The organism is Cryobacterium algoricola (assembly GCF_004402485.1).
GTDB lineage: Bacteria > Actinomycetota > Actinomycetes > Actinomycetales > Microbacteriaceae > Cryobacterium > Cryobacterium algoricola.
In genome coordinates, this window is record NZ_SOFG01000011.1 from 624,458 (window position 1) to 682,128 (window position 57,671).

The 57,671-nt window shown below is 65.8% G+C and carries 50 protein-coding genes and 1 riboswitch (2 of these 51 running past the window's edge); of the genes, 24 read left to right on the forward strand and 26 right to left on the reverse strand.

Going from position 1 to position 57,671, the window contains the following annotated elements; translation table 11 throughout:
- Nucleotides 1-598: the beginning of a 2-oxo acid dehydrogenase subunit E2 gene (locus tag E3O44_RS09680; RefSeq protein WP_134534525.1), read on the reverse strand. Its footprint begins 794 nt before the window's first position; 598 of the gene's 1,392 nt are visible here — the first part of the coding sequence; its start codon is at nt 596-598; its stop codon lies off the left edge, out of view.
- Entirely contained in the window at nt 598-2,784 is a 2,187-nt protein-coding gene (locus E3O44_RS09685) for an alpha-ketoacid dehydrogenase subunit alpha/beta (RefSeq protein ID WP_134534526.1), read from the reverse strand. The genes E3O44_RS09680 and E3O44_RS09685 overlap by 1 nt, the downstream gene beginning before the upstream one ends.
- Nucleotides 2,785-2,957: 173 nt before the next feature.
- Here E3O44_RS09685 and E3O44_RS09690 point away from each other — a divergent pair, with 173 nt between their 5' ends.
- Together E3O44_RS09690 and E3O44_RS09695 are read left to right on the forward strand one after the other, a co-directional pair.
- Nucleotides 2,958-3,491, forward strand: coding sequence for a VOC family protein (locus E3O44_RS09690; protein WP_134534527.1), 534 nt, complete (start codon nt 2,958-2,960; stop codon nt 3,489-3,491).
- Nucleotides 3,488-4,180 (forward strand): GntR family transcriptional regulator, encoded by a 693-nt coding sequence (locus E3O44_RS09695; protein WP_241976205.1) that lies wholly within the window; start codon nt 3,488-3,490, stop codon nt 4,178-4,180. The genes E3O44_RS09690 and E3O44_RS09695 overlap by 4 nt, the downstream gene beginning before the upstream one ends.
- A 21-nt stretch (nt 4,181-4,201) precedes the next feature.
- Here the strand turns inward: E3O44_RS09695 and E3O44_RS09700 are convergent, their stop codons facing one another.
- From E3O44_RS09700 to E3O44_RS09710, 3 genes are all read right to left on the reverse strand, one after another.
- Nucleotides 4,202-5,266 carry a 2,3-butanediol dehydrogenase gene (locus E3O44_RS09700; protein WP_134534528.1) on the reverse strand — a complete coding sequence of 355 codons (1,065 nt, stop codon included), beginning with the start codon at nt 5,264-5,266 and terminating at the stop codon, nt 4,202-4,204.
- The gene (eboE, locus tag E3O44_RS09705; protein WP_134534529.1) at nt 5,263-6,471 is read right to left on the reverse strand and encodes a metabolite traffic protein EboE; all 1,209 of its coding nucleotides are present in this window, start codon (nt 6,469-6,471) and stop codon (nt 5,263-5,265) included. The genes E3O44_RS09700 and eboE overlap by 4 nt, the downstream gene beginning before the upstream one ends.
- Before the next feature lie 172 nt (nt 6,472-6,643).
- Nucleotides 6,644-7,291 carry a helix-turn-helix domain-containing protein gene (locus tag E3O44_RS09710; protein WP_134534530.1) on the reverse strand — a complete coding sequence of 216 codons (648 nt, stop codon included), beginning with the start codon at nt 7,289-7,291 and terminating at the stop codon, nt 6,644-6,646.
- Between the two features lie 262 nt (nt 7,292-7,553).
- On the opposite strand from E3O44_RS09710, the gene E3O44_RS09715 reads away from it, so the two are divergent.
- A complete protein-coding gene (locus tag E3O44_RS09715) occupies nt 7,554-8,639 on the forward strand; it encodes an SDR family oxidoreductase (protein ID WP_134534531.1) in 1,086 nt (361 codons plus the stop codon).
- 77 nt (nt 8,640-8,716) lie between these two features.
- On the opposite strand, the gene E3O44_RS09720 is transcribed toward E3O44_RS09715, so the two are convergent.
- The 5 genes from E3O44_RS09720 to E3O44_RS09740 all read right to left on the reverse strand — a co-directional run bounded on the left by E3O44_RS09720 (nt 8,717) and on the right by E3O44_RS09740 (nt 14,134).
- Entirely contained in the window at nt 8,717-9,697 is a 981-nt protein-coding gene (locus E3O44_RS09720; RefSeq protein WP_134534532.1) for a zinc-dependent alcohol dehydrogenase, read from the reverse strand.
- Nucleotides 9,698-9,788: 91 nt separating this feature from the next.
- Nucleotides 9,789-10,847, reverse strand: a complete 1,059-nt coding sequence (locus E3O44_RS09725; RefSeq protein WP_134534533.1) for a 2,3-butanediol dehydrogenase — start codon at nt 10,845-10,847, stop codon at nt 9,789-9,791.
- Nucleotides 10,844-11,905, reverse strand: a complete 1,062-nt coding sequence (locus tag E3O44_RS09730; protein WP_134534534.1) for a zinc-dependent alcohol dehydrogenase — start codon at nt 11,903-11,905, stop codon at nt 10,844-10,846. Before E3O44_RS09730 ends, E3O44_RS09725 begins: the two co-directional genes overlap by 4 nt.
- A 7-nt stretch (nt 11,906-11,912) precedes the next feature.
- Nucleotides 11,913-13,295: a M24 family metallopeptidase gene (locus E3O44_RS09735; RefSeq protein WP_134534535.1), complete on the reverse strand. Its 1,383-nt coding sequence runs from the start codon at nt 13,293-13,295 to the stop codon at nt 11,913-11,915.
- Between the two features lie 59 nt (nt 13,296-13,354).
- Entirely contained in the window at nt 13,355-14,134 is a 780-nt protein-coding gene (locus E3O44_RS09740) for an SDR family NAD(P)-dependent oxidoreductase (protein ID WP_134534536.1), read from the reverse strand.
- Between the two features lie 296 nt (nt 14,135-14,430).
- On the opposite strand from E3O44_RS09740, the gene E3O44_RS09745 reads away from it, so the two are divergent.
- Together E3O44_RS09745 and E3O44_RS09750 are read left to right on the forward strand one after the other, a co-directional pair.
- Nucleotides 14,431-15,807 carry an NADP-dependent succinic semialdehyde dehydrogenase gene (locus E3O44_RS09745; RefSeq protein WP_134534537.1) on the forward strand — a complete coding sequence of 459 codons (1,377 nt, stop codon included), beginning with the start codon at nt 14,431-14,433 and terminating at the stop codon, nt 15,805-15,807.
- Between the two features lie 4 nt (nt 15,808-15,811).
- Nucleotides 15,812-16,690 carry an NAD(P)-dependent oxidoreductase gene (locus E3O44_RS09750; RefSeq protein ID WP_241976207.1) on the forward strand — a complete coding sequence of 293 codons (879 nt, stop codon included), beginning with the start codon at nt 15,812-15,814 and terminating at the stop codon, nt 16,688-16,690.
- Nucleotides 16,691-16,769: 79 nt separating this feature from the next.
- Here E3O44_RS09750 and E3O44_RS09755 read toward each other — a convergent pair whose 3' ends face one another.
- The 3 genes from E3O44_RS09755 to E3O44_RS09765 form a co-directional block, all read right to left on the reverse strand.
- Nucleotides 16,770-19,316 carry an ATP-binding cassette domain-containing protein gene (locus E3O44_RS09755; protein ID WP_241976209.1) on the reverse strand — a complete coding sequence of 849 codons (2,547 nt, stop codon included), beginning with the start codon at nt 19,314-19,316 and terminating at the stop codon, nt 16,770-16,772.
- A gap of 97 nt (nt 19,317-19,413) precedes the next feature.
- Nucleotides 19,414-20,526: a substrate-binding domain-containing protein gene (locus E3O44_RS09760; RefSeq protein ID WP_134534539.1), complete on the reverse strand. Its 1,113-nt coding sequence runs from the start codon at nt 20,524-20,526 to the stop codon at nt 19,414-19,416.
- A gap of 85 nt (nt 20,527-20,611) precedes the next feature.
- Nucleotides 20,612-21,631, reverse strand: coding sequence for an ABC transporter permease (locus E3O44_RS09765; protein ID WP_134534540.1), 1,020 nt, complete (start codon nt 21,629-21,631; stop codon nt 20,612-20,614).
- A gap of 314 nt (nt 21,632-21,945) precedes the next feature.
- On the opposite strand from E3O44_RS09765, the gene E3O44_RS09770 reads away from it, so the two are divergent.
- Together E3O44_RS09770 and E3O44_RS09775 are read left to right on the forward strand one after the other, a co-directional pair.
- On the forward strand, nt 21,946-22,392 hold the full coding sequence (locus tag E3O44_RS09770) for a VOC family protein (RefSeq protein WP_134534541.1): 447 nt from the start codon (nt 21,946-21,948) through the stop codon (nt 22,390-22,392).
- Between the two features lie 179 nt (nt 22,393-22,571).
- On the forward strand, nt 22,572-25,133 hold the full coding sequence (locus E3O44_RS09775; RefSeq protein WP_166792601.1) for a putative bifunctional diguanylate cyclase/phosphodiesterase: 2,562 nt from the start codon (nt 22,572-22,574) through the stop codon (nt 25,131-25,133).
- 29 nt (nt 25,134-25,162) lie between these two features.
- On the opposite strand, the gene E3O44_RS09780 is transcribed toward E3O44_RS09775, so the two are convergent.
- Both E3O44_RS09780 and E3O44_RS09785 read right to left on the reverse strand, forming a co-directional pair.
- On the reverse strand, nt 25,163-26,224 hold the full coding sequence (locus E3O44_RS09780; protein ID WP_134534543.1) for a type 2 periplasmic-binding domain-containing protein: 1,062 nt from the start codon (nt 26,222-26,224) through the stop codon (nt 25,163-25,165).
- 145 nt (nt 26,225-26,369) lie between these two features.
- On the reverse strand, nt 26,370-27,359 hold the full coding sequence (locus tag E3O44_RS09785; RefSeq protein WP_134534544.1) for an aldo/keto reductase: 990 nt from the start codon (nt 27,357-27,359) through the stop codon (nt 26,370-26,372).
- A 185-nt stretch (nt 27,360-27,544) separates the two neighbouring features.
- Between E3O44_RS09785 and E3O44_RS09790 the strand changes: the two genes are divergently transcribed.
- Both E3O44_RS09790 and E3O44_RS09795 read left to right on the forward strand, forming a co-directional pair.
- Nucleotides 27,545-28,666: a baeRF11 domain-containing protein gene (locus E3O44_RS09790; protein WP_134534545.1), complete on the forward strand. Its 1,122-nt coding sequence runs from the start codon at nt 27,545-27,547 to the stop codon at nt 28,664-28,666.
- A 70-nt stretch (nt 28,667-28,736) separates the two neighbouring features.
- Complete coding sequence (locus tag E3O44_RS09795; RefSeq protein ID WP_134534546.1) at nt 28,737-29,378, forward strand: NADPH-dependent F420 reductase; 642 nt, start codon at nt 28,737-28,739, stop codon at nt 29,376-29,378.
- A gap of 234 nt (nt 29,379-29,612) precedes the next feature.
- Here E3O44_RS09795 and E3O44_RS09800 read toward each other — a convergent pair whose 3' ends face one another.
- Nucleotides 29,613-30,293: an SDR family NAD(P)-dependent oxidoreductase gene (locus E3O44_RS09800; RefSeq protein WP_134534547.1), complete on the reverse strand. Its 681-nt coding sequence runs from the start codon at nt 30,291-30,293 to the stop codon at nt 29,613-29,615.
- An 85-nt stretch (nt 30,294-30,378) separates the two neighbouring features.
- Between E3O44_RS09800 and E3O44_RS09805 the strand changes: the two genes are divergently transcribed.
- On the forward strand, nt 30,379-31,206 hold the full coding sequence (locus E3O44_RS09805; protein ID WP_134534548.1) for a helix-turn-helix transcriptional regulator: 828 nt from the start codon (nt 30,379-30,381) through the stop codon (nt 31,204-31,206).
- A gap of 63 nt (nt 31,207-31,269) precedes the next feature.
- Nucleotides 31,270-31,698, forward strand: coding sequence for an NAD(+)--rifampin ADP-ribosyltransferase (gene arr / locus E3O44_RS09810; RefSeq protein WP_134534549.1), 429 nt, complete (start codon nt 31,270-31,272; stop codon nt 31,696-31,698).
- A gap of 54 nt (nt 31,699-31,752) precedes the next feature.
- Here arr and pgi read toward each other — a convergent pair whose 3' ends face one another.
- From pgi to E3O44_RS09825, 3 genes are all read right to left on the reverse strand, one after another.
- Nucleotides 31,753-33,480 carry a glucose-6-phosphate isomerase gene (gene pgi, locus E3O44_RS09815; protein ID WP_134534550.1) on the reverse strand — a complete coding sequence of 576 codons (1,728 nt, stop codon included), beginning with the start codon at nt 33,478-33,480 and terminating at the stop codon, nt 31,753-31,755.
- A gap of 140 nt (nt 33,481-33,620) precedes the next feature.
- Nucleotides 33,621-35,699 (reverse strand): hypothetical protein, encoded by a 2,079-nt coding sequence (locus tag E3O44_RS09820; RefSeq protein ID WP_134534551.1) that lies wholly within the window; start codon nt 35,697-35,699, stop codon nt 33,621-33,623.
- A 7-nt stretch (nt 35,700-35,706) separates the two neighbouring features.
- Entirely contained in the window at nt 35,707-35,916 is a 210-nt protein-coding gene (locus E3O44_RS09825; protein WP_134534552.1) for a hypothetical protein, read from the reverse strand.
- 279 nt (nt 35,917-36,195) lie between these two features.
- On the opposite strand from E3O44_RS09825, the gene E3O44_RS09830 reads away from it, so the two are divergent.
- Together E3O44_RS09830 and E3O44_RS09835 are read left to right on the forward strand one after the other, a co-directional pair.
- On the forward strand, nt 36,196-36,654 hold the full coding sequence (locus E3O44_RS09830) for a hypothetical protein (RefSeq protein ID WP_134534553.1): 459 nt from the start codon (nt 36,196-36,198) through the stop codon (nt 36,652-36,654).
- Nucleotides 36,655-36,826: 172 nt separating this feature from the next.
- Nucleotides 36,827-37,804 (forward strand): NADPH:quinone oxidoreductase family protein, encoded by a 978-nt coding sequence (locus tag E3O44_RS09835; protein ID WP_134534883.1) that lies wholly within the window; start codon nt 36,827-36,829, stop codon nt 37,802-37,804.
- On the opposite strand, the gene E3O44_RS09840 is transcribed toward E3O44_RS09835, so the two are convergent.
- Nucleotides 37,801-38,409, reverse strand: a complete 609-nt coding sequence (locus E3O44_RS09840) for a TetR/AcrR family transcriptional regulator (protein ID WP_166792602.1) — start codon at nt 38,407-38,409, stop codon at nt 37,801-37,803. The genes E3O44_RS09835 and E3O44_RS09840 overlap by 4 nt on opposite strands.
- Before the next feature lie 87 nt (nt 38,410-38,496).
- Between E3O44_RS09840 and E3O44_RS09845 the strand changes: the two genes are divergently transcribed.
- From E3O44_RS09845 to E3O44_RS09855, 3 genes are all read left to right on the forward strand, one after another.
- Entirely contained in the window at nt 38,497-38,850 is a 354-nt protein-coding gene (locus tag E3O44_RS09845) for an MmcQ/YjbR family DNA-binding protein (RefSeq protein WP_134534555.1), read from the forward strand.
- The gene (locus E3O44_RS09850) at nt 38,847-40,169 is read left to right on the forward strand and encodes a replication-associated recombination protein A (protein WP_134534556.1); all 1,323 of its coding nucleotides are present in this window, start codon (nt 38,847-38,849) and stop codon (nt 40,167-40,169) included. Before E3O44_RS09845 ends, E3O44_RS09850 begins: the two co-directional genes overlap by 4 nt.
- A 307-nt stretch (nt 40,170-40,476) precedes the next feature.
- Nucleotides 40,477-40,836, forward strand: a complete 360-nt coding sequence (locus E3O44_RS09855; RefSeq protein WP_134534557.1) for a nuclear transport factor 2 family protein — start codon at nt 40,477-40,479, stop codon at nt 40,834-40,836.
- A 312-nt stretch (nt 40,837-41,148) separates the two neighbouring features.
- Here the strand turns inward: E3O44_RS09855 and E3O44_RS09860 are convergent, their stop codons facing one another.
- Both E3O44_RS09860 and E3O44_RS09865 read right to left on the reverse strand, forming a co-directional pair.
- Nucleotides 41,149-42,522: a sensor histidine kinase gene (locus E3O44_RS09860; protein WP_134534558.1), complete on the reverse strand. Its 1,374-nt coding sequence runs from the start codon at nt 42,520-42,522 to the stop codon at nt 41,149-41,151.
- Nucleotides 42,523-43,218, reverse strand: a complete 696-nt coding sequence (locus E3O44_RS09865; protein WP_134534559.1) for a response regulator transcription factor — start codon at nt 43,216-43,218, stop codon at nt 42,523-42,525.
- A gap of 136 nt (nt 43,219-43,354) precedes the next feature.
- Here E3O44_RS09865 and E3O44_RS09870 point away from each other — a divergent pair, with 136 nt between their 5' ends.
- The 3 genes from E3O44_RS09870 to E3O44_RS09880 all read left to right on the forward strand — a co-directional run bounded on the left by E3O44_RS09870 (nt 43,355) and on the right by E3O44_RS09880 (nt 46,982).
- Nucleotides 43,355-44,116 (forward strand): hypothetical protein, encoded by a 762-nt coding sequence (locus E3O44_RS09870; protein ID WP_134534560.1) that lies wholly within the window; start codon nt 43,355-43,357, stop codon nt 44,114-44,116.
- 264 nt (nt 44,117-44,380) lie between these two features.
- Entirely contained in the window at nt 44,381-45,301 is a 921-nt protein-coding gene (locus E3O44_RS09875; RefSeq protein WP_166792603.1) for an alpha/beta hydrolase, read from the forward strand.
- A 448-nt stretch (nt 45,302-45,749) separates the two neighbouring features.
- Complete coding sequence (locus E3O44_RS09880) at nt 45,750-46,982, forward strand: peptidoglycan glycosyltransferase FtsW (protein WP_134534562.1); 1,233 nt, start codon at nt 45,750-45,752, stop codon at nt 46,980-46,982.
- A gap of 84 nt (nt 46,983-47,066) precedes the next feature.
- Here the strand turns inward: E3O44_RS09880 and E3O44_RS09885 are convergent, their stop codons facing one another.
- Nucleotides 47,067-47,660, reverse strand: coding sequence for a hypothetical protein (locus E3O44_RS09885; RefSeq protein ID WP_241976212.1), 594 nt, complete (start codon nt 47,658-47,660; stop codon nt 47,067-47,069).
- 604 nt (nt 47,661-48,264) lie between these two features.
- Here E3O44_RS09885 and E3O44_RS09890 point away from each other — a divergent pair.
- Entirely contained in the window at nt 48,265-49,464 is a 1,200-nt protein-coding gene (locus E3O44_RS09890) for an IS110 family RNA-guided transposase (protein ID WP_134534564.1), read from the forward strand.
- Nucleotides 49,465-49,622: 158 nt separating this feature from the next.
- Here the strand turns inward: E3O44_RS09890 and E3O44_RS09895 are convergent, their stop codons facing one another.
- Nucleotides 49,623-50,744: an LCP family protein gene (locus tag E3O44_RS09895; protein WP_241976214.1), complete on the reverse strand. Its 1,122-nt coding sequence runs from the start codon at nt 50,742-50,744 to the stop codon at nt 49,623-49,625.
- A 372-nt stretch (nt 50,745-51,116) separates the two neighbouring features.
- Complete coding sequence (locus E3O44_RS09900; RefSeq protein ID WP_134534566.1) at nt 51,117-51,800, reverse strand: histidine phosphatase family protein; 684 nt, start codon at nt 51,798-51,800, stop codon at nt 51,117-51,119.
- A gap of 281 nt (nt 51,801-52,081) precedes the next feature.
- A riboswitch (M-box (ykoK) riboswitch) is annotated at nt 52,082-52,251 on the forward strand.
- A 214-nt stretch (nt 52,252-52,465) separates the two neighbouring features.
- Here E3O44_RS09900 and E3O44_RS09905 point away from each other — a divergent pair.
- The 4 genes from E3O44_RS09905 (at nt 52,466) to E3O44_RS19765 (ending at nt 56,850) form a co-directional block, all read left to right on the forward strand.
- Entirely contained in the window at nt 52,466-54,136 is a 1,671-nt protein-coding gene (locus E3O44_RS09905) for an Nramp family divalent metal transporter (RefSeq protein WP_134534567.1), read from the forward strand.
- Between the two features lie 78 nt (nt 54,137-54,214).
- Nucleotides 54,215-55,534: a magnesium transporter MgtE N-terminal domain-containing protein gene (locus E3O44_RS09910; protein WP_241976216.1), complete on the forward strand. Its 1,320-nt coding sequence runs from the start codon at nt 54,215-54,217 to the stop codon at nt 55,532-55,534.
- 186 nt (nt 55,535-55,720) lie between these two features.
- On the forward strand, nt 55,721-55,891 hold the full coding sequence (locus E3O44_RS19200) for a hypothetical protein (RefSeq protein ID WP_166792604.1): 171 nt from the start codon (nt 55,721-55,723) through the stop codon (nt 55,889-55,891).
- Nucleotides 55,892-56,019: 128 nt separating this feature from the next.
- A complete protein-coding gene (locus E3O44_RS19765) occupies nt 56,020-56,850 on the forward strand; it encodes a M15 family metallopeptidase (RefSeq protein ID WP_134534568.1) in 831 nt (276 codons plus the stop codon).
- 150 nt (nt 56,851-57,000) lie between these two features.
- Here E3O44_RS19765 and E3O44_RS09920 read toward each other — a convergent pair whose 3' ends face one another.
- On the reverse strand, nt 57,001-57,671 hold the end of the coding sequence (locus tag E3O44_RS09920; protein WP_134534569.1) for an alpha/beta hydrolase. It continues 682 nt past the right edge of the window; the window shows 671 of its 1,353 coding nt (coding positions 683-1,353); the start codon falls outside the window, past its right edge — the gene reads right to left on this strand; the stop codon is at nt 57,001-57,003.

Genomic DNA, 57,671 nt, shown 5'->3' on the forward strand with positions numbered 1-57,671 from the left:
GCGCGGGCGCGGGCTGGAGGTTGTCGAGGTCTCTGCGCACGATCCGCCCGTTCGGGCCACTGCCCACGACACGGGACAGGTCGAGTGCGCGTTCCCTGGCGATGCGCCGCACGAGCGGACTGGCGAATTGACGCCCGCCGGTGGCTGCGGCGAGCGGTGCCTGCCCGCCCGGGGCTGATTCGACCGGGACTACCCCGGCCGGAGCCGCCGCCACCGGCGTTGCCGTGTCCGGGCTTGCCGTGTCCGGGGTTGGCGCCTGCGGGGTAGCCGAATTCAGGTTTGCCGAATCCGGGTTCGCGGCCCCCGCGCGCTCCGGCACTTCCCCGGCGAGGAAGGCGTCGATGTCCGCCTCCGCTTCACCGACGGCGGCGATCACGCCGATCGGCACGCCCACTTCGACGGGAACACCCTCGGGGACGATGACCCGCGCGAGCACCCCGTCCGTCTCTGCACGGTACTCGACGACGGCCTTCTCGGTCTCGATCTCGGCGAGCGGCTGGCCGATCGCCACGGTTTCGCCCACCTGCACCAGCCAGGTCTGGATGGCGGCTTCCGCAGCGTTGGCGAGCACTTCCGGCATACGCACGAGCGTGGCCATCAGCGGGTGCCCAGACCGAGCTTGATGACCTCGAGGCCGGCGACGACGTCCTCGGTGCGGGCGATGGCGGCGCGCTCGAGCACCCGTGAGATGCTCGGGCTCGCCTCGCCGCCGGTCACGCGTTCGACCGGCTGGTCGAGGTAGTCGAAGAACCGGCGCTGGATTTCGTCGGACAGCCAGGCGCCGTACGACGTGCCGCGGGCCCCCTGCTCGACGATGAGAACGCTGTTGGTCTTGCGGATGCTCGTGCCGATGGTGTCCCAGTCGATCGAGGCCCGGTCGAGCCAGCGCAGGTCGATGACGTCGGCGCTCATGCCGGTCAGTTCGACGGCCTCGAGGGAGTGTTTGACCATGGACAGGTAGCTGATCACGGTGACGTCGGTGCCTTCGCGGCGCAGGGCCGCCTTCCCCAGCGGGATGCAGTAGTCGAGGTCGCCAGCGGGCACCTCGCCGGTTTCGGCATAGAGGTCGACGTGCTCGATGACGAGCACGGGATCCTGCAGGGCGAGCGCGGTGTTCATCAGACCGACGTAGTCGGCCGCGTTCGACGGTGCGACGATGCGCCAGCCGGGGCTGGTCGCGAAGATGCCGGCCGGGTCCATCAGGTGCTGCGAGCCGTAGCCGCTTCCCATCGCGACCTTCGTGCGCAGCACGAGGGGCACCGGGTTCTCGCCGCCGAACATGTGCCGCGCCTTTCCGATCTGATTGAAGACCTGGTCGGCGGCCACCCACATGAAGTCCGGGTACATGAACTCGACGACCGGGCGGTAGCGCCCGTCGAGTGCCATCCCGCCGCCGAGGCCGGCGAACGCGTTCTCGCTGATCGGGGTGCCGAGCACCCGGCCCTCGAACTTCTTCGCCAACCCCTTGGTGGCGCCATTCGTGCCGCCGTTGAGGCGGTGCACATCCTCGCCGAGCACGACGATCCGGGCGTCCTCCGCCATGCGGCGGTCCATGACGCCGGCGACGGTATCGACGAACTTCTTCGTTTCGAGCTCGCCCCGGTAGTCGGTCGGCTCGAGTGTGCGCAGGCCGTTCAGCTCGCTCGCGTCGCCCCGCACGCCGACATTGACGAAGTCCACGTCCGGCCACAGCTCCGGGCGGATGCGGCGCTTGCCCGCCGACTCCGGGTCTGCCTCGAGAAGCTGGGCCACGGCATCCCTCATTGCGGACTGGGCCTGCTCGCGCACCGCGGCGATGCTCGCCGGATCGATCTGGCCGAGCGCGATCATCTCGCGGGCGACCCGGTCCAGCGGGTCGCGGGCGCGCCAGGCCGCCTCTTCCTCTTTGGAGCGGTAGCCGAAGGCGCTGCCCGGGTATGGTCCGTTCTGGTGGAAGAACCGGTAGACCTCGACCTCGACGACCGCGGGCCCGTTGCCGGACCGCATCACCTGCTCGGCCTCCTTCGTCGCGAGGTGCACGGCGAGCGGGTCCATGCCGTCGACGCGCCAGCTGGGGATTCCGAAGCCCAGCGCCCTGGCCGAGAGCCGCGGCTCGCCGGTCGACTCGGCCACCGTGGTCGACACGGCGTAGAGGTTGTTCTCGATGAAGAAGGCGAGCGGCAGCTTCCACGCCGAAGCGAGGTTCATGGTTTCGAGGACCGAGCCGATGTTGGTCGCGCCGTCCCCGAAGTAGCTCACCGTGACATCCGTCGTGCCCGCGTGCTTCTGGGCCCAGGCGTTGCCGGCCGCGAGCGGAACGCCGCCGCCGACGATCGCATTGGTGCCGAGCGCGCCGGCCTCGAACCACTGCAGGTGCATCGAGCCGCCGCGGCCCCGGCAGTAGCCCTGGGCGAGCCCGAGGATCTCGGCGAGGGTGCGCTGCAGCACGGTCTGGATGTCCGCGGTCACCAGCGCGGCCGGATCGAGGGCACCGCCGGAGACGTGGTTGATCGCCTTGGCGAGGAACTGGTGATGTCCGCGGTGCGAGCCGTTGATCGCATCCGTCGACCCGAGGCCGACGATCGAGCCGACCGCCCCGCCCTCCTGGCCGATGCTGGAGTGAGCCGGCCCGTGGACGAGGCCCTCGCCGGCGAGTTCGAGCACGGTTTCTTCGAAGGCGCGGATGAGGTGCAGCTGGCCGAGCATGGTGGCCAGGAGCGCCGGGTCGGCACTCTCCCAGTCCTGTGCCGTGGTGCTGAGCTCGACCCAGGGGGCCAGGGGATCCAAACGTCGTCGTTCAGGCATGTGCCGGTCTCCATTGGTCGTGTCGATCGCGGGGATCGACTACATGTGAGGAACACTGTATCGTCGATTGAATCCAATGCCAAGGATTGGCCGCAACATATCCGATTAAGACGCGCTCAATTCAGGTCTTTGGATACAATGAAAGAAATCAGCGTCGAACGAAGGAGTTCTCGATGGTCACTGGCATCCCGGGTCTGCGCGGCACGGAGCACATCGGTTTCACGGTCCCCGACCTCGACGAGGCCGAGCATTTCCTCGTCGACGTGATCGGCTGCGAGCTCGTCTATTCACTCGGCCCGTTCGCGCACCCCGACGACGAGTGGATGCTCGAACACCTCGGCGTGCACCCGCGCACAGTCATGCGCGAGCTCCGCTTCTTCCGCTGCGGCCACGGCCCCAATTTCGAGGTCTTCCAGTATGAACCGGCCACTGAAGCAGCCCCCGAACCCCGGAACAGCGACATCGGCGGGCATCACCTGGCCTTCTACGTGGACGACTTCGATGCCGCCCTCGAACACCTGCGGGGGCACGGCGTCGAGATCATGGGCGCCCCGACCGCGAGCTCCAGCTGGAGCACCGGCCAGCGCTGGGTCTACTTCCGCAGCCCCTGGGGCATGCAGTTCGAGCTCGTGAGCTATCCGGACGGCAAGGCCTACGAGAAGGATGCTCCCACTAAACTGTGGCATCCGGCCCACCCGGCCGAATGACCACCACCACCGACCGGACGGACCCCATGGCCAGCGCCCCCAGCCGCGACGGCAGCGCCGGCAGCCGGATCGCCACGCGACTGCGGGACGAGATCCTGTCCGGCGCCTACGCCCCCGGCGCCCGGATCCGGCAGGAAGACGTCGCCGAACAGTTCGGCGCGAGCCGGCTCCCCGTTCGTGAGGCCCTGCGCATCCTGGAGTCCGACGGCCTCGTCACCCTTGTGGCGAACACCGGCGCCTGGGTCTCCCACCTGAGCCTCGCGGAGTGCGAGGAGATGTACCAGATCCGCGAGCGCATCGAACCCCTGTTGCTGCGCTACAGCCTGCCCCAGCTGTCGCCGGAGACGCTCGGCCGCCTGCAGCACCTCGCCGATGATATGCAAGCCGGCACCGACGTCGAGACCTTCCTGCGCCTCGACCGCGAGTTCCACCTGCTGTCGTACTCCGGTGCCGTCACGTCCATCCTCGGCGAGACCATTCACCGGCTGTGGAACTCGACCCAGCACTATCGACGCGCCTTCACGACCCTGATCGGGCCAGACGTCAACCGCGCCGTGCACTACGAACACCAGTTGCTCGTCGGGGCCCTGCGGCGCGGCGACGGGGAGGAGGCCGAGCGGATGCTGGCCGGCCACATCCGCCGCACCCGGCTCGAGCTGTCCCAGCATCCCTCGCTCTTCGCTCAATAGGCGGCCGCCCGGGACGTGGCGTCACTCCCCTCCGGCGCGCACGAGTACCTTGACCTGGTCGCCGGTCGGCGACAGCAGCGTGTCGAAGCCCTGAGCCACGACGTCCTCCAGTGCGATCTGGGCCGTGACGACCTTCTCCACCGGGTACCGGCCCCTGTCGATCAGGTCGATGATGCGCGGCCAGTCGGTGACCGGGAAGCACCAGGTGCCCGAGATCGTGATGTCATGCTCGGAGACGACCATCGGGTCGATGGCCGCGGCCTGGGTGTGCAGCCCGGTCTGGGAGATCCGCCCGGCCGAGCGCACCGAGGCGATCGCCGCCTGCAGCGCCCGCTCGTTCCCCGAGCATTCGATCACGGCGTCCACACCGATGCCGTCGGTCCGGTCGCGAAGCCAGCCCGGCACGTCGACGGCCGTCGGATCGAGCACCACCCCGACGTCGAAGCTGCGCACGAGCGCCGCCCGCACGGGATTGACCTCCGAGACGAAGACGTTCGCCCCGAGCGTGGCGGCGTAGAGCGAGGCAAGCGCCCCGATCGGACCGGCCCCGGTGATGAGCACGTTATCTCCGGGGCGCACGCCGGCGGTGTCCACCCCGTAGGCCGCGACAGCGCCAGGTTCGACGACCGCGCCCTGCAGGTCGGAGACGCCGTCGGGGAGCACGGTCACGTTCGCGGCGGGAACGATGGCGAGGTCGGCGATGCCGCCCCACTGATAGCTGAGCCCGACCGCGGCCATGGTGCGGCAGAGGTGGTTCAGTCCCCTGCGGCAGAAGTAGCAGGTCCCGCACGACAGCAGCGGCATCACCGACACCCGCTCGCCCGGTCGCACCGCGGTCACCCCGTCACCGACCTCGACCACTTCGGCCGAGAATTCGTGGCCGAGAATCTGCGAGCCGCACGCCCCGGTGAGCGGATGCGGCTCACGCGGGATCACGATCGGGCCCTGCGCGTATTCGTGCAGGTCGGTGCCGCAGATACCGCACCACAGCGGCCTGACCAGCACCTCGCCGGCGCGAGGCGCGGCGGGAGCCGTGATTTCCTCGACGCGAATGTCCCCGGCTCCGTGGAAGACGGCGGCCCTCACGGCCGGGGGTCCAGCAGCTCGCCGCGGACGAACTCGAGTTCGCGGGTCACGTAGTCGGTGATGTCACCGGTCTTGAGATGAGCCGGGAGCACGTCCCAGGTATATGTCTCGATCTCCAGGTGGTCGGAGAGCGGTGTCTCGCGGTGCAGCTGCAGCGCCTGCTGCACCGCGAACCGCGTCGTGACGAACGGGCCGAGTTCCTCGAGGAAGACCGGAACGTGGAAGTGGGTGCGGATCTCGGTGGGCACCGGGTTCGCCTCGTACGCGTCGAGCGCGTCGCCGAGGGTGAGGAACTTCGTGACCGCGCCATCCTGGCGCATCGTCGTCTGGCTCAGGTAGATCGTGTCGGTGAAGACGCGCAGCTGAGGCACGACCCCCGGGGTGAGGTCCCTGACCCAAAGTGCGGCAGCCTCCTGGAGCTTGAAGATCGGAATCCCGGCGTCGACCAGGCTGCGCAGCGAACCCGGGATGTCCTCGAAGCCGACGGACTGGTGGCCGATGTCGAAGACGATGCCGAGGTAGCGGCGCATCGCGCCCTCGGCCTCGGACAGCGGTAGCCCGGCGAGCCGGGCGAGCTCGGCGATTCCCTGCGGCGAGTAAACCCGTTCGGCGAAGAACGCGACGGTCTCCGCCGTGGTCTCGAGAAAGCAGGCGGGTTCCGGCTCGAGCGCGAGCTTGACCCGGCGTCCCGTGCGCGCCTCGAGGTCGACGAGGTGGGCAACGACCTGGAACAGGTTGGTGGTGAACCGGGCGATGTAGTCGTCGTCGGTGACGTTGGGGGCGAACGCGAGCGGGGCCGTCTGGATGCTCGGGCTCACGCCCGCCGGCGCGATCTCGGCGAGGATGTCCGCGACCGAGTTCGTGTACGCGACCCGGTCATCGGTCGACCAGTCCGGCTCGTAGACCCGCTCCATCACGACGTCGCCCTTGAACGGCCCGTACGGGAAGGCGTTGACGGTATAGACGTACATGTCGTTGTCGTCGAGGAATGTCCGGAGCTCCGCCCTTTCGGCAGGGCTGTCGGTCAGGGTCCTGGCCGAATCGGCCGAGATCCGCAGCGACACTCCGAACCGCTGGCCCGGTGAGACCCGGGCCTTGACGGCGGGAACGAAGGTGTGGAGGCTCTCCTTCATCTCGGCCCAGGTGTCACCCGCGTGCACAAGTGTGGAATACGAGAGATGGCCGAGGCCGTGTCCGAGATCCATCAGGTCTGGTCCTTTTCTGCCGGTCGCCCGGCTCACATCGTTGTGATTCAAGGAACGGGCGGCCAGCGCTGAAGGCGAGACTGAACACCTGTTAAGTATTCCTTAACAGACAGGCTATGACGGCCCTTCGGTCGCTGTCAACCACGACGACGTCCCGGGCTCCGGCGGCGGGCTAGTCGTGCTTGCCGTGCACGAACCAGATTCCGTGGAAGTCGACGACGCCGGTGTTCTTCAGGCTGTGCGGGATGGAGGAATCGAAGCCGAGCGACTCGCCTTCGTGCAAGGTGAATGCCTCGTCGCCGATCGTGATCTCCAGCTCGCCGGAGATCACGTAGCCGTACTCGTAGCCCGCGTGGGTGACCGTGTCCCCGCCGTCCGTGGAGGTCGCCCCCGGCGCGTAGCTGATCTTCATGAAGTTGACGTCGCGTTCGGGCGTGGCCGCGAGGCGTTCCCAGTTGACGCCGGCCGCCATGTTGAGCCGCGACCGGTGGGACGGGTGCACAACGGACACCCGGTTGGCATACTCCGACGGATGCCACGCATCGGAGGGGTTCCTCACGTCGCCCCGGTTCAGTTGCCCCCCGTCCTCGACAGCGTGCGGGTGGGGTTCCGCGGCCGGTTTGCTCTCGAACAGGTCATCGACGGAGACGTTCAACAGCTGAGCGAAGGCGTAGAGGGTGGCGACGGAGGGCTGCGACTTGCCGTTCTCGATCTGGGAGACGAATGACGGTGATACGTCGACCTGCCTGGCCAGCTCACGCAACGTCAGGCCGGCTTTGAGCCGGATGTCTTTCAGCCGAGACCCTAAATTGTCCATCATGTTCCTCTGTCACACATCAGCATGACGACGACGAGGACTGGCCTCGCATCATCATTGAAGCCCGGCTGTACACCTCACGCTCCGGAAAAAGGTGAGTATGGTCAAATATACACAGCATGAGGCCCAGTTACCCCGTCATTCGGGCTATTTCGGCGGTTCCGGCAGAGCCGATGCGGCTTGCCGGGGCGTTCTTTGTTAAGTATCATTGAACACCTCAGGACGGCGACAAGGAAGTCCCCGTCCATCAGGAAAGGATCGACTTGTGACATCCCCCTCAACAATTCCCCGGCAACGCGCGCTCATCGTCGGAGCAACGGGCATCACGGGCCAGACGGTCGCGAAACAACTGGTCGACGCGGGCTGGGACGTGACCGGACTGTCGAGGCGAGGTCATTCCGAGACCGCGGGCGTGACATCCGTGACGGCTGACCTCCTCGACCCCGCGTCTCTTGCCACCGCCCTCACCGGAACTCGCCCGGAACTCGTCGTGATCACGGCCTGGGTGAAACGGGACACGGAGACCGAGAACATCGAGGTCAACAGCGCCCTGGTGCGGAACGTGCTCGCAGCCCTCGAAGGAGAGAAGTCCGTCAGGCACGTGGCCCTGATGACCGGGCTCAAGCACTACCTCGGCCCGTTCGACAACTATGCGACCGGCGTCACCGCGGAGACCCCGTTCCACGAGGACGAACCACGACTCCCGCAGCCGAACTTCTACTATGCGCAGGAGGACGAGCTGTTCGGGTCCGCCGCCCGGAACGGCTTCACCTGGAGCGTGCACCGCGCCCACACGGTCTTCGGGTTTGCCACGGACAACGCGATGAACATGGTGCTCACCCTCTCCGTCTACGCCGCGATCTGCAAGGAACTCGGGCTGACGTTCACCTTCCCCGGCTCGGCCACCCAATGGAACGGCGTCACCGACGTCACCGACGTCGACCTGCTCGCCGAACAGATCATCTGGGCAGGCACGCACCCGGAGGGCGCCAACGAAGCATTCAACATCGCCAACGGCGACGTCTTCCGCTGGCGGTGGCTGTGGCCGCGGGTCGCGGCGATCTTCGACGTGCCCTGGGCCGGCTTCGAAGGAGAACCCCGCCCGCTGACCGTGCAGATGGCCGGCAAGGACCAGGTGTGGAGCGCCATCGCCGAACGGGAGGGACTCGTCGAGACGGACGTCACCCGCCTGGCATCCTGGTGGCACACGGACAGTGACCTCGGCCGGAACATCGAGTGCTTCACCGACATGAACAAGAGCCGTCAGGCCGGATTCCTGGGTTTCCGGTCCACCCCGGACAGCTTTCTCGACAAGGTCGAGCGCTACCGCGCGGCGAGGATCATCCCCTAGGCCGTTACCCCCACCCAACGACGGATGTCCCGGACAAGCAGCGCTCGTCCGGGACATCCGTCGTTCGGGTCGCTTCGCTATGCCGGCAGCACGGCGTCGAATTCGATATGCGCCTTGATCGTGGTCGCCGGGTGGTGTGCGGCCTCGAGGGCACCCAGGGCGTCGTCGACCCCGAATCGCTGCGTGACGAGGGGACTCAGGTCGATTCCGGTGTGGGCCAGGAAGCGCAGGGTTTCCGGCCACACTCCCGGCGAGCCGACCGAACCGGTGATCTTGAGCTCCTTGGACTGGATGAGCCCGAGCTTCGCCGGCGCCTCGCGCCCGACGTCGATGCCGATGTAGGCGACCCTGCCCCGGAAGGCGGCGAGTTCGAGCGCCTGGGCCATCACGGCCGGCCGTCCGCTGGCCTCGACGACGACATCCGCTCCGCGCCCGTCCGTCTGCTCGTTCAGGAACTCGACGATGTCGTCGGGGTGCACGGCGTGGCGGGCGCCGAGGCGCAGCGCGGCGTCGCGCCGTTCGGGCGAGGGCTCCACGACGATCGTCACGGCGCCGAGGGCGGCGGATGCCGCGGTGACGGCGAGTCCGATCGGTCCGGCTCCGAGTACGACGAGGGTGTCGCTCGCGTTGACGTTGCCGACCCGCATCAGCGCGTAGTAGGCGACGCTGAACGGCTCGACGAGGGCGCCGTTCGTGTATGACACGCTCGCCGGCAGTGTGTGCAGCCATTCGGGCCTGGCCACGAAGAACTCGGCGGCGGCGCCGCTGATCGAGAATCCGAAGTGGTCGTCTCCGATGACGCACTCTCCGACGACGCGATCGCCGGCGGCGAAGTCCTGCACCCGGCTGCCGACCGCGACGACCTCTCCGGACCATTCGTGGCCGGGAATGATCGGGTACTCGAAGGGGATGATGTACCGACCCTCGAGCAGGTCGATGTCGGAGTGGCAGACCCCGACGGAGCGTGCGGCGACGAGCACTTCGTCGGCTCCGATCGCGGGGATGGGCAGCTCATCGATGCGGGGAACATCCTGTTCCGCGAAGCGCAACGCTTTCATAGTGGGGATTCCAATCGTGGGGACGAGGCCGGGTGCGCGGGACGCGCGGGGTGCGTGCGCCAGCGTGAATGAAGGTCAGCGCGGATGGACGTCAGCGAGCGTTGACGAGGACCTTGACCTGGTCGCCGGTCGGCGAGAGCAGGGTCTCGAAGCCCTTCTCGACGACATCCGCCATGCTGATCTGCGCGCTCACGACCTTCTCGACCGGGTACCGGCCGCGGGCGATCAGGTCGATGATGCGCGGCCAGTCCGTGACCGGATAGCACCAGGTGCCTGCGAGGGTGATGTCGTGCTCGGAGAGCACCATGGGGTCGATGGCCGCCTGCCGGGTGTGCAGGCCGGTCTGCGAGATGCGCCCGGCCGAGCGCACCGAGGCGATGGCGGTCTGGAGGGCTCGCTCGTTACCCGAGCACTCGATCACCGCGTCGACACCGATTCCCTCGGTCTGATCCTTGACCCAGGCGGCCACGTCGATCTTGGACGGATCAATCACCTCGCCGACGTCCAGGCTCCGCGCGAGCGCGACACGGGTCGGGTTGACCTCGGAGATGAACACGCGGGCACCGAGCGCCGAGGCATAGAGGGAGGCGAGCGCGCCGATCGGACCGGCGCCGGTGATGAGCACGGTGTCCCCCGGCCGCACCTGCGCGGTGTCGACTCCGTAGGCGGCCACGGCTCCCGGTTCGACGAGGGCGCCCTGGAGATCGGTGACGGAATCGGGCAGTACGCTCACGTGGCTGGCCGGGACGACCGCGAGTTCCGAGATCCCGCCGGAGGCGAAGCTCAGGCCGACGCAGGCCATCGACTGGCAGAGGTGGTTCAGGCCGCGGCGGCAGTAGTAGCAGCTGCCGCAGAACAGCAGCGGCATTACGGATACCCGCTGGCCGACGCGCACCGAACGCACGCCCGAACCCACCTCGAGCACTTCCGCCGAGAACTCGTGCCCGAGAATCTGCGGGGCGGTGGCGCCGGTGAGCGGATGCGGGTGCGAGGGAATGACGATCGGCCCCATGGCGTATTCGTGGAGGTCGGTGCCGCAGATGCCGCACCAGTACGGCCGCAGCAGCACGTCCAGGCTGCCGAGGGGCGGCGGCCCGTCCACCTCTTCGATGCGGATGTCGTGCGCGCCGTGGAAAACTGCTGCCTTCATACTGCTGCCCCTTGTCGTGGATCGAAGAGAACCTTGCCCTCGAGCCGGCCCGTCGCGAGTCGCTCGAGCTGTTCGGCGAGGTCGTCGAGAGGCAGGACAGAGTCGAGGAGTTCGGTGCCCAGAGTGGTCGTCGCCAGAATACCGAGCGCCGGGGCGAGGTCGGTGCCGCAGACGTGCGCGAGGGTCGTCTGAACGGTGATCTCGCGCATGACGAGCGCATGGATGTCCACGGACTGCTCCGTGGACGGCAGGCCGACCTGCAGGATAGTGCCGCCCCTGCGCACCATCGAGAGGGCGTTGTTCAGCTGCCCGGGTGCTCCGCTGGCCTCGATGACGACGTCAGCACCGAACGGCCCGATGGCCTCGGCGACGCGGGCTACGGCATCCGCACCCGCCTCGACCACCCGTGTCGCACCGAGGCGGCGGGCCCGTTCGAGGCGCGCGCCGGGGAAGTCGATGACGGTCACCTCGGCAGACACGAGTGAGTTCAGCCCGGCGAGCACGAAGGAACCGATCGCCCCGGCCCCGATCAGGACCACCCGGTCGCCGTCACGCACCCCGGACCGGCGGGCCGCGTGCAGGCCGACGGCGAGCGGCTGGGCCAGGCCGGCGAGGTCGATCGAGAGTCCCTCGGGAACGAGGACAAGCGTGCTCTCGGGGCAGGAGACGAACTCGGCCATGCCGCCGTCGGTGTTGAGCCCCAGCGTGTAGTACCGGTCGCAGAGGTTCGTGCGGCCTTCCACGCACCGATCGCACACGCCGCAGGACACTCCCGCACCGCTCGCGACGACGTCGCCGACGGAGAAGCGACTCGACTCGTCGACCTCGAGGACCTTCCCGACGAATTCGTGGCCGGGAATCATCGGGCCGGCCTGGCCGGTGACGGGGTGGCGGTGCTGCACCGGGAAGGTCAGCGGGCCGGCCTTCCACTCGGTGGCGTCCGTTCCGCACATGCCGCTGCGGAGCACCTCGAGCAGGGCTTCGCCCGGAGCCCGGGCGGGCACGGGCACCTCCTCGAGGCGGACATCGTGATCGGCGTGGTAGACGGCGGCGCGCATCAGCGCCCTACTCGGCTTCGCCGCGACCGGCGGCGGTGTTGAGGTGCGACTGGGAGTCGCGCACGAGGGACAACGGTCCGCCGACGCTGTAATAGCGCTGGCCGGCGACGAGCAGGTCCTCTGCCGGGAACTTGGTGATCACCTGGCACCCGGTGGCGGTGACGACGACTTCTTCCTCGATGCGGGCCGCCCCGATGCCGTCGGCGGACGGCCAGTAGGTCTCGAGGGCGAAGACCATGCCCTCCACGAGCACTTCGGGGTGGTCGAGGGAGACAAGCCGGGAGAAGATCGGCTTCTCCCAGATAGAGAGGCCGACGCCGTGGCCGTACTGCAACGCGAAGGCGGCCTCTTCGTCGGGGAAACCGAATTCCTGGGCGGTCGGCCAGACCTTGACGATGTCGGCGGTGGTGGCCCCCGGGCGCACGAGCGCGATCGCCCTGTCCATGTACTGGCGGGCGATCTTGTAGGCGTCGTGCTGCGCCCGGCTCGCCGACCCGACCGCGAAGGTGCGGTAGTAGCAGGTGCGGTAGCCCTGGTAGCTGTGCAGGATGTCGAAGAAGGCGGGGTCGCCCGGCCGGATCAGCCGGTCGGAGAAGACGTGCGGGTGCGGGGAGCAGCGCTCGCCCGAGATGGCGTTCACGCCCTCGACGTACTCGGACCCGAGGTCGTAGAGCACCTTGGACACGAGACCGACGGCCTCGTTCTCGCGCACGCCCGGCCGCAGGAATTCATAGAGGGATTCGTACGCGGCATCCACCATCGACGCGGCCTGCGTGAGCAGCGCGATCTCGTCTCCGGTCTTGACCGCCCGGGCGTTGAGGAACACCTGCTGGCCGTCGACGACCCGGATCCCCTCCTTCTGCAGGGCCATCAGGATGGGCAGCTCGATGACGTCGACGCCGAGCGGCTCGTTCTGCAGGCCGAACTTCTCCAGTTCGCGCTTGATTTTCTTGGCGACGCCCTCTGCGATCCCCGCGTCGGGGTGGAAGGCCCCACGGAGGGTGGAGATGCCGGCCCTGGCGCCGTTCTCGGCCCGCGGCCTGACGGCGCCGTGGTGCGGGGCGTGCGGGTCGGCATCCGCCTCGGCCGTCGTGGTCTGCAGCCAGGGGTTGTAGAGCTGGTGGTGCTTGGCCGCGGAACCGAAGTCCCAGACGATCGGGTCGCTATGCCGGGTGAGCAGCGAGAAGCGGATCAGCTTGTCCATGGCCCAGGTGCCGATGTGCGTCGACGACATGTAGCGGATGTTGGAGAAGTCGAAGGCGAGCACGGCCCCGAGGTCGGAGGTGGCCAGCTCGCGCCGGAGCTTGGCGAGCCTGTCTGTGCGGAGGCGATCGAACTGGATGCGTTCCTCCCAGTCGACGGCGTTGGTTCCGAAAGTGGCTGTGGTCACGGTCGTGTCATTCCTTTGCTGAGTGTCGTGCAGGATGTCGGTGGGGCGGGCTGTGCGGATCAGACGAGGATCATGCCGCCCTCGATGGGGATGACCTGACCCGTGATGTAGTCGGAATCGCTCGCCGCGAGGAACACCGCGGTGGGCACGATGTCTTCGGGCACGGCGGGCCGTCCCAGCAGGATGTCGCCGGCCATCGAGTCGAAGCCGGAGTCACCGGCGCCCATCTCGGCGAGTTCGGCGTCGAGTTTCGTCCAGAGCGGCGTGGCGACGACGCCCGACGCGAACGCGTTGACGGTGATGCCCTCGGGGGCCAGGGCACGTGCCGCAGCCTGGGTGAGGGAGATCACGGCCGCCTTGGCCGCGCTGTACGGTGCGAAGTTGGGGAAGCCGGTCCGGCCGGCGATCGACGCGGTGTTGATCACCTTGCCGGTCCCGCCCTGGGCGATGTACTGCTTCGCGGCCTCCTGCGTTCCGATCAGCACGCCGAGTGCGTTGACCTTCATCACGGTCTCGAAGTTCCGTTCGGTGATGTCGAGGAACCGCATCGGCGAGTTCATGCCGGCGTTGTTGAAGTAGACGTCGAGGCGGCCGAAACGGGCGACGGTCGACTCGATGGCGGACCGTACCGCCGCGCGGTCGGTGACGTCCGCCTGAACTGCCGCCGCCGCGCCGCCACCGGCGACGATGTCGTCCGCGATTCGCTGGCCTGCCGCCAGGTCGAGGTCGGCGATCATCACGTTGGCGCCTTCGGCGGCCAGGCCCCTGGCGATGGCGGCTCCGATTCCGGATGCGCCCCCGGTGACCACGACGGTCTTTTCGGCGAGTCGAGTGCCCACGTGTTCTGCTCCTTTGCAGTACGAAGTCTGGTGTCCGGCCGGGGCCGGGGTCTCGCAGTAATACTATTTTGTACAGTCTCACTGCACAAGGTGTTGCTTGACATTCAACTCAGCGGGGTTGTGCTTGTCAAGCGGATGCTGCGATCGCGAGGGAATCACGTTGAGCCGGCCGATATCTCGCGGTAGTGTTCACTGAAACTGTACACAGCGACCGGGTGTGCCTCGGGCTGGAGCGAAGAAGCCCCGGTCCGACACGGCGGCCTGTACCGAATTCCGTTCGAATCGAGGAAGATCCAATGGCCATCGCAACCGTCAATCCCACCACGGGAATCACCGAGCGGAGCTTCGAGCCCCATTCGCCAGAACACGTCGAGCGGGCCCTGGCCCGGGCGGAGGACGCTGTCTCCGCCCTGCGCTCCACCGACTTCGCCACGCGGGCGGCCTGGATGGTCCGGTCGGCCGAGATCCTCGAGTCAGAGGTGGAGGCGGTCGCGGTCGTGCTGACGACGGAGATGGGCAAGACCCTGCGGTCGGCACGCGCCGAAGTGCAGAAGTGCGCGAAGAACATGCGTTTCTACGCCGAGCACGCCGAATCGTTCCTCGCCGACGAGCCGCTGGCCGATCCGTCGACGGTCGGCGCGAGCTCGGCCTTCGCCCGCTACGAACCGCTCGGCGTCGTCCTGGCGGTCATGCCATGGAACTACCCGCTGTGGCAGGTGATCCGGTTCGCCGCACCGGCCCTGATGGCCGGCAACGTCGGCGTGCTCAAGCATGCCTCCAACGTGCCGCAGTCGGCACTGTACCTCGACACCCTGTTCACCAGGGGCGGGTTCCCGGCCGGCGCGTTTTCCACCCTGCTGATCGACGCATCGGCCGTCGCCGCGGTGATCGCGGATCCGCGCGTCAAGGCCGTCACCCTGACCGGCTCAGAGCCGGCCGGCCGCTCGGTCGCCCGAACCGCGGGCGAGAGCATCAAGAAAGCCGTGCTCGAGCTCGGCGGTTCCGACCCGTTCGTCGTGATGCCGAGCGCGGACATCGACGCCGCCGCTGCCGTGGCCACGACCTCCCGCACCGGAAACAGCGGACAATCCTGCATCGCCGCGAAAAGGTTCATCGTGCACGCCGACGTCTTCGACGAATTCGTGGCCGCATTCAGCGAGCGGATGCGCGCCCTGCGGGTCGGCGATCCGCTTCTCGATTCCACCGACGTCGGCCCGCTCGCCACCCGCAGCGGCAGGGACGAGCTGGCGGAACTCGTCGACGACGCCGTCGCCCACGGTGCGACGTCCGTCGTCGGAGGCACCACACCGGACGGGCCGGGCTGGTTCTACCCGCCGACGGTGCTCACCGGGATCACCGGGAGCATGCGGCTCCACCAGGAGGAGGCCTTCGGACCCGTCGCATCCGTCTACCGGGTGTCGTCGGCGAGCGAGGCGATCGCCCTGGCCAACGGGACGAGGTTCGGCCTCAGCTCGGCGGTGTGGAGCGCCGACCCTGCCGAGCAGGACCGGTTCTCGCGGGAACTCGACGCCGGAGCCGTCTTCATCAACGGCATGACCGTGTCCTACCCGGAACTCCCCTTCGGCGGGATCAAGGACTCCGGCTATGGACGAGAATTGGCCGCGGCCGGGATCCGGGAATTCTGCAACCTCAAGACGATCTGGAAGGCGTGAGCGCATGTCGGACATCAGCTTCATCGGCCTCGGCGAAATGGGCTCTGCCCTGGCGGGCCGCCTCCTCGAGACCGGTCATTCGGTGCGGGTCTGGAACCGGTCACCCGGTGCTGCGGACGCCCTCGTCGCATCCGGCGCCACCCGGGCGGCCTCCATCGCCGACGCCCTCGGCGTCGGAACCGTGATCTCCATGCTCGCCAATGACGAGGCCGCCGAGGCCGTCTTCAGCGCGGAGTCCCTCGCGGGCGTACCGGCCGGCACCCTGCACATCAACTGCGCCACCCTCAGCGTCGACGCCACGGACCGGCTGGCCGAGCGGCACGCCCTCGCCGGAGTGGAGTATGTGGCCGCTCCGGTGCTCGGCCGGTCCAACGTGGCGGCGGCCGGGAAACTCAACGTGATCGCTGCGGGAACGAAGAGCGCCACCGCCAGGGCGCAGCCCTGGCTCGATGCGATCGGCAAGCGCACCTGGGTCGTCGGGGAGCGACCGAGCACGGCGAGCCTGGTCAAGATCGGGGCGAACTACACCCTCATCCACGCCCTCCAGGCCCTCGCAGAATCGCTGACCCTGGTCGAACACGGTGGCGTCGATGGCCTGACCTTCGTCGAGATCCTGACGGATGCCGCGTTCACGGGCAGCGTCTACACGGGCTACGGCAGCCTGATCGCCCGCAAGGCATACAGTCCGCCCGGTTTCACCGTCGGGCTCGGCCTCAAGGACCTGTCCCTCGCGGAACGGGCCGCTGCCGACAGCGGCGTCGTGCTCTCGACGGCGCCCGTCCTGCGCGACATGTTCGAGCGTGCGCTCGCCGATCCCGACCTCGCACCGCTCGACTGGTCGGCCATCGCCGAGATCACGCGAGGGCTCAGCGCCTCGGACTGATGCCTCTCTGGCACGACGAACCGCCGGGCACGATTCGTGCCCGGCGGTTCTGCGTCCCAGGGACCAGGGCCCCTGCGGCCTACCTCAGCGCGAAGGACGTCTTCCTGCGCTTGTTGTTGCGTCGTGCGACCGAGTAGACGATCGCCGCCACCAGGATGAGCAGCCCCTGGAACAGGTACTGCCACATCTGGGACAGCCCGAGGAACGACGTCGCATTGAGCACCTGGACAAGCAGGATGGAACCGAGGAGCGTGCCGATGAAGGTACCCCGGCCGCCGAGCAGGCTCGTTCCGCCGAGCACGACCGCGGTGATGCTCGTGAGCGTGTACCCGACGCCCTGGGCCGGGTCGCCAACCCCGATCTGCGCCATCAGCATCACGGCCCCGACGAACGCGAACAGGGAGGTCGCCACGTAGGCGAGCACGACGGTCCGGTTGATGTTGATGCCGTTCCTGCGCGCCGATTCCTCATTGGACCCCGTCGCTCGCAGCCGCCAGCCCCAGCGTCGCTTCTTCAGGCAGTACTCGGTCACGAGGGTCGCGGCGACCAGCACGATGAAGGCAACGGGAACCGGCCCGAGCTGCGACCCGATGATTCCGGTCACCGTCGAGTTGATGTACCCGTCCGGGGAACTCCTGAGCAGGAAGCTGAATCCCTGCAACGCGATGTACACGGTCAGGGTGGCGGCGATGGGGGTGAACCGGGCGAACCTGATCAACGATCCGTTGACCACGCCGACGACCGCCGCCACGACGATCATCAGCACGACGCCGAGGACGATCATCAGCACGGACTTGTCATCGTTGATGAAGAACGACCCGATCACCACGAGGAACCCGGCCAGGGGCCCGACGGAGAGATCGATGCCGCCGATCAGGAGCGAAATGGTCTGACCGAGGGCGATGAAGCCCAGGGCTGTGACGAGGGTGAGTACAGAGTAGATATTGAAGTCGGAAAGATAGCGGGCGTTCTGGCTGAACAGGAACGACCCGAGCAGGGCGATGACACCGACCAGGAGCACCGCGGGCGCATAGTCGCCCTGCAGGAAACGACGAAGCCCGGAGTGCTTCGAGGCCTCGGCATCCGCGACGACAGACACGGATCGGGTCGTCGAGCGGACGGCGGCGTGGATCATGCGTTCTTCGCTGATCGCAGCACCCTGGAGCACCTCGAGAGCGTGCCCCCGCGACATCACGATGACCTGGTCGCACAGACCCTCGAGCTCCTTGGCGTCTGAGGACGCGACCACGACGGGGATGCCGGAGGCCGAGACCTCGCGCAGGATCCGGTAGATCTCCGCCCGGGCACCCACATCGACGCCCTGTGTGGGCTCATCGGCCACGACCAGCAACGGCTCGGAGAGCAGCGCCCGCGCGAGGACCACCTTCTGCTGGTTGCCGCCGGACAGGGAGGAGACGACCGAATCCATCGACGCGGCCTTCACCGCGAGCGAACCGAGCGTCTCGGCGACGGTGCCCAGCTCGCGCTTGCGGCTGAGCAGTGGGCCTCGTTTGAACTTCGCCAGCGCAGAGACGGCGGCATTCTCGCGCACCGAGAGGGACATCAGGAGGCCCTCGCGGTGCCGGTCGGCGGGCATGTATGCCGCCTCCTGGAGGAGTTGCCGGGAGTTCAGGGTCGTGCCTGCGATGGCGACCGTTCCCGTGAAGTAGTCGAGACCGGCGAGGGCGCGCATCAATTCGCTCTGGCCGTTTCCGACGACCCCGGCGATGCCGATGATCTCGCCAGGACGAGCGCTGATCGAGATGTTCGCGAATCCAGAGCCGCTCAGCCCGTTGATCGAGAAGTTCGCCTCGTCGTCCGGCGAGCTGATGTGTTTGGGCGGGAACGTCGATTCGAGCTTGCGTCCCACGATCATCGCGAGCAGTTCGTCATCCGTGATGTCGACCACCCGTGCACTGCCCCGCACGCGGCCGTCCCGCAGCACGGTCACTTTGTCCGCGAGTTCGCGGACTTCGGCCAGGCGGTGGGTGATGTAGACCACGGCCGTTCCATTCGACACGGACCGGCGCACACGTTCGAACAGGAGGTCGACGGATGCCTGGCCGAGGGGCGCGGTCGGTTCGTCGAGGATGAGGAGTTTCGGCTTGAGGGCAAGGGCCTTGGCGATCTCGAGGAGGTGCTTCTGGGCGACGGACAGGAGTTCCACGCGATCCTGAAGGTGCACGCTCAGGCCGGCGTCGGCGAGCAGCGCCGTCGCGGTGGCTTCCAGCGACGTGCCGGACGAGAGGACCTCGGCGGGCAGTGCGACCTGCAGATTCTCCAGTACGGTCATGTCCGGGAGCACTGCGGGATGCTGGTGGACGATCGCGATTCCGAGCTGCACGGCGATGGCCGGTGTCAGCACGCCGATCGGGGTGCCCTCGAAGGTGATGCTGCCCCCATCGGGCTGCGCAGTACCCGAAGCCACGTTCATCAGCGTCGACTTGCCCGCGCCGTTCTCACCGAGGATGGCGTGGACTTCGCCCGGCAGGATCTCGACGGAAACGTCCGAGAGGGCCGCGACGCCGGAGTAGAGCTTCGAGATGTTGGACATCACGAGGGTTGCGGGGGCGGCGGGCTCGACCTTGTCCGGCGTCGTCACGTCGACGGTGTCCTGGTTGTTCACAGTTTGACCTTTTCCTGTCTGTGCAATGTGGGGAAACGAACCAGCCGCCGGGTCGGTCGCGACAGTCGCGACCGACCCGACGGCGGCACCGGTTGGCCTACTTCTTGAGCAGGGCCGCCTGGTCCTCAGGCGACATCTTCGCCGAGAGGTAGATGTCACCGGGCAGGTCCTTCTTGCACTGCACCGTGCTCGGCTTTCCGCTCACGGAGTCTTCGAAGGCCGGGGCCTTGAAGACCGTGTCGGTCGGGAGCACGCCGCCGGTCGCCTTCGCGACCGCGTAGTCGACGGCGAGGCGCACGTTGTCGTTTCCGGTGGCGACCGTCATCAGCTTGAAGTCCGGGTTGGTCGCGCTGTTGTCCGCGTAGAAGCACCCGAGGGAGTTTCCGTCAGAGGTGACGATGGCCGGAACGGACCGTCCGCTCTTCGCGAAGGCCGGGAGGGCCCCCACGAGCGAAGGACCGAAGTCGGAGACGATGGCATCGATCTTCGGGTACTTCGCGATGTCCGCGGTGAGCACCTGCTGGGTGAGCGCCGGGTCCCAGTTCGTGACCTCGGGCGTCTCACCGATGAAGACGTACTTCGAGTCGGTGATGACCGTCTTCATGCCCTTCAGCTCGTCGACCGCCTGGCTGTTGCCCTTCGGGCCGCTGATGAAGAGGATGTTGCCGCCGTCGGGAAGGTTGGTCTTGAGCCAATTGCCCCAGTTCTTGCCGTCGGTCACGAAGTCCGCGCCGATCCAGGCGTCGTAGTCCACTCCGTCCTTGCCGCCCGGGTCGACCCGGTAGGGAACGGTCACGACGCCCGCTTTGTACGCGCTGCGCAGGGCCGGCAGCATCGCCTGGCCGGCGTCCGGGAAGACGACGAGCGCGTTGACGCCCTTGGCGACCATGCCCTGGATGTCCGAGATGGCCTTCTGGGTGTCGCCCTGGCCGTCGGCGTATTCATAGCTTGTGACGCTCGGGCACAGCTTGGCCTCGTCGGCACCGGCCGCGGTGGTCACGAGGCGCCAGCTGTTTCCGCCGAAGCCGTCGAGAAGACCGAGGGAGATCTTCTTGGGACCGCACCAGGACGGTGCTCCTGCCACAGAGGTTCCGGCATCCGCCGTCGAGCCGGAGCCCGAGTTGGATGACGTTCCGCTGCAACCCGCGAGCGCCAGCGACGCGGCGGCGAGGGACATGACGAGCATTGCGAGACTCTTGGGACGTTTCATGTTTACTTTCCTCCATTGTGAGAGCGACGCCTCTGTCGCACTATTTCGACCGCTCCGTCGAAAACCTTGTCCCCGGTGTGTTGCGTCATGCCGGGGTGCCGATCCGGGGGGATCTGCGGATGAACCTCTGGCGGAACGCCGCCCAGTCCACCGTGTACAGCGCAACGCCCACGGCGAGCGCCGCCGCCTGCACGAGGGTGCGCACCGCGTATGGCACGCCGAGCGACAGCACGAACTGGTCGAGCTGGCTGAGAAACAACGCCGCGATCACCGTGGCGATCGGATACCCGCGGCCGCCGAGCAGGGAGGTCCCGCCCAGGACGACGACCGCGACCGCCGGCAGCAGGTATGCGTCGCCCTGGAACGCGGTGGGCTGGTTGGTGATGCCGGCGAGCAGGATTCCGGCCAGGCAGTACAGAAGCTGCGCCCACACGAAAGCCAGGGACTGATGGATCGTCACGCGCAGGCCCGTCGCACGGGCAGTGAGCGGGTTCGCCCCGACGGCTTCAAAACGCCGCCCGGCGACGGTGCGCTTGACCACGACGGTCACGATCGCCAGCGCGGCGAGAGCGAAGAAGGCCGAGTTCGGGATGCCCCAGGTCAGGCCGCCGGCGATTCCGGCCAGCAGGCTGGTGGTACTGCGCGGCGTGCCGCCGGAAATGCCCAGGACGGCCCCGAAGAGGAGTGCGTTCGTTCCCAGGGTGGCGATGATCGAGTTGAGCCCGAGACGGCCGACCATGAAGCCATTGAGCAGGCCCGCCCCGATCGCGTATGCCAGGGCCAGGATGACCGCGGGCAGCAGCCGGCTGTTGTCGCCATCGGGTTCGTGACTCACGATCACGATGGCCAGGGACACTGCGCCGGGAATGGAGAGGTCGATGCCGCCCTGCTGCACGACGAGCATCTGGCCGAGGCCGACGATCGCGAGGACCGCGGCGAACGGGATCATCCCGAGCACGGCCCCGCCAGAGACGCTCGTCGGAGCGACCAGGGCGCAGACGACGAAGAGCAGAACCGTGGATACGCCGACGGTGACGAATCCCTTGGAGACGACAAGCCGCGAACTGAGTAGCTTCGCGGGCTCACGCACCGTTGCGTCGATCATGCTTTCTCCCAACAATTCTCACCGGGCAACATCGATGTCACGCGGTGTGTGTTGAGCGTCACTTTACAAAAGTCCTGGGCTGTTCACAAGTGGTTGCCGGTAACAATTCGGAATGGCTCGCAGCGGGCCTGGGTGCGATCTATTTTCCGCAGGCACAGCGCGGGCAAGCATTCCCCCCCGATCCGGTGACCGTTGACTGTGCACACCTGTGTAGTGACACTGTACAGATCACATCAGACGCAGCAGAATGTGAATCGAGCGACAACAAACGACCGCCACCCGCAGCGCTGCGGGGACGCAGAGGAGAGAGTCAGATGGCCTTCCAGGTTCTCGGCGTGCACCACGTCGGAGTGACGGTGCGCGACATGAAACGTTCGTTCGAGTGGTATTCACGGATGTTCGGGCTCGCTCCGGGCCCCGTCAGCGAGGGATCTGGCGAGGCTCTCTCCCGCAGCGTCCAGGTCGAGGATGCAGCCCTGGCCTTCTCGATGATCATGATCGGGAACACCCGCCTGGAATTCCTCGAATACCACCACCCGGAGGGGCGCGACTTCGACCGCAGCAATGGCGATGTCGGCAGCGCCCACGTGTGCCTCGAGGTGTCGGACCTCGACGCGGCATACCGGGACCTGACCGAGAAGGGCGCGGTGTTCAACGCCCCGCCCGTCACTCTCGATTCCGGTGCCCTGATCGGTTCCAAATGGGCCTACCTGCGCGACCCGGACGGCATTCAGCTGGAAATCTGGGAGTCGCCGGCCTGAGCCCACCCGCCACACCTCCTCCTGCCTCGCGAAAGCGGGTGAGCCGTCGGTATAAGCGCCGTGAAGCGACGATTCGCCCGCTTTCGCGGACGGGAAACGGGCTGCGTGTTCGTGACCAGGGCGGAAGCCAGTACTGTTCAAGTGGCGATAGGCACCAATGCCCGGCCGTAGGGAGTGCGGTGGTGCGGGTCAGTTTCTGGGGTCGTGGTGTTTCCGCACTCGTTGCCCTGGTGACCCTGGGCTCACTCATCCGGTGGTACACGCTCGATCTCTCCGCCGGGGCGGCGTTGCCGCACGACGTCATGAAGCCGACGGCGATTGTCGCGCTGCTCCTGCTCGCCGTTGCGCTCGCCCTCTCCAACCGGCCGGCGGTCGCGACCACTCTGGGCGCCGTCGTGACGCTCATCGGTGTGCTGACCCTCGCCGAGTACGCCTCCGGCCTGGGCCTGGGCGTCGACGCTCTCCTGCCGGGGCTCCGCCTCGGCGACACACCGCCCAGGATGGCGATCGGGACCGCACTCTCCCTGGTGTTGCTCGGACTCGCCTTCTGCCTCCGCGGTGTGGCCGGCGCCGCCGTGACCGCCGGCTTCGCTGTCCTCACCCTGCTGCTGGTGCTTCTGACGATCCTCAGCGCCGCGTACGGGGTCTCGGCAGTGAGTGATGCCGGTCGGCCGTTGAATATCTCCACGCTCTCCGTCCTGTGCGTGAGCGCGATCGCAGCGGCCATCCTGGTCGAACGGCCGGATATCGGGCTGGTCGCCCTGGTCCGCGACGACCGGAGTGCGGGACGGCTGCTCCGAAGCGGCCTCCCCGTCATCATTCTCGGCCCGTTCTTTCTGGGGTGGCTCCGCCTCTGGGCCCAGCGAAAGGGCTGGTTCGACACGGACCTGGGCACAGCGCTCCTCGTCGCATCGACCATCGGGCTCGTCCTGGGCATCGCCTGGATGGCGGCCGTCCAGTTGCGAGCGCTCGACATCCAACGCGACGGCGCGTTCGACGCCCTCGCCGTGGCCAATGCGACCCTGGAGAACGCGGTGCACGACCGCACCCGCGAACTGGCCAGGACGGCCGAGCGCCTGCACGCGCTCATCCGCATCGCGCCCGTCGGCATCGTGCAATTCGACGCACACGGCCGCGTTGTCACGACCAACGAGCAGTGGATGCGGATGACCGGCCTGAGCGTCGAGGCGGCACGGGGAGACGGCTGGGGCCGAAACATCCACGCCGACGATGCGGAGCGGGTGATCGACGCGTGGCGGACCACCATCGCGGACGGGGTCGCCTTTGAATCGACGTTCCGATTCCAGACCGTCATCGGTGAGCCGAAATGGGTGCAGGCGAGTGCCACCCGGATTCTCGACGCGACCGGCATCACCGGCTATCTGTTGAGCGTCACCGACGTCACCGCCGTGCGCGCAGCCGAGGCACGCGTGGAGCACCTCGCCTACCATGACCCCCTGACGGACCTGCCGAACCGCCTGCTCCTGCTCGACCGACTCGACCAGGCGCTTCTCTTCGCTGCCAGGACGCACCGCGGGGTCGGCGTGCTCTTCATCGACCTCGACCGTTTCAAGGTCGTCAACGACAGCCTCGGCCACCACGCCGGCGATGCGGTGCTCGCCCAGATCGCGGTGCGGCTGCGCGCGGCGGTGCGAGCCTCTGACACGGTCGCCCGGATCGGCGGCGACGAGTTCGTCGTGCTCTGTCCCGACATCGGCACGGCCGCAGAGGCGCGCCAGATCGCGCAGGCGGTGCAGGCCGCCGTGGCCCAGCCGATCGCGATCGGCGACCAGACCGCGCTGGTCGACACCAGCATCGGCATCGCCTTCAGTCTCGGCGCGGAGGACGCCGAGACCATGCTCCGGCACGCCGACCAGGCGATGTACCTCGCGAAGGAGCAGGGCCGTGCCCGGTATGAGGTCTTCAATGACGACCTGCGCGGGCGCATCCGCCGCCGGGTCGACACGGAGATCGGGCTGCGCACCGCTGTGGCCCGCGGAGAGATCGAGACCTGGTACCAGCCGATCATCGACCTGCAGAACCCGCGGGTGGCGGCGGCAGAGGCCCTGGCACGCTGGCGGCGACCGGGAATCGGAATCGTTGCGCCGGGCGATTTCATCCCGATCGCCGAGGAGACCGGGCTGATCAAGGACATCGGCCGCACCGTGTTGCAGCAGGCGTGTTCGGCGGCGACCTCCCTCCGCCCCGACCAAGCCGTCAGCGTCAACGTGTCCGCGCGCCAGTTCGTGCGCTCGGACTTTGGCTCGGTGGTGCGCCGGGCCCTTCTCGAGTCCGGACTGGCACCCGGCCAGCTCTGGCTCGAACTGACCGAGAGCGCCGTCATCGACGTGATGGATTCGGCGACGCGCACGTTCGACGAGCTGCGCGATCTCGGCGTTCGCCTCGCCATCGATGATTTCGGGACCGGCTATTCCTCATTCGCCCAGCTCCGTTCCCTGGAGGTCGATCTCCTCAAGATCGACATGACCTTCATCAACGACCTTGTCTCGTCCGACCGGGATCAGTCGATCGTGCGGGGAATCCTGCACCTGGCCGATTCCCTCGGACTCGACGTCGTGGCCGAGGGAATCGAAACCAGCGAACAGTACGAAATCCTCCGTGACATGGGCTGCCGGTACGGCCAGGGCTACCTCTTCGCGCGGCCTCAGCCGGACATTTCGGGCGCTGCGCTCGGTCCGGACCTGATCGGCAGTGTCGAACCGGCGCCGAGCACTCCGTAGCACCAGGGACAGGCACGGCCGTGGCACCGTCACGGAGTCCAGGCGCAGCCCTCCGGCACGTCGATCACATCGGCATCCGGGTGATCCCTCACGATTCGTTCAAGATCAGTGAGGGTTGCGGCCTCTGCCGGGTCGGCGCTCAGCCAGTCGTACACCGGTTGCACGGCCGCCCTCAGCGCCGCGAGTTGATCGGGGGTCGCCGTGCCGAACCGGGCGGCCGCAGCGCAGGCCGCTTCGCCGAGTCCGACGGCGGGGTCCGCGGCCATCGCCGCGTCGAATGCATCGCGGCCTGCGGCCTCGACGGCCGACCGCTGGGCTAAGGACAGTCGCGACATCATGGCGGTGTTCGCGATCACCACGCGAAGGTTCGGCCACAGCACGACATTGCTGGTCATGAACGGCCCCTGCGGGGTGGCTCCTCCCTCCGCGAGATCGTTGATGCTGTCCGTGCCGCCCTGCACCACGTCGGCGTTGATGTCGTCGATCACGTGCAACCCCACAGAGGCGGGCGAACCGCCGAGCGCCGCGATCGTACGGGCCTGCACCGATTCCTCGGCCGGTTCGTGCGCGAACACGATTCGCTTGCCCGCCCAGCCCGTCGGATCGACGAGGGGAGCATCCGCGGTCAGCGGATACCTGAGGAGGCCGGGCAACACCGCAAGGCCGGTCAGGCCAGACGGGCCCACCGAGTCCCGGATTCGCTGCCCGAGGGCACCCCCGACGATTGCCTTCTCCGCGGCACGACTGGTGATCAGCATCGGCGCCTCGAGCGAGCGAAACCCATCGATCCCCAATGCGGAGAATGCCCGGTTGGAGGTGAACATCAGGTCGACGTCCCCGTGAGCGACCGCCTTTGTCAGAGTGACCTCGTCGCTGATCGACTCGACGCCGTCGTCGTGCGGCGTCCAATTCTCGATCACCCGGAGTGTCACGGAGTTGTCCGTGAGTTTCTCGAGGTCGTCGATGAAAGCCTGCTGGTCGTCCGATATCCCCGAGTACGAGGCGAACGTAAGTTGGACAGGAGCCGAGGTCGCGGTCGGCACCGGGGCGGAGCACCCGGCGAGCACGAGGCAGGCCAGCGCGACGGGCACGAAATGAACAATCTTCCGCAGCATCATCCCCTCGATTCAGGTGCACCTGTCATCGCAGAGTGAGCCTAAGTCGATCCGTCAGGCCAGGCAAGCGCCGCCCGGGGTATGCCGCATGGACAACCCCGGGCGAATTCCGCCGGTGAGCTCAGTACCGCTGAGGGGCCGATGGTTCGTTGCCGAGGATCTCCTCGATCGCAGCGAGCACTTCCGGTGTCAGAGCGGCCTTCGAGTCCAGGGCGGCCAGGTTGGCGGCCAGTTGCGCCCTCTTGCTCGCTCCCAGGATCACCGTCGATACCCGCGGGTTGCGCAGGCACCAGAGCAGCGCCAGGTGCGTCAACGGCAGCCCGGCATCCGAGGCGACGGTCGCCAGCCTGCGGACCTTCTCGAGTTTGGCCTTCCCGGCCTCGGATTCCCACTCCGCCCTGAGCCACTCGTAGCCAGGGAGGTTCATCCGGCTGTCGGCGGGGACCCCGTCGTTGTACTTGCCGGTGAGGACCCCTGAGGCCAGCGGCGACCAGATGGTCGTGCCGAGGCCGAAGGTGTCGTACAGCGGCAGGAACTCGCCCTCCACCTTGTCGCGCGAGAACATGTTGTACTGCGGCTGTTCCATGGTCGGCGGCGTGATGTGCAGCGCCCGGGCGACCGCGTGCGCCTCGGTGATCTGCTGGGCACTCCACTCCGAGGTGCCCCAGTACAGCACCTTGCCCTGCGTCACGAGGTTGTGCATCGCCCAGACCGTCTCTTCGATCGGCGTATCGATGTCCGGGCGGTGACAGAAGTAGAGGTCGAGGTAGTCCACCCGCAGGCGCTTCAGTGCGGCATGGCAGGCTTCGGTCACGTGCTTGCGCGACAGGCCTCGCTGCGTGGGCTTCGATCCGCCCCAGAATACCTTCGACGACACGGCGTAGGAATCACGGTCCCAGCCGAGCTTCTCCAGCGCGGCCCCCATCAGCGCCTCCGAGGCCCCGGCTTCATAGCCTTCGGCGTTGTCGAAGAAGTTGATCCCCGAGTCATAGGCGAGCGTCAACAACGCGAGCGCGTCGTCCTCGCGCACCTGCTTGCCGAACGTCACCCACGACCCGAGGGAGACCTCGCTGACCTGCAGTCCGGACTTGCCCAAACGGCGATACTCCATGGTGAATCCCTCTCTGTCGTGATCGGCCCGCACCACGCGTCGCGGCGATCGAACCCTCACTGGAACACTACGGTCCGCAGCTGCACGGATGCGCCGCGCGGCCATCCGGAGCCGGGGCTACACTGTCGTCGTCGCGGGGGACGCACGAGAAACCAGACACCGACTCCGGAAGGCACGGGCCAGACATGCTGCACACAGACATCCCCACTCCAACGTCGATCCGCCAGCTGGCGGCCGTGCGGGAACCCTTCTGCGTGTCGATCTATCTGCCCACGAGTCCGGTCCCGACCGAATCCGAACCGTCCCGGATCGAGCTCCGCAACCAGGTCGCGGCCGCCGCCCGCCAGCTCACCGAGGCCGGGGCGGGACGGGCCGTCGTCGAAGAACTCGAGGACGCGATCGCCGATCTCATCCAGGACCGCCAGTTCTGGTCCTACCTGTCGCGGTCGCTCGCGATCTTCCACTATTCGGGCCACCTGCAGACCTTCCGGGTGCCCAACGTGCTGCCCTCCGTGCTCGAGGTGGCCGATCGTCTCTACATCAAGCCGCTGCTCCGGGCGATCACCTTCCCACAGACGGCGTTCGTGCTCGCCCTGTCGCAGAATGCGGCCCGGCTGGTCGAGGTCTCGCCGGACGCGGGAGCCTATGTCGTCGACGTGCCCGGCCTGCCTGCCGACGCGGCGAGCGCCGTCGGTCTTCCGTCGATCAGCGGCCGGTCACCCTCCGGGCGCCTCCAGGGCTCAGAGGGACAGAAGGTGCGCCTCGCCCAGTATTCCCGCTCGGTGGATGCCGCGATCAGGCCGCTCGTGACCGGTTCGGGCCTGCCACTCATCCTGGCCACCGCGGAACCGTTGAACGGCATCTTCCGCGGTGTCAGCGCGTATCCCCTCCTCGCCGCCCCGACCATCGAAGGAAACCCGGACGAACGGACGCCCGAGGAGCTCGCGGCCGTCGCTCGTCCCGTGCTGGACCGGCTCTACGCCGCCCAGCTCGGTGAACTCTCCGATCTGATCGAGGCGCGTTTCAACGAGGGCCGCGGCGCCACCGACCTCAGCGATATCGCCCGCGCCGCCACCTACGGCGCCATCGACACCCTCGTTGTCGACATCGACCGGAGGATCCCGGGGTACGTCGACGAGGCATCCGGTGCGATCACCTTCGACGACGTCGACGACGCTCACAACTACGGCGTCGTGGACGAGATCGCCCGCCGGGCCCTGCTCTCCGGTGCGCGGGTGCTCGCGGTCCGCGCCGCCGACGTTCCCGGCGGCGGTCCGGCCGCGGCCATCACCCGATTCGCCGTGTGACGGATTTCGCCAGGCGCGTACTTTCCGCTGATGCGGGAACATTTTCCGACGCAACCTCGTTGTCGCCATCATGACAACTATTGGAATCATCGGAGCAGGAAACATCGGCAGCCAGGTCGCCCGCAAGGCGATCGAGAGCGGCTACGACGTCGTAATCAGTAACTCTCGCGGCCCGGAGACCCTCGCGGACCTCGTGGCCGAACTCGGCCCGAAGGCGACGGCCGGAACCGCCGTCCAGGCCGCGGAGGCCGCAGACGTCGCCGTGGTCACGGTGCCGCTCAAGGCATACGCGGACGTGCCCGTCGGGCCGCTCGCCGACAAGATCGTGATCGACACCAACAACTACTACTTCGAACGAGACGGCCACATCGAGGCCCTCGACAAGGGCGAGGCGACCGTGAGCGGCATGCTGCAGGCGCACCTGCCCACCTCCCGCGTGGCGAAGGGCTTCAACCACATCCCGGCCGTCGACATCACGGGAGACGCGCACCCGGCCGGCGACCCGGCGCGGCGCGCTCTCGCGACCGCGTCAGACTTCGCGGACGCCTCCGACTTCGTCACGAAGCTCTATGACGAGTTCGGCTTCGACACCGTCAACATCGGCCCGCTCTCCGAGAGCTGGCGCGTCGAGCGCGACCGCCCGGCCTACGTCATCCGCCAGAACATCGCCGAGCTCGAGGCCAACCTCGCGAAGGCCCCGCGCACGGTCTGACCCGCGCACGGTCTGACCGCACGGTCTCACTCTCGCCCCAGCGGCATCCGCCCTGCCGCGAGAGCGGAGTTTTGGCCCTTAAACCCATGGTTTAAGGGCCAAAACTCCGCTCTCGCGGCTACGGGCTACGGGGTCGTGATCGACCCCCGCCGGCAAGCGGGCTATAGGTAAGAGTGCCCATGCCATACTCAGGCGTCGTGGGCAGGACGGGAGATCCCGCCAGTACCCGGAACGTCAGTAGACGATGACACCATCGCGGTCGCTGAACAATCCGCTCGGACCGGCTGCATCGATTGTCGCCATCGCGATCACGGCATCCGTGCCCTCTGTCACGGTCTGGTGTCCACTGTGACCGTTGAGATCTGTGGACGTGTAGCCGGGATCGATCGCGTTCACCCGCATGGACGGCAGCATTTTGCTGTACTGAAGGGTCAGCATGATCACCGCGGCCTTGGACGTCATGTAGCCGAGGCCGGTGATCGTCGATTCGACGCGGGCGGGGTCTGTGACAAAACGCGGGAACCCGAGGCCACTCGCGACGTTGACGATCACGGGGTTGCCGGACGCCCTCAGCAGCGGCAGGGCGGCCCTGGTGACACGCACGATCGAGTAGACGTTGGTGTCGAAGACCGCGGCCAGGTCCTCCGCACCGAATTCGTCGACTCCGGCGTGCGAGCCGACGATCCCGGCATTGTTTATCAGCACGTCCAGTGCGGGCAGTGAGGCGAGGGCGGATGCGACCGACTCGTCGTTCGTCACGTCCAGGTGCACGACATGGGCACCGAGTGCGGCGGCCTCCGTTCCCTTCGAGAGATCGCGCATGCCCGCATAGACCGTGTGGCCGGCCTCGAGGAGACGGCGCGTGGTTTCGAGTCCGAGGCCCTTGTTGGCGCCGGTGATGAGTGTTGTTGTCATGAATCCAGCCTGCGGTCGTGGCCGCGACACTTGCTGGCACTGTCAGTACCACCCGCCGTCCAGCCAGGAAGGCCAGAGTGGAGCCATGCCAGAACTCGCTTCCCTGCTCCGCGCCTGGCGCGACCGAATCACTCCCGTCGAGGCGGGACTGCCCTCCGGTGGAGACCGACGTTCTCCGGGGTTGCGCCGTGAGGAGCTCGCGATGCTGGCCAACCTCAGCGTGGACTACATCGTGCGTCTCGAGCAGGGCCGCGCCACGCATCCGTCAACGCAGGTGCTCGGTTCCCTCGCCCGCGCGCTTCGACTCACCGACGACGAACGGGACCACCTCTTCCGGATAGGTGGAGTGGCGGTGCCGACGAAGACCATGGTCCCCCGGCACGTGACGCCGGGAGTTCAGCACATCGTCGACCGGCTCAGTGAAGTGCCGGTTGCGGTCTTCTCTGCCGCTTGGGACACCCTTCTGGTCAACGACCTCTGGCTGACCTTGTTCGGTGAGGTTCGGGCGGCGGGACGCGGTTCCAACCTGCTCTGGAACCGGTTCGCCGGTGGCCCGTCGTTCGTCGAGCACAGCCCGGAGCATCTGGCCGAGTTCCACCGCGACCTCGTCGCCGACGTGCACGTGGCCTCGACCCGGTACCCGGACGACACCGCGCTCTCCGATCTCATCGCCGACCTGCGCGCGACCTCGGCCGAGTTCGAACGGTTGTGGAGCTCGGCGACATTCGGGGAACACCGCGAGTCCCGGAAGACCGTGCAGAACGCCCTCGTCGGACCGATCACCTTCGACTGCGATGTGCTGGCCATCCCAGGGGGCGACCTGAAGATCGTCGTGTACACCGTGGTTCCCGGCTCAGCGGATGCCGCCAGGCTCGACCTGCTGAAGGTGAGCGCCATCCGGACCTTCGCCTGATGCCCTGTTGTCACCCGGGGTCGGTCGGGCTACGGTCGTGAATCGACGTCTCAGGGAGTGCGCATGACCGATGAACCCAGGCCCTTCGAAGTCCACGAATCGGGGGCACTGTTCCACGGAACGAAAGCGAACCTCGCCGTGGGGGACCTGTTGGTGCCCGGGCGCGGCTCGAACTTCGAGGCGGGACGGACGACGAACTACGTCTACCTGACGGCGACACTGGATGCCGCGACGTGGGGGGCCGAACTGGCCGCGGGAGACGGCCGCGGCCACATCTACATCGTGGAACCGACGGGTGCCCTCGAAGACGACCCCAACGTGACGGACAAGAAGTTCCCCGGCAACCCGACCCGGTCGTACCGCACCACGGAACCGGTCACGATTGTCGGCGAGCTCATGGACTGGACGGGACACTCCCCCGATCGGTTGCAGGCCATGCGCGACGGCCTCGCCGAGCTGAAGCGTCGGGGCCTCGCGGTCATCGACGACTAGGAGCACCAGGGCCCCGCACCGGGTACGTCACCGCGCGTGACGTACCCGGGCGCCTCAGTTGCGCAGCTCGAGGTACTTCGAGATCAGGGCCTTCGTCGAGGAGTCCTGGGCCGCGAGAGCGTCCGCATCCCCGTCGACGGCGGGAGCGACCTGAAGCGCCAGCTGCTTTCCCAGTTCGACGCCCCACTGGTCGAACGAGTCGATGCCCCAGATCGTGCCTTCGGTGAACACGATGTGCTCGTAGAGCGCGATGAGCTGGCCGACGACGCTCGGAGTCAGGGCCGGCGCGAGGATCGACGTGGTCGGACGGTTCCCGCTGAACGAGCGAGCCGGAACCACGGACTCATCGGTGCCTTCTGCCCGCACCTCCGCGGCCGTCTTGCCGAAGGCGAGCGCCTTGGTCTGGGCGAAGAAGTTCGCCATGAACAGCCCGTGGACGTCCTGGCCTGGCTCGACGGCGGCGCCGTCGCCCGTCTCGTCCTTCAGCGGGTGCGCGGGATTCGCGACGGCGATGAAGTCAGCCGGAACCAGGCGCGTGCCCTGGTGGATGAGCTGGTAGAACGCGTGCTGGCCGTTCGTGCCCGGTTCGCCCCAGAAGATCTCGCCGGTGTCTGTCGTGACGGGGGTCCCGTCCCAGCGGACGCTCTTCCCGTTCGACTCCATCGTGAGCTGCTGGAGGTAGGCCGGGAAGCGGTGCAGGTACTGTGCGTATGGGAGCACGGCGTGACTCTGAGCCTTGAGGAAGTTGGAATACCAGACGTTGAGAAGCCCCATCAGCACGGGCACGTTCTGTTCGAGGGGCGCTGTGCGCATGTGCTCGTCGACGGTGTGGAAACCGGAGAGGAATGCGCGCCAGTTGTCGGGGCCGATGGCGACGACCACGGATGTCCCGATGGCGGCGTCGATCGAGAACCGGCCCCCGACCCAGTCCCAGAAGCCGAACGCGTTCTCCGGGTCAATGCCGAAGGCGGCGACCTTGTCGAGGGCGGTCGACACGGCGACGAAGTGCTTGGCGACGGCGTCGGAACGGGCGGCGTCGGTGTCCGCGATGGCGCCGGAGGCGAGCAGCTGGTTCCAGAGCCACTCGCGGGCGAGGCGGGCGTTCGTGAGCGTCTCGAGGGTGCCGAACGTCTTGGAGGCGACGATGAAGAGAGTAGTCTCCGGGTCGAGGTTCGCCGTCTTCTCGTAGACATCCGTCGGGTCGATGTTGGAGACAAAGCGGCACTCGAGGCCCGCCTGCACATACGGCTTCAGTGCTTCGTAGACCATGACGGGGCCGAGGTCGGACCCGCCGATCCCGATGTTGACGACGGTCTTAATGGCTTTGCCGCTTATACCGGTCCACGCGCCAGACCTCACCTTGTCGGCGAATGCGTAGACCTTGTCGAGGGTGGCGTGGACGTCGGCGTCGATGTCCGCACCGTCGACGACGAAGCCGGCCGGCGGCACGAGGCCCACGCCGTCCTTCGGGCGGCGGAGGGCGGTGTGGAGAACCGCGCGGTCTTCGGTCACGTTGATGTGTTCGCCGGAGATCATGGCACTGAAACGGCCGGGGACGTCGACGTCCTGTGCGAGCTGCAGGAGCTGGGCAAGGATCTCATCCGTCAGGAGGTTCTTCGACAGGTCGACCGTGAGGTCCCCCGCCTGAAACGTATAGCGACCGGCTCGTCCCGGGTCGGTGGCGAACCACTCGCGGAGATCAGGCGAGAATCCCTCGGCGATGCCGGCGAGCTGACTCCACGCGTCGGTGGACGTGGGATCAACGGGGGCGAATTCGGTCATGGATTCCTCCTGGACTATGGATCGGTAAATCGCCCGCGACTCCCGCAATTCAGCGAGGCGGACCGCTTACAAGCCTATGACCGTGTTCGACGACGGTGGAACGCTTCGGCAAGCCGTCTCGGTGGCGCTCATCTCATGCGTCAGCGGTATCGTGCGAGGGACGGCGTCAGCAACCAGGCGCCCGCCGCACAGGCGAGCGGCGTTGCGCCCGCCACGATGACCAGCAGAGCCCAGGGCGGGGCGAATACACTGCCCGACCCGGGGAGATCCATCGCGAACACGCTCACCAGACCGATGACCGCCCCGAGGGCCGACCCGGTCCCCACCACGGTCAACGCCTGCCATGCTGCGACCGTGCGCAGCGTCGATGGAGCTGCCCCGATGGAGTGGAGCGTCTGCGAATCGCGACGACCTTCCGTTCGAGCCAGGGTCATGGCCACGACAGCGGCAGCGAAGACGATTGCCAGGCTGGAGACGAGCGTCAGCCATGCGGACGCTCCGTCCTCGGCCGGACCGGCCTCGAAATATGCTGCGAGCCCTGCGGCTCCCGGGATGCCTGCCAGCCCGTCGGCGAGTGCGCGCAGTTCCGCGTCCGTGGGGTTCCGAGTTGTTGTGGCGAGGATCTGGCTGGGCTCGGTGGGGAGCCCCAGACGCTCTGCTGTCTCCCGCGAGATCACGACTCCGTACGGGAGCACATGAGTCACGTCCGCGACGACCGCCTCGAGGTGCACAGACTTCAGCCCGCTCGTCGCGGAGCCGCCCGACACGGCGAGTTCGATCGACCCGTCAGCGTCGACGAGCTGCGAGTGCAGGGCCACGGCTTCGCCCTGGTCCAGGGCGGCGAGGGCTGCCGGACTCGGCTCCCTGCCGAGAATCGCCGCGAGAGTCGATGAGTCGCCGACGACGATGTCCGCAGGAACAGCACCGACCTCATGTCCCGCGGTGTACCAGTCCCGACAGTGCGGGTCCGGGGCGAGCGGCGTGAACCGGTCGTTCCCGGGCGCATCACTCGTGCACCGGTTGGCAGGGGGCGTGAGCACCCCCGACATCCGCTTCACGGTGCCATCCATCGCGGCCGTCCGGGCGGTCTCGACGATGGTCAGGCGACCGACAGGCAATTGGTCCGCGAACGCGGTCTCGACGGCTTTCGCAAGACCGTCGCCATCCGTTCCTGGGGCGAGAGTCGGACCCAACGTGGTGTTCTGCTCTCCCGGGTAGGAGATCAGGGCCGCCTGCACACCGCCCGGCATCATCAGATACGGATACGCGACCCGGTTGGTGGCGTCCGCGGTGCCCTGGGAGCACAACACGAAGACCGCCAGAAACGTCGTGCCCATGATCGCGGCGATGACCGGCTGGTGACGGGCTCGATTGCGGTCGGCGTCGCGCGCTGCAAGTCGCGCGGCAAGACCCCATTTCCCGGATTCGACGCCCCAGCGCCGGAGGAGGAAAGGCGTCGCAGTGATGGCACCAGTGAGCAGAACGATCGCCGCCACGAAAGGTGCGGGACCCGTGACGGCACTGAGCCACGGGAACGTGCCCGCTGCCGACTGCCGCGCACTGACCCCGAGGATGCCGGAACCCAGTGCGACGATGCCGCCGCCCACGCAACAGACGACGCTGAGGACCAGATGCCGCGGGCGAGGTGCGGGCAGGGTGCTCCCGCGAATGGCCATCACCACGTCCGGTCGGGAGGCGGCGAAGGCGGGAGGCAGGGCCGCGAGCCAGCCGAGACCGGCGGCGAAGGCGATCAGCACAGCGATGAGGAGCGCCGAGACCGTCGGCTCGCCGCCGGAGGTCGTGACGAGCACGCACCCGATGCCCGTACCTGCCAGCACTCCGACAGCACCTCCGAGCCCGCCAATCAGCGGGCCGGTCAGGCTCACTATCGCGACGAGGACCGCACGGCTCGTGCCGACACTCGCGACGATGCCCAGTGACCGCTGTTGCGCCTGTGCCGCGACGAGGAAGGCCGAGCCGGCGAGCAGACAGACCAAACCGACCACGAACGCAAGCACCAGGACGAGGACACCGCCCTCGGCCCCGGCGGCGATACCCCGATCCGTGAGCCGGGGCGCTCCGGGGCTCACGAGGACCACGCTGCCAACGGCGAGGATGCTGACCGGAATCGCGATCAGGGTTGCGATCAGCGCGGTTCGCGCCACCTCACGCTTCACTTCACGAAGTGCGATCCGCGACGCAAGCCGTGCGGTGCTCATGTCGAACCTACCGACCAGCCTTGCGATTCACGGAATGAACGAACATCCCCGCCGCAGCGAGAGCGAACATCACCGCGGCGATCAGCACGATCCCGAGATTTCCTGCGGCCTGGGAGAGGCTGAAGAGTCCCAGGACGACCAGCCCGATGCCCTGCACGTATGGGATGTCCAGGTGGCGTTGCCACGCGCGCCTCGCCGTTCCGGAGGGTCTGGGCATGTGCACGCCGTCCTGATCGCCATTCACAAATTGTCATCGTGGCCGTCGCCAGCCGAGGAAAATATCCAGTTCACACGGGATAATTGCGAGGATACTCTCTCGTCGTCGATTCGAATGGACCGCAACGCGTACGAGACCGTGTGATTCGCGGCTTCTTCCCGTCCGCATCCTGTTGACCAGTCGGACGACTCGCGTCCAGCGAGTTCCGCTGAGAGGTGACATGCAGAACTGTGTGACACTCGAGTGTTCCGCTCCACGAAAGGATGATCGATGTCGTCAGTGCCCACTGCATTCGCACTTCGCCGCACCGCAGGTCTCACCGTTGCGGCCGGTTCGCTGTTCGTCGCGGTCGGAGCAGGTGCGTGGATCACGGTCACGAAGCAACTCCGCGATGAAAAGATCACAGTGCCCGGCAATGCCCCCATTCTCGCGGGCAAGCCGGTGCAGGGTCCGGTGACGGCCTACGTCGAAGCGCTCGTCATCAAGGGCAATGCCGAGCGCGGAGCAGGCGGGCGCACATTCGCCGACATCAGTGCGGCGCTGAGAGGTGTTGATGCGAGCAGCGACGAGGCAGTCGAGCTGCGCAAACAGAGCGCGGCGTTGTCAACGGGCGCGTCGCTGCGCACCTCGCTGCTGACGTCGGTGCTCGCGTACGGGGTCAGCGCCTTCGCCGGCGGGCTCGGCGCCTTCTTTCTGATCGTGGGCACGCAACTGCGTCAGGTCGACGCAGCTGGCTAGGGAGATTCGCCAATCTGCCGCCTGAAGTGTCGGGACTGTCCCCGCTGGATCCGTGCCGCTTCAGGAATGAACTACACCCCAGCCCCTGTTGGTGCGGAAGATCCTCGGTGTTGGGGCCGACGTAAAGTCACTTGTCGGCATGATTGGACCTATGAACTCACGTGCGACGACAATGCGGGCAGTGCGGAACACCACACACGGTGGACCTCGGCTCCTCGAAACACACACGATCCCGATTCCCGTCCGCGCACAAGGCGAAGTCCTCGTTGAAGTTCATGCCGCCGGGGTCGCCTACCCCGACGTGCTCCAATCTCGAGGCGAATACCAGCTGCGCGTCCCTGTTCCGTTCACCATTGGGAGCGAGTTCTCCGGGGTCGTCGCCGACGCCGACGCCAATTCGGGATTTGCGGCCGGGGACCGCGTTCTCGGCGTTGCCGGTTCTGGCGCGTTCGCAGACTTTGTGGTCACGCCTGCGGATCGTGTCCTGCCGCTTCCGGATGAGATCGACTTCATAACGGCGGCGGCCATGCCCATCAATGTCCTGAGCGCAGAATTCGCCCTGGGGGAACGCGGCAATCTGCGTGCGGGCGAGACGGTGCTCATCCACGGCGCCGCCGGCGGGCTCGGAGTCGCACTCACCCAACAGGCGAAGTTGCGCGGCGCCGAGGTCATCGCCGTCGTCTCCACGCCGGAAAAGGCCCAACTGGCGCGAGACGTCGGGGCAGACCACGTCATCCGGCCACACGACTTCCTCAGCGAGACTCGCAGGATCACGAACGGCCGCGGGGTGGACATGGTGCTCGATCCAGTCGGTGGCGAACGGTTCACCGACTCGCTGCGTGCGCTGGCGACCCGCGGCCGGCTTCTCGTTCTCGGGTTCACGGGCGGCAGCATCCCCACTGTGAAGGTGAACCGCCTGCTCCTGAACAACACGACCATCATCGGCGTCGCGTGGGAGGGCCTGATGCCGACCTGCTCCGTCTCGCTTACGGCCCAATGGGAACGTCTGGCACCCTCCGTCGCTCGAGGCGCACTCGCCCCGGTGATCCACGAGGTGGTGGCGTTCGAGGAGGCCGCCGAAGCAGTCGCCGCTCTTGACGAACGACGGGCTGTCGGGAAGACCGTCCTCGCGGTACACGCCCGCCGTTAGAGGCCCGGACTGCTGTCGGAGACTCCGCCCCGGTCGCTGCGTTCCATGCGGGTGACGGCCATATCGACCAGGGCTCGATAGGCGTTGCGCACTATGACGGCATCGAGCGGATCGTCCGGGTGGAGGGAGCGGTAACCCCACCACCCCCACATCAGGGCGTCGACAGCGCGGGCCGTGGCCTCCGACAGAGAGCGACGAAGAATCATGATGGAGTCCTTCTGGAGGCCACGGAGGATTTCCGCAACCCGCGGACTCCGCGCCCCGTAGAGGTGCATCTCTTCATACAAGCGGATGTCCGCGAGCGCTGGAGCGGTTGAGCCACACGTCGCGGACACAAGGGCCTCAACGACGTCAGCGTCGGTACGGGAGCTGCGCATCGGGGCCGCGTATCGCGGCTCGAGTCCGTCTCGCAAGGTCTCGAACGCGCTGACGATCAACGTCTCCAGGTCGGCGAAATAGTACGTCGTCGATCCGAGCGGCACGCCGGCCTGCGCTGCGATGCGTCGATACGACGCCGCGTGCACGCCTTCTGTCGCAATGACCTCCAGCGCTGCACGAAGGATCCGGGTTCGGCGCTCCGGGTCATTCGGCTTACCCTTCCTCACGCGCCCTCCTCGATGCCAGACAAAGTATGTACCATTGTACGCAGATTCAGATAGCCCAGAAACGGGCAGTGACCCCAGGAGGACGACATGCAGGGCGACACACTCCAGCAACACGCCCGTGATGTCGCGGCGTCGCTCGAGGGCGTCACCAGTGGGCACCCGTTCACTCCGCACCTCGAAGTGTGGAAGGTGCACGAGAAGGTTTTCCTCATCGTCACCGACGATGATCCGGATCTGCAGATCATTACCGTGAAAGTTGATCCCCACCAGGCGGACGCGCTCCGTCGTGACGTCGACACAATCACGAGCGGTCGCTATCTTGACAAGCGGCATTGGATCTCTATCGGACCCGGTGCCGGGATCACGAAACAGCTGATCGAATACCTGGTGCACGCCTCCTACGACCTCGCAGACGACCGCGAACTGGGGCGGCAGCCGTGAGCGAGACACCGTCACTCTTCGACATCGACGACGACTCACGACCGCTTGCTGATCGGCTCAGGCCGCGCACCCTGCACGACGTCCTCGGGCAGGACCATGTTCTCGGGGCGGACGCACCGATCGGGCGAATGGTCAACGCACAGAGACTGATGTCGATGGTGCTCTGGGGGCCACCCGGGTGCGGCAAGACCACGATCGCGCGGCTTCTCGCCGAGCAGACCAGCCTCGCATTCGAACCCCTCTCTGCCACCTTCGCCGGCGTCGCCGACCTTCGAAAGGTGTTTCAATCAGCGCGGCGCCGGCGCGAGATCGGTCAGGGCACGCTGCTGTTCATCGACGAGATCCACCGCTTCAACCGCGCCCAGCAAGACTCATTCCTTCCTTACGTCGAAGACGGCACCGTCATCCTCGTCGGCGCGACCACGGAGAACCCCAGCTTCGAACTCAACGGAGCGCTGCTCTCCCGCACCCAGGTCTTCGTTCTGAAACGCCTCGACGATGTTGCGCTCAGCACCCTCATCACCCGAGCCGAAGCGCTCATTGGTCATCCGCTACCGTTGACCGATGAGGCTCGCCAGGCGCTGATCGCGATGGCGGACGGTGACGGCCGGTACCTGCTGAACATGATCGAGCAGGTCCAAGCCCTGCCCGCACCCGTCGACCCGGCCGCCCTCGCCGCCGCCGTGCAGAGACGGGCACCGCTGTACGACAAAGCACAGGAAGGCCACTACAACCTCATCTCCGCGCTCCACAAGTCGATGCGTGCCTCCGACCCAGACGCGGCCCTGTACTGGTTGGCACGGATGCTCGACGGCGGCGAAGACCCCCTGTTCATCGCCCGCCGCATCACCCGATTCGCCACCGAGGACATCGGCATGGCCGACCCGAACGCCGTTCAACAGGCCCTCGCCGCCTGGGATGTTTATGACCGCCTCGGTTCACCCGAGGGAGAACTCGCACTCGCGCAAGCCGTCATCTACCTGGCGACCGCACCAAAGTCGATCGGCGTGTACCGCGGATTCAACAAGGCGCGCGCCGCCGCGAAGCGGAGCGGATCGCTGATGCCGCCCGCGCACATCCTCAATGCCCCGACCCGTCTCATGAAAGACCTCGGCTACGGCGACGGCTATCAATACGACCCGGACACCGAGAACGGGTTCTCAGGCGCGAACTTCTTCCCAGAGGGCTTAGCCCGACAAACCTTCTACGAACCCACCGACGCAGGATACGAGCGAGCAATCTCCGCACGGCTGCACCACTGGGCCCAGCTCCGGGACGGTGACACCAGTGGCCGCACTCCCGATTCCGAATCGGACTAGCCCGGGTAATGGAAAAGACCCCCGGACATCCGCGTGATGACGCGGATCTCGGGGGCCGAACAGTGCGGAGACGGTGGGATTTGAACTCTGCCCATGCAATCATTCGGGCTGTTCTGCGCTCACGATCCGCGTAATTACGCGGAAGTTGGATCATCCGGACGGCCTCGAATCACGTGGTTTTTTCACAAGTGTTGCCATTTTGTTGCCACGACCGCTCCTTGTCCACGCTCGTGATGTCTCAGGACACCGGTGACAGTTCTGCATCAGGACATCGGTGACAGTCGATGTGACGGGCTAGGTTCGGTACATGTGGCAATCTGACGCGTCCGAGTTCTTGGCTGTGCAGGATGCAGAGCTTGCGTTGTTATCGTCAACGGTGCGGAGCGACGCGGAGCATGTGTCATCCCTTCTCGCCGATGACTTCGCCGAAATCGGTCGCTCAGGTCGCCGTTGGACCTACGGCGAAACGGTCGCGGCATTGCAAGTCGAGGGTCCTCGCGCCACCCCTGTGACGTCGGAGTGGCTGTTCTATCGGCTTTCCTCAGAACTGATCCTTGTCACCTATCGACTTCATGGCACCGATCACGACAGCCGACATTCGTCGCTGTGGGAGCTTGCAGGTCCGGTGCTGCGCTTTCACCAAAGCACCAGCATTCCCAGCAGCTGATCGACGGCAGCCCAAGAGCAACGACACAGACCATTGCCCCGGCAGAGCGAATCGCCGGTGGGTAAGGGGCTGCTGGGTGGACCTGAAGTGTCACTACGACGACCACCGTAAGTGTCACCGATGTTCTGATACAGAACTGTCACCGATGTCGTGCGACATGACACTCCTTGTCCACGCTTGCGACGTTGGGATCACGCCATCGATGCAACGTACTGCCGAACTCCCACGACCCCATTCGCGATCCGCCGGGCGAACCGAAGGGTCGTGCCCGCATGGCTGCGAATCCGCAGCCTCTGGCCTGAACCTGGTGAGCTATGACGTACCGGCCGAGATGAGGTCAACGGCAAAGCAAGTACCGTCACCGATTGACGACCGCACGAAGATAGTTCCGCCGAGACGGCCAACCAGTTGCGCTGCGATCGAGAGTCCGAGGCCCGTATTCACCGGACGCAGATCCCTGTAGCGCGCCCGCAGAATCCCCCGCTCGAACGCGACGGCCGCGTCAGCGTCCGTGAGCCCAGGTCCACTGTCTCGAACCTCAATCCGCACGGTGTCATCCCCGACACGTTTCGCAGTGAGCAAGACCACTCCCCCCGAGGGAGTTGCACGGAGTGCGTTCTCGACCAGTCCGTCCACGATCTGTCGCAGGCGCATCGGATCGGTCAGGATCGGGGCTGGATCGCTGGCAGAACTGTCCACTTGAAGAGTGACTCCCAATTGAGCGCACTGACCGCGCCACGCTCGCTCGACCTCGCACAACACCGCCGTCGCGTCGGTCGGACGCAACTCCAGGGTGAAATCGTCAGCTTCCAATCGCGCCAGTTCGAGTAGATCGCTGACAAACCGGTCTAACCGCTTCGCTTCAGCCACCAGAATCACTCCGACAGCAGAACCACCAGTCTCGGAAATGACGCCGTCTGCAAGCGCCTCCGCATAACCGCGGATCGCGGTCAAGGGGGTACGGATCTCGTGCGAAACCGAAAGCAGAAACTCCCGCTGACGGTCCTCGCTCGTCGCGAGCGCTCGATCCAGAGCTGTCAGGGAGGTCGAGACGTCATCGATCTCGGGGATCCCATGGGACACAACGACGAGGCCACGTTCGCCGCCAGCCAGCCGACGAGCGTCTCGAGCCATGGCCTGGAGCGGACGGGCAAGCCTGCGCGACAGGAAAACGCCCGCCACGATGGCGGCAACCAGGCCGATCGCGACTGCGATCAGAATACGTCCGGCGATGAGGCCACTCGATTCGGTGACGTCAGCGACGCGCAGGAAGCCGACTAGCCCTCCGCCGCCCGGGCGCGGACGGCCTTCGACGACGTAAGTATCGCCGCCGACTTGCACCGTTGTGGAAGCGGACCGATCAGAGCCCAGAACACCGATCATCGTTCTCTTGACCTCGGCGCCCACCGCACCCAGTACTTTGCCATCCGGACCGATGAGCAGGAATCGCTCTCCGTGCGCGCCGAGGATTTTGTCGTCCTGCATGAGCGCGCGCAGCGAGGCGAACGGCTGCTGGCTGAGCGCACTCGTCTGAGCGGCTAACGCCGACTGCGCTTGACCGGTCACAAGCACGGTGAGCAGTTGCAACGAGACCACCGTGGTGATCAGCACGGCCACACAAGCGACGCCCACCGTGACGAGCATGATCCGGCCGCCCAGGGAGCGGAGCCACCGTTGAAGCGACATTCAAGTCGCCTTGCCCGTGACGCAGTACCCGAAACCGCGTACGGTTCGGATCGGACACGTCGGGCCGAGCTTTCCGCGGACCTGGGCGATGTGCACATCAACGGTGCGGCTCGCACTGTAATCAGCGATTCCCCACACCGCAGAAAGGAGCTCCTCTCTCGAGTACACACGTCCAGGTCGAGCCATCAGCTGGGCAAGAAGATCGAATTCTGTCGCCGTCAATGTGACGGGCGTGTTCCCGCGCACGACGGTCCGGGAAACAGGGTCGAGGACCAGGTCGTCAACCCGGAGAACGGCGGTTCCACCGAGGCCGGACGAGCGCCGGATGATGCTCTTGACCCGCGCCACCAGTTCACGGGGCGAGAAGGGCTTCGTCACGTAATCATCTGCCCCAAGCTCCATGCCCAGGACTCGATCAATTTCGTCGTCTCTGGCCGTGACGAATAGAACAGGAGTCCAGTCTCCGGAATCCCGCATGGCACGGCAGACTTCGATCCCGTCCAAAACAGGCAAACCAACATCCAGGAGCACTGCCGCCGGGCGAAGGCTCCGGACGCGATCAAGTCCCCCGCGGCCATCGGTCTCCAGATGCACCGTGAACCCGGATCGCACGAGAAATAGGCGCTCGATATCCGCGATGGCCGGATCGTCCTCGACGACCAGCACCAGTCCCCTGTCGTCGGTCACAAGATCCATTAACCCCCGCGGCGACGGATCTGCTCTTAGGGCGCGCCCGGTTCGAGCGTCGGCCTTACCAAACCCGAACATTGACCTCACACAACTCGAACAGGGCGCAGGCAGTGTTGACCATGTCGACGTCTCGTCGACATCAATGACCGAGCCGGGAGTGCTTCCAATGAATCGAACCATTCGACCAACCATCCTTGGCGCCGCAGCCCTCACCGCACTCGCGGTGCTGGGTGCCGCACCCGCGTTCGCCGCTTCGACGTCCACCCCGGCCCCTCCCTCCACTGCTGTCCACTCGAAAACGCCACCCACCCTCACGAATGTGCAGGCGTCCGCCGCGACGGCGACCGGTAAACGAATCACCTCCTTGAACGCTGCGATAGCGAAAGTCACCGCCAACACCTCACTTGTCAGCTCCGACAAGAGTGCACTCCTGGGGACACTCACTGGCGACCTCGACGGCATGAACACCCTCGCGACGAAAATCGCCGCGGACACCGACTTCGCTCAGGCCAAAATCGACTACGCCGCCATCTTCAACACCTACCGTGTCTCTTCGGTCTCTCTTCCCCAGGCGGCGTACACGACGTTTGCGGACACTGTGGTCTCCAAATCGGCGGTGAAGCTCACCGCTGAACAGACACGGCTCTCGGGCCTTCTCTCAGGAAAGGACGCATCCAAATCCACTGCGGCGCTGCAGGAAGACCTCACGGACATGGCCGCCCAGATCAGCAAGGCCACCAGCGCCGCAACCGGGCTGGCCACCGGATCGCTCGCCGTCACACCGGAGCAATACGCCGCCAACCACGACATCATGAAAGCCTTCAAGGCATCCGCGACCACCGCGCGCGCCGCACTCAAGCAGGCACAGACCGACGCCAAGACCATCCGAGCAGCACTCAAGTAACTCCGACCCGGCAGCGCGACCGTGGCCAAAGATCCGCCGTTGAGCTGCCGTCCCGACCACGGCATTGCCTGAAGCGTTCCTGCCCGATGCAGCGTCCGAATCGGGCGCCCCGCACTCACTCCCGATCCGCCCGGGCAGAATCGTCTTCTGCCAGGAATTCCAATGGCCGCAGATGCACGGCCGTTTGGTCTTCAAGCTATTCATAGGACAGAGATACGACCAGTGAGAATGACTGCCAGACGCAATAAGACCCGTATCGCGAGTGTGGCTCTGATCGGCGTGGCCCTCGGAGCCGGGGGCTTCGTCCTCCTGGACCATCCCGCATCAGCCACGAGTCCGGATTCGCAGCCCGACCCGGGTGTGTCCATGGCGGCATCCGCCCTGCCGATCACCGGGACCGTGGAGGCGGTACACATTCCGGCGACGGCCTCCGGTTTCACTGCTCGAGACGCAGAGGTGTATCTCCCGCCGGCGGCTCAGATAGCTAACGCCCCGGCCTTACCATTCGTGCTGATGATGATGGGCCAGCCCGGAAACCCCGACGCTTCGTACATCGGATCCGTCCTCGACACGTTCGCGCTCACCCATGACGGTCAGGCCCCGATCGTCGTCGTCGCCGACCAGCTCGGCGACCCGAGCGTTGATTCCCTCTGCCTGGACACAGCGGAACACGGCAACGTGCAGACCTACATTGAGCAGGATGTCGTGAACTGGGCGCGCGCAAACCTGCGCATCATGAGCAACCGCATCGACTGGACCGTTGCAGGGTTCTCCAATGGCGGCCAGTGCGCAATCTCCCTGGCTGCCAGATTCCCGGATGTCTGGGGAAACGTGATCAGTGCGTCCGGGACGACCTTCGCGGGAACTGAATCCGAACCCACGGTTCTTGCCGATGTCTTCGGCGGAGACCAAGCCGCCTACGACGCCACGAAACCAGCGACCATCATGTCGTCAACGTCCTACCCCGATACCGACGCCGTGTTCACCGTCGGTGCGGATGACTCCGTGATCGGGCCACCCCAGAAGGAACTGAGTACCGTCGCCCTAGGCGCCGGCATGGCGACCAGCTACTACGAAGTCCCCGGCGAAGGCCACACCATCGGGGCCCTCCTCGGAGGACTCACGAAGGCCTTCGACGTTCTGGCCCTACGCCTCGGATTTCAAGAAGTCGCACCTCAGCCCTAGATGTAAAGCTCAGGGCGATGACCCGGTCGGCCGGGCCGCGCGGATGCGGCGAAATTGCCGGAGAGTGCTGCCTCGGAGCGATGGATACGCAGATTGTCGGTGCGAACGTGAACTGTGCGCGGCCTCGCAATCCGGAGCCCATTCGCAGCGGGCGTGAACCTGTGAAACTGCACTGGGCACGAGTCCAGGCCTCAGAAGGTTTTCAGGATTCGGTGCCGTTTACATCGGAATGCGTCTGGAATGCTCGACAGGTGAACCGAAACATCCTCATGCCACACCATTTTCATCCATGCTCGCCAGGCGTTCATCCCGTCGTTCGCTGACTCGTTGGCCGACGGGGCGGCTCAAGTCACCGCTCAACAGTTGTCCCCCATTCTTCAAATTCCCAGGGATCCGGAGCATTCGCGCCGGCCGTCCCTGCTGACCCCGGCAGGGATACGTGAGACCTATGGAAACTCCTTTTCGCCAGCGCACGCTCGACACATCATCAAGCTCCGCCAGCGAGCGGCCGAGGACCGTACCGGCCACGAGGATCAGCCTGGGACGATTGGTGCGCACGCCGTCAGCTGATTACTTTCTCCTGTTGGGCGTGACTCTGTTTCTTGTCCTGTTCGGCCTCGCCATGGTGTTGTCCTCATCGTCTGTCGATTCATATGTGAGCAATGGCGGGTTCTTCGGGGTCCTCCTCCATCAAGGCTTCATCGCGATCGTTGGTATCCCGTTGATGCTCGTTGTGAGCCGGGCACCATTGAAGTTCTGGCAACGCATCGCCTGGCCGGCTCTCATCGTGACGTGCCTAGTCCAGTGCCTTGTCTTCACGCCATTGGGCGTGACTGTTGCTGGGAATACGAACTGGTTATCGGTCGGAAGTTTCCAATTTCAGCCCTCCGAAGCCATCAAGGTCGCCCTGGTCATCTGGCTGGGCACGATTCTCGCCCAAAAGCAGAACCTGCTCAGTGACTGGCGCCACGTGCTCATTCCAGTCTTTGGCGTTGGCGGTGCCGCCGTACTCCTTGTAATGATCCGCGGCGACCTGGGAACAACGGTGATCCTGGGCGCGATCCTGTTTGGCGCCTTGGTTTTCGCCGGGGTGCGGATGCGGATGCTCGCGATCCCGCTAGGAGTCGGAGCGGTGGGCGCGGTCGCAGCAGCAGCAGCGAGCGCCAACCGGCTGATACGCGTTCTGGCGTTCTTCGGGACAGGATGCGATAGCAGTTCGAAGAACATCTCAGCTGCGTGCTGGCAGCCCCTCCACGGCACGTGGGCCATGGCTGATGGCGGGATCTTCGGCGTGGGTCTCGGTAACTCCAAAGCCAAGTGGTCCTGGTTGCCTGCCGCCGACAACGATTACATTTACGCCATCATCGGCGAAGAGCTCGGCCTTATCGGCGCCATTGTCGTCCTCCTCCTCTTCATCGTCCTCGCGATCGCCTTCCTTCGCATCATGAGCACGACCTCGCACTTGCAGGTCCGTGTGACAACTGCCGCCGTGATGGTCTGGGTCGTCGGGCAAGCTCTCGTCAACATGGGAGTCGTCCTGGGCTTCGTCCCGGTCCTCGGCGTCCCCTTACCGTTGATCTCCGCGGGCGGCACCGCCCTGTTGACGACCCTAATTGGGATCGGTGTGGTGCTCTCCTTTGCTCGTAACGTCAGACGAGCACCCATGCCATCTGCACCGTGATCGGACGCTCCCGAGGCGACGATCATCGCCCTCACTGCGGTTCAATACGACGGCACCACCGCATCGAAAAGTCTTGATCGCGTTTCAGTTCAGGATATTCACGGCACGGGAGATCACGAGTGCGAGCAGGACGAAGCCCGTGAGCGCTTGATATCCCATCAAGGCTTTGGCCCGAACCGTGAGTGGCATCACATCAGTGGGGCTGAAAGCCATCATGTTATTCAGCGAGAGGTAGGCGTAGTCAAAGTAGCCCGGGCGCCAATCCTCGCCTCCGGGAGCTCCATCGTGTTGAGGGAAGCGGAAGTCAGCTGTCGCCGTCGACCAGAGAATCGCGTCCCGGCGAGCGATCGGGCCCGAACGGTCGAGCTCCCAGTAGACCAGCGAAAAGGCGAGCACATTGGTGATCCACACTTGCCCGGCGGTCAGCAGTACATCCGGGCCGCTGACGTGACCATAAAGAAGTTGGCCTACGGTAAAAACAACGGTCACTTGGTTCGCCAACGTCAGCAGGGTTGCCAGTCCGATTGACAGCCAGCGGGACCACGTCGTCTCCTTGGAGAGGCGGCGCGGGTTCAGAATCGTGAGTGGGATGACCAGGAGAACACCGAGCGAGGGAACCACCCAGCGTGGGACGAGCTGGACCTTCTCAGGAATGAGCAGGTAGAGGACGAGGCTCACGATCACAGCGGCCAGTACAGGCCACCGGTGCTCGTGTCGCTTTGGGGGTTCCGTCACAACTGTCACAATCTGAAGTGTAGGTCCGCCCGATGACCTCCGATCGCCGATGCTCCTGCCGCGGACTGACGCCAAGGAGCCTCGGAGCGACTGAGCCTTGGAACAGATTTACTGCCGGTACGACGCGGGTCACGCTCACTGTTCTCGGCCACCGATAGTGGAGGATTCAGGAAATCGAACCTGACAAGGTGCACCGACTTGCACATCCCCCGGAAACCTGACGTTAACGCGGGCAATCAGGAAGCGCAATTCCGCGGAGCACGAGCGACGGGCCAAAAGGAACCCTGGGCTGTGTTGCTCGCCCCCCGTTACTTTCTTCGTAGCCCTTGATCGTGTAGTTATGTGAGGGTGTTGGCCTGTCAGGCCCGGCATGGTTCTTGCCCCCAGTCGCCCATGATCCGGGGGGTGTTGTCACCGGGCCTGACTGGCATCAGGTGATCGCTGATAGGGGCTGGACCGGGACGTAACCCAGGCCGTTCGTAACGTGGATGCCGAGACTTGATGCCGCTGTTCGGGCCGACTTTGTGGAACCTGAGACGGAGGATTCATGATCGAGAACTACGACAGCGTCGACGTCTTCATCGGCGTGGACGTCGGCAAAGGAGAACACCACGCGGTCGCTCTCGACCGGGCTGGCAATCAACTCTTCGACAAGGCCCTGCCCAATGACGAAGCGAAGCTGCGGGACCTGATCGGGCAGTTGAAACGGCACGGCCAAGTCTTGTTCGTCGTCGATCAGCCCGCGACCATTGGCGCCTTACCAATCGCCGTCGCCCAGGCAGAGGACGTGCTCGTGGGCTATCTGCCAGGTCTGGCTATGCGCCGCATCGCGGACCTGCACGCGGGCGAAGCCAAGACAGATGCCCGCGACGCCGCGATCATTGCCCAAGCCGCGAGAAGCCTCCCGCACGCTTTGCGGTCGCTGCAGCTGGCCGATGAGCAGGTCGCTGAGCTCTCGATGCTCTGCGGCTTCGACGACGACGTCGTCGGCCAGATCACGGCCACGAGCAACCGCATCCGCGGGCTCCTCACCCAGATCCACCCCGCGTTGGAACGGGTTATCGGCCCGCGCCTGGACCACCCGGCGGTACTCGATTTGCTGCAGCGTTACCCGTCACCGACGGCGATGAGGGCTGCCGGCACGACCCGCCTCGGCAACCGGCTGGTCAAGTTGGTACCGCGCATGGGCCGCCGTCTCGCAGACGAAATTACCCAGGCGCTCAGTGAGCAGACTGTCGTGGTGACCGGAACCAACGCGACCAGCATCGTACTCCCCAAACTCGCCGAACAGCTCACCGCGCTCCGACGCCAACGCGACGAGATCGCAGTCGAGGTTGAACGGCTCGTGGAGGCACACCCTCTTCACCCCGTCCTGATCAGCGTGCCCGGAGTCGGGATCAGGACCGCCGCCAGACTCCTCACCGAAGTCTCCGGGAAGGACTTCGCCACGGCCGGCCACCTCGCCGCATACGCCGGCCTGGCGCCGGTGACCCGACGCTCCGGCAGCTCCATCCGCGGCGAACACCCATCCAGACGCGGGAACAAGATCCTCAAACGGGCACTGTTCCTCTCCGCGTTCGCCGCGCTCCGTGACCCGCTCTCCCGTGCCTACTACGACCGAAAGATCGCCCAAGGCAAACGCCACAACCAAGCCCTCGTCGCCCTCGCGCGCAGGTGTTGCGACGTCCTCTACGCCATGCTCCGCGACGGCACCCTTTATCAAGCCGACCACCAGCTCGCCGCTTGACAACAACATAGGGGCACCCCCCCGCTCCGACGGGACCGAGGAGGATGCCTCATCATGTGCAGCCCCACGGAGGACCCATCCCACTTGGAGCTCGCTCCGGGCTCGGCGGCAGCTACGTATACCCCCTCGCTCGAGGTGTGGCACCACCCTGAATGGCTCTAGTTGCCCTTGCTGCAGGTTTGTTCGGCGGCGGTCTGCCCGGTGACGGTGGACGGAAGAACTGCACCTGTCGGCGTGGGCGTTGTCGTGGTTGGCGTCGCGACCCCGGGTGTCCTGGCCGAGGCGGACGTGCTCGGCGTCGGCGGCGGCGTGGCTGTGGCTGTGGCTGCCGATTTATCGATGACCGCTGCGCGGCCGGGCAGCCCGCTGAGGACGATGGGCTGATCGGCGACGAGCGCGGCGTTCACGATGGTGGCCCCGGTCGATTGCGGGATGACCCGGTTCACGTCCTGGGGGTCAGCGACGGTCGGGTACTGGAGGAAGACCATGTTGGCCAGGCCCGTGTCTTTGAGGGCGAGTGCGATCTGAACCAGGGTCGTCGGGTTTGTCAGGGTGTCGGACAGCAGCATGTTACCCGTCGCGGCTTTGGCCAGGGCATACAGCGCGACCGGGTTCCCGAGCACTCCGCCGCTTTCCACCTTCCGGGCCAGGGCAGCCATGAAGACCTGCTGGTTGCTGATCCGGCCGAGGTCACTGCCGTCACCGACTCCATGCCGGCTCCGCAGAAACGACAGCGCTTCGTCGCCCAAAATGGTCTGTTGGCCCGCAGCCAGGTGCAGGGGCGGATTCGTGTAGAGGTCATTGATCGGGGACGCGATACAGACCGTGACGCCACCGACGGCGTTGGACATGGCCGTGACGCCATCGAAACTGATCTGCGCGGCGAAGGGGATCTGGAGTCCGGTGAGCTTCTCGATCGTGACCACGACGCAGGAGAGTCCCCCGCGCGCGAGCGTCGTGTTCAGCATCACCCGGTTCGACGCGGATGCGGTCGACCCGTCCGTCTGGGGGCAGGTCGGGACGGCGACCATCAGGTCGCGCGGAAAGCTGATCACGCTCGCACTGTGGTGATCCTGCGCAATGTGCAAAAGCATGGTGACGTCGTTGTTGCCCGCTCCGGCACTCGCGGCGAGCTCTGCGCTCGTCGAGTAGGCACCGCCCTGTCCGGTGCGGGTATCCGTGCCAGTTAGGAGAAGGTTCACCCCTCCGCTGATCGCGGCGACATCCGCAGCCGGAGCCGTCGTGCTACCCGAGGGATCCGCAATGTGTGCGAGATGCACTCCTGGCTTCACGCTGCCGGCGAGATCCCAGGCAGCTACTCCTGCGACGGCTCCCCCGCTGACAATGAGTACACCGGTTGTGAACGCCAGAATCGTGCCGACGGATCGCCATGGGCCACGTCGGGCGAGTCGCCCGTGCCTGACCGGCACCCCAGCAGAACGGGCGTGAGCACGTAGTTTTGGGTTGTGCATCGCCCTCACTTTTTCCTCAGCGCTGAACTACTTTGGCGCGTCGCCGTCTGTTTCGACGGAAGCCTACGCAATCCCCGCTGAACGGTGACTGGATGGCGGCCGTGCACCCTGAGGTTCCGCTCGGATCGTTTTCGGGTCGCCCAGGTTGCGGGTCGCGGTCACTGGTGGCGGCGTGCACATTCACAAGTTGCGGCCCTCCGGATCGGTTGGTCGCAGATGACGGTCGAAGGTGAAGGCGAGCGGTTGACCGGCGGGAAGTTCGTCACCGAGCTGAGCCGCGTTTCCGCTCAGTGTGGAACGAAGGCCCCGGATCGACGTGGGGCTCGCGACAATCAGGACCGTTTGGTGGGCGAGGAGGAAGGAAACGACACGCTCGGAGTAGAAATCAGACATCACCGGCGTCGCGAAGGAATTCGGGATGGCTGCCTCCGTATCGGGAGCGCGAACGTTGCCTTCCCATAGCGACCCCCTGTGTCCACCGGCGTCGCTTGGGTCCAGAGACCTTTCGGTCCGGCTGAGCCAGCCATCCGGGTGACTGCGATCGTGCCGCAGGTTGGCGCGAGCACGGGGCCAAGCGGGCTCTACGTCGAGGCGACGATCTGAGATGACCGTGCGCGGGAGCTTGTGTAGTTCACACAGGAGCGTATTGACGAATCGAATACTGTTTGTTCGGGGCGGGGTGAACACGACGTCGGGAGAGAGCCTGGCCGCGGCCAGCAGATCCGCCGCGCGTCGAGCCAGGGTGACGGCCAAATCGTCTACGTCGGTTCTGCCGGGCGTCTCGATGGCGGTCTCGTTGTGAGCAGGGACAGAGTCGATAGTGTCCCCGAATCCCAACAGAATCAGTACACCGAATTCACTCATCCGCCTCGCGCTCCTTCCACAGAGGGATGCTGCAGCATGGGGCGTCCCTCGACTTCGAGGCGACGGTTGTGCAGGATGACCACAGTCAAACACCATGCAGCCGGGCAATCTAGGAAGGCCAGCATGTCCTACCACGGGTTGGATCCGGGGCCTTGTCCTGGCTCACGGCATCGTTATTCGCCAGTGCGCGGTGGACTCACTCTCTCTTCTCCTACGGGTTTGAGCGTAGCCACACCTTGCTTGCGGAGTGGTAAATCAGCCGCGTAACGTGACTCTCGCAAGGCGCCAGTTGTTAGCTGAGGCTCCTTTGCGGATACAAGCCAGCGACCCCCAACGTCCAGAGACGCCCCGGGTCAGGACAGGTTTTCCCGGAACAAGGGATTTCCCCGATTGGCTCCCGATTCCCGGGTTAACGCCGCAAAGTGCCAAAGGTCTTATGAGAAGAGGTCACCTCGGCCGGTCAGGTCGGACTCTTCGTGCGCTTAACGAAGTGGAGGGAGAACGCCGATGAGCGAAAGCCATAGACCCTGTCTCCCCCTGCCCGTCCTTGCCCGTTAGACACTCGCTCTTCCCCGCGCACGGCCCCTGGCCCGCGCTCTTCCGGCAACGCCTCCGGACTTCCCACGCGTACACATACTCGCTCCCTGCGCAGAAAGCCGCACACGATGACGAACAGCAGCGAAAGCGTCACCAGCTCTGAAACCGGCCCGACCCCGACGGGGCCGCTTTCCGCCGTGCTCGACTCAGCCCATCTCGGCGATATTGAAGGTGCAATGGGCACCATTCGTCTGGGTGATGATGCACCCCGCCGAGGGTTCCCGGCCAAGTTCCGTACCCTGCTAGCGATCCTCGGCCCCGGGCTCATCGTGATGGTCGGCGATAACGATGCCGGCGCCTTCGGGACCTACACCGAGGCCGGACAAAATTACGGCACCTCACTCTTGTGGACGCTGCTCTTGCTGGTTCCGGTTCTGTATGTGAATCAGGAGATGGTGTTGCGGCTGGGCGTGGTGACAGGAGTGGGCCATGCCCGGTTAATCCTGGAACGGTTCGGAAAGTTCTGGGGTGCGTTCAGCGTCATCGACCTGTTCATCCTGAACGCGCTCACCATCGTCACCGAATTCATCGGGATCAGTCTGGGGCTCCAATACCTGGGCATCCCCCAGGTCCCCGGCGTCATCGTCGCAGCCCTGCTCGTGTTAGGCGCCGTGAGTACTGGATCCTTCAAAAGATTCGAACGCGTCAGCCTGTTCCTGGTGGCTGGGTCACTGCTTCTCGTTCCCGTTTTCGTGCTCTCTCGCCCGAATCTGGGTGAGATGGCCAGGAACTTCATCATTCCGGGAATGCCCGCAGGTTCACAACTCTCGACAGTGATGCTGCTGATCATCGGAATCGTTGGAACTACCGTCGCCCCGTGGCAATTGTTCTTCCAACAGTCTTATGTCATCGACAAACGCATCACCCCGCGCTTCATGAACTATGAAAAGGTCGACCTGTGGATCGGGATTCTGATGGTGATCGTCGGCGCGGCCGCGATCATCGGCTTCACCTCGGCGACCTTCACGGGGCGACCAGAATTCGGCAACTTCACCGACGCCTTAGGAGTGGCCGAAGGCCTCGGTAAGTATGTGGGGCCAAGCGTCGGAATCATGTTCGCAATCGCGCTGATCGACGCATCGATCATCGGGGCGGCTGCCGTCGGCCTCTCCACGTCATACGCCCTGGGCGACGTGTTGGGATTGAAGCATTCACTGCACCGCAAACCGTGGGAAGCCAAAGGGTTCTACGCCGTATTCGCGGGCCTGCTCGTGATCGCTGCCACCGTCGTCCTCATCCCCGGTAGCCCGCTCGGGCTCTTGACCGTCGGTGTGCAAACCCTCGCCGGAGTTCTGCTGCCCTCCGCTACGGTCTTTCTCCTGTTGCTCTGTAACGACAAGGAAGTCCTCGGACCCTGGGTCAACGGCAAGTGGCTGAACCTGTTCACCTCGGTGGTCGTCGCCATCCTGGTCATGCTCTCCATCGTCCTCACGGCCAGCGTGTTGTTCCCGGAGATAACGGCCGGTGCGATCCTGTGGATCCTCGGCGGGGGCACCTTCCTCGGCCTGGCCACCGGTGTGATCGTGGGTGTGCTGCGCCGCCGACGCCCCGCTCGTGAGCCCGTCCCGAAGATGGAGCACGCCCAGCGTTTGCGCTGGAGGATGCCACCCTTGGCCCTTCTGTCCAGACCCGAGCTCTCAACCGGCCGGCGCATCGGTCTTGCTGTCCTGCGCACCTACCTGCTCCTGGCGATGGCCTTGGTCGTCGTGCGGGTAGTTCAACTCGCTCTCGGCCACTGACCAAATGAGTCCTACGCTCAAGTCAACACCGTCAACTCCCCCAAGAAACCAAGCAACGATCGGGAAAGAAGACCTACAGTGAACACGACGATCCGCGGCATGACCGATTCCGAGGTCGGCCTCTCGCAGTTGCTCCGGCATACCGTCGTCGACGGCCAAGGGAAAGCCCTCGGCAGGCTCGCTGACGTTATCGTCCGCCTCCGAGGAGACGATTATCCGCTCCTGACCGCGCTCGTGGTCCGGGTCGGCTCCGAAACGGTGTTCGTCCCTATCGCCGACGTCGAGGCTCTGGAGCCCGATCGCATTGAGCTGGCCAGCGCCCGTCTCGACGTCCGGGCCTTCGAACGCCGGCCAGGCGAGGTCCTCTTGAACGCCGATGTCCTCGGCCATCGGCTCATCGATGTGGACCTCGCTTCCCTAGTCCGCGCCCACGATGTGTACCTCACCCGGCTGGTCCACGCCCACGACGTGTACCTGAGCCCTACCCCGGGCGTCTGGGTCGTCACCGGGCTCAACGTCCACCAGTCGCACTGGTGGTCCTCACGCCGCGACAAGGGCAATCACCCTGTGCGGGACTGGCGCTCCTTCGAAGCCCTGATCGGACACCAACCATCCGTACTCGTTCGCACGTCGTTCGGGAAGCTGCGCCGGCTGAAGGCCGCGCAGATGGCGGACATCATCGAAACAGCTGATGCCAAGGAACAAGACGAGCTCCTCGCCCAGGTCCACGCGGACCCAGAATTCGAAGCGGACGTTTTCGAGGAACTCGAGGAAGACAGTCTCTCCCAACTCCTCAAGTCCAGAAGCACCACGGATGTCGCCTCGGTCCTATCCCGCATGCGCGCCGACGATGCCGCTGACGCCATTACCGACCTGCCCCAGGAGAGGCGCCGGGAGGTACTTTCACTCCTCCCCGAACCTCATCGCACCAAAGTCCTCACACTCTTGGGGTACCACAACGCAACGGCCGGAGGGCTCATGGGTGTGGAGTACCTCGCCCTGTCCGAAAACGCCACCATACGGGACGCCCTCGAAGTCATCCGGACCTCCACCACCGAACAACCCGAAGCACTCACCACCATTTACACCCTCGACAGCGAGAAGCGCCTAACCGGAGCGATCAGCATCATCCGCGCTCTCCAAGCCGACGCAGACCTCACACTGAGGGAGATCGTCGACCCCGAGCCAGTTCATGCAGCCCCCGAAGACGACATCATCGACGTCACAACTCGGATGGCGGACTTCAACCTCCTCACCCTGCCGGTGCTGGATGAAGACGGGCATATCCTCGGCATCATCACCGTCGACGATGCACTCGAAGCCGCACTACCAGAAGACTGGCGCCGCAGAGAAGCCCAGGCACACAGCTCTCAGCCTCCACTCACCGACGAAGACTGAACCCGCCCACATTGGCGGCGAAATACTGACAACGCTCATCAAGGCGGTGCTGAGCGTAAACCGAATGCCCACCATCACGTTCCCTAGTCAGCAGGATCAGATCAGTCCCCACCGTCGACGTCTGCGCCCCAACCCGGGGCAGGAACACGTGGAGACTACGTTCACGATAGATAAGAGGAGACAGTCATGACGCTCACCGAAGAGATCGATGCCTTGGCGGAAGAAGTGCGCGCCAAGTGGTTACTCGTCGACGTTGGCCTGCCCTTGGACGGATTCATGAAGATGGTCGCGGCCGACAGCACCCTCACGTGGGAGGCATTTCGACTCATCGCGAAGCGGATTGACGCGGGCGAATAGTCCGGAAGCCAACGTCGACCCTGAGGAAGTCGTTCCAGCGCGGTGGCCGCGCAAGCCAAGGCAAAAAATCAGGTCCGCCCTCGAGGCCGAGGACACTCTTCCCAGTCAGTCAGAATATGGTCAGAGGAATGCGGGCAAGATCATCTTCACTCAAGGCGCGAACTCTGCTGCGGCGACTGACCACAGGAGTCGCCGGCGTCGCATTCGTGTCGGCGCTGGTCCTGACACTGAACGCTTGTTCGGTGGACCCGGGGGGCGCACCAGCTGGTTCCTCGCGAACTCCCACGGCGGGCCCGACTTCGACGGGGCCGTCTGCGTCGTCTCCGTCCACGCCCGATGCAGGGGCCCCGTTCAACCGGACCGCGCACTCAGCCGACGACCCCAGCAGCATATGGGTCGTCGTCAATAAGGCGAGACCGTTCAAGCCCCTCGACTTCACCCCTCCAGATCTCGTCGTCGTGGGTGTGCCTCATGTGTGGGAACCGCAACTCCGGAAGCCGGCAGCTGACGCAGTGGTTGCCATGTTCGCCGCGTTCACGGCTGAAACAGGGCTCAAGATGCAGTCCCAAAGCGCGTTTCGCAGCTATGCCACCCAACGCGGGGTCTACGACCAAGACGTCACGGCCAGTGGCCAAGCAGCCGCTGATACCGACACAGCACGGCCCGGCACGAGCGAACATCAGACAGGACTCGCGATCGACATCAGCGCCCTGCCAGCCAAGTGTTCGCTCGCAGCTTGCTTTGGCGAAACCACTCAGGGAACATGGCTGGCAACAAACGCATGGCGGTTCGGATTCCTACTTCGGTACCCGGCTGACAAAGTACCCATCACCGGCTACACCTATGAGCCATGGCACTTCCGATTCGTGGGGATCGAGCTGGCCACAGAAATGCACTCAAACGGCGTCAGCACGCTAGAAGAGTACTTCGGACTCCCCGCAGCACCGCAGTACAAATAGCCGCTGCCACTCGCGACGTCTGCGGCCAACACGACACCGGCATCTCTCAGGCCCGCCCAAGATCAACCCAGTTCGGCCAGCTTTGGGCCCGCGACATGCGGCTGGGTCCTCGATGGCGAACGCGGATCGTGACCGCCTGTCACGATGCATTCACGAGGAGGGTTTCTGAAGTCCGAATCGTGGGTAGAGCAAGGTAAGTCCTGTGGGGAATCCGAACTTGACCGCGTCTGCTCCGTGCGTGACCCCGGGCCCGGTTAGCCGGACCGTTGTCATACCGGCTGTCTTTGCTGCTGCTTCGGCTGTCGTTGCCTCGGCGGTGTAGGTCGGGTCCTTCTCTCCGGATGTGAAGATCGCATACATGTCGGTGTAGTGATGGGCCTTCATAATGTTGACCGGCTTCTCGACGTCGTACGCGGCTTGATTTCCTGCGAAGCCGTTGCGAAGGGTTGCGCTCTCTGCGCCCAGCGAGGGTTCGATCTCCCCTGAGATGTCCAGCAGCGATCCGAAGACGTCCGGGTGTTTGGCGCCGAATGATAGGGCGCATGTGCCGCCGTTGGAGTAACCTCCAATGGCCCAGTTCTGGCGCCCATCGGCCACGTGCAAGGTGACATGAATGTAGTCGAGAACGTCGCTCATGACATACGTGTGCACTCGCCCGGCGGGCGAGTCTATGCACAAAGGATTCTTCTCGGGACTTCCTATCTGGTCAATCGTGAGCACGATCGGTGCAAGGCCGCCGTTGGCAGCCGCCATTGAATCCACGGTCTGGACAAACAGGGAACTCTGATCGGGGCCGCCCGGCTGGCCCATCATCATGATCA

What these genes read in the sequence shown, in the direction of transcription:
- E3O44_RS09685 (WP_134534526.1), bottom strand. Translation starts at nt 2,784, where the DNA reads ATGCCTGAACGACGACGTTTGGATCCCCTGGCCCCCTGGGTCGAGCTC.
- E3O44_RS09690 (WP_134534527.1), top strand. Translation starts at nt 2,958, where the DNA reads ATGGTCACTGGCATCCCGGGTCTGCGCGGCACGGAGCACATCGGTTTC.
- E3O44_RS09695 (WP_241976205.1), top strand. Translation starts at nt 3,488, where the DNA reads ATGACCACCACCACCGACCGGACGGACCCCATGGCCAGCGCCCCCAGC.
- eboE (WP_134534529.1), bottom strand. Translation starts at nt 6,471, where the DNA reads ATGGATCTCGGACACGGCCTCGGCCATCTCTCGTATTCCACACTTGTG.
- E3O44_RS09710 (WP_134534530.1), bottom strand. Translation starts at nt 7,291, where the DNA reads ATGATGGACAATTTAGGGTCTCGGCTGAAAGACATCCGGCTCAAAGCC.
- E3O44_RS09720 (WP_134534532.1), bottom strand. Translation starts at nt 9,697, where the DNA reads ATGAAAGCGTTGCGCTTCGCGGAACAGGATGTTCCCCGCATCGATGAG.
- E3O44_RS09725 (WP_134534533.1), bottom strand. Translation starts at nt 10,847, where the DNA reads ATGAAGGCAGCAGTTTTCCACGGCGCGCACGACATCCGCATCGAAGAG.
- E3O44_RS09730 (WP_134534534.1), bottom strand. Translation starts at nt 11,905, where the DNA reads ATGCGCGCCGCCGTCTACCACGCCGATCACGATGTCCGCCTCGAGGAG.
- E3O44_RS09745 (WP_134534537.1), top strand. Translation starts at nt 14,431, where the DNA reads ATGGCCATCGCAACCGTCAATCCCACCACGGGAATCACCGAGCGGAGC.
- E3O44_RS09750 (WP_241976207.1), top strand. Translation starts at nt 15,812, where the DNA reads ATGTCGGACATCAGCTTCATCGGCCTCGGCGAAATGGGCTCTGCCCTG.
- E3O44_RS09760 (WP_134534539.1), bottom strand. Translation starts at nt 20,526, where the DNA reads ATGAAACGTCCCAAGAGTCTCGCAATGCTCGTCATGTCCCTCGCCGCC.
- E3O44_RS09765 (WP_134534540.1), bottom strand. Translation starts at nt 21,631, where the DNA reads ATGATCGACGCAACGGTGCGTGAGCCCGCGAAGCTACTCAGTTCGCGG.
- E3O44_RS09770 (WP_134534541.1), top strand. Translation starts at nt 21,946, where the DNA reads ATGGCCTTCCAGGTTCTCGGCGTGCACCACGTCGGAGTGACGGTGCGC.
- E3O44_RS09785 (WP_134534544.1), bottom strand. Translation starts at nt 27,359, where the DNA reads ATGGAGTATCGCCGTTTGGGCAAGTCCGGACTGCAGGTCAGCGAGGTC.
- E3O44_RS09790 (WP_134534545.1), top strand. Translation starts at nt 27,545, where the DNA reads ATGCTGCACACAGACATCCCCACTCCAACGTCGATCCGCCAGCTGGCG.
- E3O44_RS09795 (WP_134534546.1), top strand. Translation starts at nt 28,737, where the DNA reads ATGACAACTATTGGAATCATCGGAGCAGGAAACATCGGCAGCCAGGTC.
- E3O44_RS09800 (WP_134534547.1), bottom strand. Translation starts at nt 30,293, where the DNA reads ATGACAACAACACTCATCACCGGCGCCAACAAGGGCCTCGGACTCGAA.
- E3O44_RS09805 (WP_134534548.1), top strand. Translation starts at nt 30,379, where the DNA reads ATGCCAGAACTCGCTTCCCTGCTCCGCGCCTGGCGCGACCGAATCACT.
- arr (WP_134534549.1), top strand. Translation starts at nt 31,270, where the DNA reads ATGACCGATGAACCCAGGCCCTTCGAAGTCCACGAATCGGGGGCACTG.
- pgi (WP_134534550.1), bottom strand. Translation starts at nt 33,480, where the DNA reads ATGACCGAATTCGCCCCCGTTGATCCCACGTCCACCGACGCGTGGAGT.
- E3O44_RS09820 (WP_134534551.1), bottom strand. Translation starts at nt 35,699, where the DNA reads ATGAGCACCGCACGGCTTGCGTCGCGGATCGCACTTCGTGAAGTGAAG.
- E3O44_RS09825 (WP_134534552.1), bottom strand. Translation starts at nt 35,916, where the DNA reads ATGCCCAGACCCTCCGGAACGGCGAGGCGCGCGTGGCAACGCCACCTG.
- E3O44_RS09835 (WP_134534883.1), top strand. Translation starts at nt 36,827, where the DNA reads ATGCGGGCAGTGCGGAACACCACACACGGTGGACCTCGGCTCCTCGAA.
- E3O44_RS09845 (WP_134534555.1), top strand. Translation starts at nt 38,497, where the DNA reads ATGCAGGGCGACACACTCCAGCAACACGCCCGTGATGTCGCGGCGTCG.
- E3O44_RS09855 (WP_134534557.1), top strand. Translation starts at nt 40,477, where the DNA reads ATGTGGCAATCTGACGCGTCCGAGTTCTTGGCTGTGCAGGATGCAGAG.
- E3O44_RS09860 (WP_134534558.1), bottom strand. Translation starts at nt 42,522, where the DNA reads ATGTCGCTTCAACGGTGGCTCCGCTCCCTGGGCGGCCGGATCATGCTC.
- E3O44_RS09865 (WP_134534559.1), bottom strand. Translation starts at nt 43,218, where the DNA reads ATGGATCTTGTGACCGACGACAGGGGACTGGTGCTGGTCGTCGAGGAC.
- E3O44_RS09870 (WP_134534560.1), top strand. Translation starts at nt 43,355, where the DNA reads ATGACCGAGCCGGGAGTGCTTCCAATGAATCGAACCATTCGACCAACC.
- E3O44_RS09880 (WP_134534562.1), top strand. Translation starts at nt 45,750, where the DNA reads ATGGAAACTCCTTTTCGCCAGCGCACGCTCGACACATCATCAAGCTCC.
- E3O44_RS09890 (WP_134534564.1), top strand. Translation starts at nt 48,265, where the DNA reads ATGATCGAGAACTACGACAGCGTCGACGTCTTCATCGGCGTGGACGTC.
- E3O44_RS09900 (WP_134534566.1), bottom strand. Translation starts at nt 51,800, where the DNA reads ATGAGTGAATTCGGTGTACTGATTCTGTTGGGATTCGGGGACACTATC.
- E3O44_RS09905 (WP_134534567.1), top strand. Translation starts at nt 52,466, where the DNA reads ATGACGAACAGCAGCGAAAGCGTCACCAGCTCTGAAACCGGCCCGACC.
- E3O44_RS19200 (WP_166792604.1), top strand. Translation starts at nt 55,721, where the DNA reads ATGACGCTCACCGAAGAGATCGATGCCTTGGCGGAAGAAGTGCGCGCC.
- E3O44_RS19765 (WP_134534568.1), top strand. Translation starts at nt 56,020, where the DNA reads ATGCGGGCAAGATCATCTTCACTCAAGGCGCGAACTCTGCTGCGGCGA.